The organism is Synechocystis salina LEGE 00031 (genome assembly GCF_015207985.1).
Classification (GTDB): Bacteria; Cyanobacteriota; Cyanobacteriia; order Cyanobacteriales; family Microcystaceae; genus Synechocystis; species Synechocystis salina.
Window position 1 is genome coordinate 1 of the sequence record NZ_JADEVV010000003.1, and the last position, 57,671, is coordinate 57,671.

A 57,671-nucleotide genomic window follows, 5' to 3' on the forward strand; every position below is an offset into this window, starting at 1 on the left:
CCCCGCCCCTCTGTGCCTCCATTGCCCCCTCTGCCCAACAATCCCCCTGGGCGGACTGCACCTTCCATTCGCCAGGAAAGTATGGCTCCAGAAACGCAGTTTGTGCCAGCCCCCCCCAGCATTAGCCAGCCCCAACCACAACAACTTTCTGCCAACACCAATCTGCCCACTAGTCCTCGGGCGCCTGGCCATGCTGCTCCAGGGCGATCGCCAGGGCAGCCCAGTCTAGAGGAGTTAATCCGCAGTGCCTTTGACCAAGGTTTCTCCGATGTTCACGTCGGGGTAGGAGAAGTGCCCCGCATGCGGGACCGGGGGGAAATGCTGCCCCTGCGTTATGAGCCAACGGATCACCAGACCTTTATGAGTTGGCTCAGGGAAATTCTCACCGAGGATGAAATTCAACGGTTCAAACGGGAATTGGAATTTGACGGGGCTAAACAATACGATTTTGCCAGGGTGCGGATTAACGTCCTGGAAAGTTTGTTGGGCTCCGCCATGGTGCTGCGGATTATTCCCCTCAAGATCTTGACCCTGGAACAGTTACGGTTGCCGGAAGTTTTGCGCACCGTGTCTAACTCCCACAAAGGCCTAATTCTCGTGACGGGGCCCACCGGTTCCGGTAAATCCACCACCATGGCGGCGATGGTGGACTACATCAACAGAGAACATGCTAAACACATCATTTCCATTGAGGATCCGATTGAGTTTGTGCACCAAAGTCGTCGCTCCTTGATCCGCCAAAGGGAAGTGGGTATGCACACTTTGGAATTTGACCATGCCCTCAAGGCTTCTCTGCGGGAAGATCCGGATATTATCCTGATTGGGGAGATGCGGGACCGGAGCACGGTCAACACCGCCCTCAAAGCCGCCCAAACCGGTCACTTGGTAATGGGAACTCTCCACACCAACAGCGCCATTAAAACCTTGGAAAGGATTTTGACCCTCTACACTGCGGAAGAACAGCCCGCCATGCGAACGGCGATCGCCGAATCACTGGTAGCAATCATTGCCCAGGGTTTATGTCGCACCACCGACGGTAAACGGGCCGGCTTCCATGACATTCTCATTAACACAGAGACAGTGAAGGACTATATCCGCCAAGGTAAGTACGATGAAATTGCCGAGTTAATGCAGGATGGTGAGTACGATGGTATGGTCACCGCTAGCCAATCCCTATTTGCTCTCTACCAGGAAGGCAGAATTACGGAGGAAACCGCCTTGGAGTTAGCCCCCGCCCGCAACGAAATGGCCATGAAACTCAGAGGGAGAACCTAAGGAATCTCAGGAATGAAATACGCCCTAGTCCACGAGTGGCTCACCCCAAAGGCAACGGGGGGGTCAGAGTTGGTGGTGCAGGAGATTTTAAGCCACGTAACGGCGGATCTGTATGCCCTGATCGATTTTGAGTCCACCAATCCCCAGAGCTACCTCTATGGCCGCTCCATTGGCACCACTTTTTTGCAGGGGTTTCCCCGGGCGGAACAGGGGGTGCAGAAATATTTACCCCTTTTGCCCCTGGCGATCGAACAGTTGGATTTAGGGGAATATGATGTCATTCTTTCCTCTTCCCATGCGGTGGCCAAGGGGGTGCTGACTGCTCCCCACCAAATCCACATCTGCTATTGCCATACTCCCATGCGCTATGCCTGGGATTTAACCTTTGACTACTTGAATAACAGTTCCATGGGCCGGGGTCTACCGGGAATTTTAACCCGTTACCTGCTCCATCAATTGCGGCAATGGGACGTGGTTTCCGCCAATCGGGTGGATTATTTCTTGGCCAATTCTCACCACACAGCCCGGCGCATTTGGCGTTGTTATCGGCGGGAAGCAGATGTGGTCTATCCCCCAGTGAATTTGGAGCGTTTCACTTACCGAGAAAAGAAGGATGATTTCTTCTTGACGGTCTGTCGCCTGGTTAGCTACAAACAGGTCAAGTTGATTGTGCAGGCCTTTAACCAGTTGCAGTTACCCCTAGTGGTGATCGGCGATGGCCCCGATTTATCTCTTTTACAGGAACTAGCCCAGCCCAACGTGCAAATTCTTGGGGCCCAACCCAATGCCGTGGTGGAAGATTACATGGCCCGGGCTAAAGCCTTTGTTTACGGGGCCTGTGAGGATTTTGGCATTGCCCTAGTGGAAGCCCAGGCCTGCGGCACGCCGGTCATTGCCTTTGGCCGAGGAGGAGCTTTGGAAACGGTGGTGGATTATCAAAAAAATCCCCAAACTGCGACGGGGCTTTGGTTTGATCAACAAACGGTGCCGTCTTTAGTGCAAGCAGTGGAAACTTTTTCCAATCTTAGTCATCAGATCAGTGCAGAGAACTGTTTCCTGCAAGCAAACCGTTTTTCTTCTAGAATGTTTCAAACGTCATATTTGGCGTTGCTGGAAAAGTACTGTCATCAGGTTCCTCATCGGACTTAGTGGCGGTGGGAGTCCTCAGTTATTTAGCAAAGAATCGTAACAATTGTCGATTCAGGCTTTATGATTAGGACGATATGGTGTGATGTGTGATGGAGTACGATGACTGCTAATAGCTCGCCGATCTCTGTAAAAGCCCTCCGTGCTTTGATGAGACGCGGATTTTATCCAACGGTCTCTCCGAGAAGGTATCAAGGTTCCCGCTCCAGTTCCCTCACCGGAACCGTGGCCAAAAGGGTATTCGATATCTGTTTCTCCCTGTCGGTATTGGTTCTCTGTTCCCCCCTTTACCTGGCGATCGCCTTGATGATTGCGGTCAGTTCACCGGGGCCCATTTTCTATGTGCAAGAAAGGGTAGGGCGCAAGTTTAAACGTTTCAAATGCATTAAGTTCCGCACCATGGTCACCAATGCCGATGAGGTGTTGGAGAAACTGATGGCCGGCTGTCCCCAAACCCGGGAGGAATTTGAAAAGAATTTTAAACTCCGTAATGACCCCCGCATTACCTGGATTGGCAAATTTTTACGGCTGACTAGCCTTGATGAATTTCCCCAGTTCTGGAATGTGCTCAAGGGGGATATGAGCTTGGTGGGCCCCCGTCCCTTGGTGCCGGAGGAGTTGCACAAGTATGGGCGACAAATCAACCAAGTGTTGAGTATTAAGCCTGGGCTAACGGGACTGTGGCAGGTGTCCGGTCGCAATGACATTCCCTATCCTGAACGGGTGCAAATTGATGTCTATTACGTTTACTACCGCACCATGACTCTAGATTTGCTCATTATTGCCAAAACCCTAGGGGTAATGCTTTTCCCCAACAATAACGGCGCTTACTAACACCATGCCCCGGTGTCTAGCTTGGCTGTCCATGGCTAGAATTATGCCCCCGTAATAAATTTCCCCATGTTCCCAAGAGAGTGCGGGCTAATTTTTAGGGGATTCTCTGCCTAAGGTAGACCAATAATTTTTCAAAATGGGCCGGCATCGGGGCGATCGCCGTGATGGTTTCCCCACTCACTGGATGAATGAGGGAAAGTTGGTGGGCGTGGAGAGCCTGGCCGGGCAGATTAACATTGAGATTACCGGGGGAAGTGTAGAGGTTATCCCCCACCAAAGGGTGGCCCATTTGTTTGCTATGGACCCGGATTTGATGGGTACGTCCCGTTTCCAGTTGAAATTCCAGCCAGCTATGGTTGCCCAACCGTTCCAATAGCCGCCAATGGGTGACAGCACTCCTACCGCCTTTTTCTGGCGGCACAATGCCCATTTTTAGGCGATCGCCAGGATGACGACCGATGGGCAGAGCTACCGTACCCTGAACTTCCCTCGGAGCCCCATACACAATGCCCCAATATAGGCGGCGGGCAGTTTTTTCTTTTAGTTGAGCCTGTAGATGATGTAGGGCTAATTCCGTTTTGGCGATCACCATGGCCCCAGTAGTGTCCTTATCCAAGCGATGGACAATGCCTGGTCTTTGCACACCGCCAATGCCGGCCAAATCAGGACAATGGGCCAGTAGAGCGTTAACCACCGTGCCATCAGGATGGCCAGGGCCAGGATGCACCACCAAACCCGCCGGTTTATTGATAATGATCAGTTGGTCATCCTCATACAAAATATCCAGGGGAATGGCCTGGGGCACCAGATCCAAAGGCACCAAATCGGGAATATTGATTGAAAGGCGATCGCCAATTTTAAGAATATGTTTTTTGTTTTGGCAAATCACTCCGTTACACCAAACCTGCCCCGACTCGATTAATTTTTGACATCGGGCCCGGGACAACTGGGGTAAATTTTCCGCCAGCCACTTGTCTAGTCGCTCCCCATGGGCGGTGACCATCAACTCAGGAGAAGCATCCCAAGCCGAAACTTCTGCGATAATTTGCTCAACCATCTATTCTTCCGGGGTAAATTGTCCAGGCAAAGCATGGGGAATCAGGGCATCTAAGCTGATCACCTCCAACGCCGAAGCATGGGTGGCACTCAAATCCACCAACGGAGCCATGCCCGCATCTTTGGCTTCTTGCCAGCGGGCCGCACATAGACACCATTTATCCCCTGGTTTTAGCCCTGGAAATTGGTAAGCCGGTTGGGGCGTGGAAAGATCGTTGCCCCGGGCTTTGGAAAATTCCAAAAATTCCGCTGTTACCTGGGCACAGACCACATGGCGACCAAAATCCGTCGGTCCCGTTTGGCAGTAACCATTGCGGTAAAACCCGGTTAAAGGCGACTTACAACAACATTTGAGGTCACCGCCCAACACATTTTTATCCTGGGAATCCTGCATAGTAGCCATATCGTTAACCAAACAAAAATGAGAATGCTATTTAACAATCTTCACACCAAAACCATGGTAGTGCCGCCGCCAAAAAGATTAAAATGTTAATTTCGTTGTGGTAGTGATCCCGACGATGATTTTCCGTGAACAACAGCAATGCTTAACCCAAACCTAGCAGAGATTGAACTCTCTCAAGACGACTACCAACGGTATTCCCGCCACATCATTCTGCCGGAGGTGGGCCTCGATGGCCAAAAACGCATCAAAGCCGCCAGTGTCCTCTGTATTGGTTCCGGGGGTCTAGGTTCTCCGTTACTGCTCTACCTGGCCGCGGCGGGGGTAGGACGGATCGGTCTAGTTGATTTTGACATTGTCGATACTTCCAACCTGCAACGGCAAATTATCCATGGTACTTCCTGGATTGGTAAGCCCAAAATTGAGTCCGCCAAGCACCGCATCCTAGAAATTAATCCCTTCTGTCAGGTGGACCTCTACGAAACTCAGATTTCTTCGGCCAATGCCTTGGACATCATTGCCCCCTACGACATTGTCATTGACGGAACGGATAATTTTCCCACCCGGTACCTCACCAACGATGCCTGTGTGTTGTTGAATAAACCCAACGTTTACGGCTCCATTTTCCGCTTTGAAGGGCAAGCTACGGTGTTTAACTACCAGGGGGGGCCAAACTACCGTGACCTCTATCCAGAACCGCCGCCGCCGGGCATGGTCCCTTCCTGTTCTGAGGGAGGGGTTTTAGGCGTGTTACCGGGCATTGTGGGTACGATTCAAGCCACGGAAGCGCTCAAGATTATGCTTGGTGCCCCCGACACCCTCAGTGGTCGCCTACTGCTGTTCAACGCCTGGGAAATGAAATTCCGGGAACTGAAATTGCGTCCCAACCCTGTGCGGCCGGTAATTGAAAAGCTGATTGATTACGACCAGTTCTGTGGTATTCCCCAAGCCAAAGCTGCCGAAGCCGCCGATGCCCAGGCCTTGGCGGAAATGACTGTGACAGAATTAAAAGCCTTGCTGGATAGTGATGCCGATGACTATGTGCTCATCGATGTGCGTAATCCCAATGAGTATGACATTGCCCGCATTCCGGGGGCGGTGTTGGTGCCTTTACCCGATATTGAAGAGGGCCCCGGCATAGAAAAAGTACGGGATTTGGTCAATGGTCACCGTTTAATTGCCCACTGCAAATTGGGAGGGCGATCGGCTAAGGCTTTGACTCTGCTCAAACAAGCGGGTATTGAAGGCATAAATGTTAAAGGGGGCATCACCGCTTGGAGTCAGGAAGTTGACCCCAGTGTCACCCAGTATTAACTTTCCCCTTGTCCCATAGCCCTGAATAATTTTGGCGATCGCCGTTTTCCTGATAGTGGAGATGGCGATCACTTTTTTATTACATTTGTTCAATTGATTGGCTTTGATTAGCTGGAAGTAAGCAAAAATACACCAACCGAAATCATCAAAGTGCCGGCCAGATAGTTTATTAATCGCTTATTCTTTCTGCTGATCAATAGCCCTGATCGGTGGGCAAGAAAAGCATAAAATAGTTTTACTCCTCCCACCGAGAGAATTGCGGTTAGAATTATGACTACGGTATCAAGATAGACAATATTATTAACGTCAACAAAAGTTGGTAAAAAGCCCAGATAAAAAATGACAGCTTTTTGATCCGCTAAAGTTATTAGTAATCCGGCAGAAAAACTAGAAGAGAGGGATTTGGCATCAACCTTAGTTAGGTTTTGATTGTTAACTTTGGCTCGGAGGGTGTTGATTCCCAACCAGATTAAATAAATGCCGCTGATATATTTAAGAACGACAAAAAAATCTCCCATCGCCCCCTGTAAAAAAGCTAAGCCCCAGAGAGCAATAAGAATAAAAATAATATCGCCTAAAACAACGCCAAGGGTGGCAAAAAAACCATGGATAAAACCACCGCTGGCACTTTTACTTGAAACAGTCAACACACTCAAACTGGGAACAGCAGCCAGGATCAACATTGCCCCAAATAAACTGAGTATGTTAGACCAATCCATGGTTAACACTTTGAATAACCTAGCGACTCCGGAGAATTTCCAAAGTCACATCCCCGTCAAAATCTGGAATGGGAGCTTGGCATTTGGTCAGGGCCACTTTGACTTGCTGGGTTTTACCCGTTCCCAAAATGGCATCGGCGATCGCCTCGGCTAGTTTTTCAATCATTTTAAACTTGGACTCACGGATGAGCTTTTGTACGATCGCCACTGCATCAGCATAGTTGAGGGTATCGTTCAGGTCATCGCTCTGCCCAGCCTTAGCCAAATCGATCCAGATGGTTAAATCAACCTCAAACCATTGCCCCAAGAACTGTTCCGCATCAAAGTAGCCGGTGTAACCATAGGCGCGAATGCCCTTAACATTTAACGTATCCATAAATTGACTAAGTACCAACTAACTACCAGATATTGAACTAAGAACGACAGGTTCCCCAGCTAACCATGGTATGATCACCCAGTCAAAAATTGCCATAATTTTTCCCTGCCATGCCTCCCCAATTTCCCTTAGCTACGGTTGGTGCGCTGGTTACTGCCCCGGACGGCCGAGTTTTAATTGTCAAAACCACGAAATGGCGGGGTACCTGGGGGGTGCCGGGAGGAAAGGTGGAATGGGGAGAAACGCTAGAAACCGCCCTAAAACGGGAATTTCAAGAAGAAGTGGGGTTGGATTTGCTGGAAATAAAGTTTGCCTTGGTACAGGAAGCGGTGAATGATCAACAATTCCATTGCCCAGCCCATTTTGTTTTATTAAACTACTACGCCCGTTGTGAATCCACTCAGGTGACTCCCAATGAAGAAATTGTGGAATGGCAATGGGTCACCCCCCAAGAAGCTTTGGATTTTCCCCTCAACAGTTTTACTAAGCTACTTTTGGAAGATTATCAGCAACGTTTTATTCGAGTTTAATGGCTGCCAAAATCTATTTTTACATTGGCAATATACGAAACTGATTAATACTAAATCTAATTAACAGTTCATTTTTAAGCATTTAAATAATAAACAAATCAAAAATTATGGCGGCTATCATCCCCAGCGATTGGACTTTACAAGAAAAAATTGGCCAATTAATTGTGGTGCGGGCCTCAGGATTTTTGTTTGATCATCAAATTCGTTACCCTGCTTGGGAAGCGCCTAATCAAACCCTGCAAAATTGGTTAACTAACCTTAATTTGGGCGGAGTAATTCTCTTGGGAGGCAGTGGAGCAGAATTGGCTTTACGCACTGCTCAGTTACAAAATTGGGCTTCTACGCCGTTACTTTTGGCCGCTGACATTGAGGAAGGGGTGGGGCAAAGATTCTCTGGTGCCACTTGGTTTCCGCCGCCCATGGCCTTGGGTAGTATTGGCGAGAAAAACCTAGACTTAGCTAAACAATATGCCCGTCAAATGGGGGAAGTGATTGCCCAGGAGGCCCTAGCGGTGGGGCTGAATTGGATTTTGGCCCCGATCGCCGATGTGAATAATAATCCTGACAATCCGGTGATTAATGTGCGGGCCTTTGGGGAAACTCCGGAAATTGTGGGGACTTTGGTGGGGGAATTTATTGCGGGAACCCAGCCATTTGCCGTTCTCACTTCTGCCAAACATTTCCCTGGCCACGGGGACACTAACACCGATTCCCATCTACATTTACCCGTCATGCCCCACACCATTGATCGGCTAGAAACCTTGGAAATACCACCTTTTCAGCAGGCGATCGCCCAGGGGGTGGATAGTGTGATGACTGCCCATATTCTTGTGCCGGCCTGGGACGACAGTAATCCGGCAACTCTATCCCCAGCTATTTTGACTGGACAGTTAAGGCAAAAACTAGGTTTTGAGGGCATCATTGTCACCGATGCGCTGATTATGGGGGGCATTACCGAAATCGCTAGCCCTGGGGAAGTGGCCATCCGGGCCCTGGAAGCGGGGGTTGATATTCTGCTGATGCCGCCGGATCCCATACCAGTAATCACGGCGATCGCCAAGGCGGTGGAGTCGGGTCGTTTGACAGAGGAGAGAATTGAACAATCTTTGCAACGGGTGTTAACGGCCAAGGAAAAATTGGCCCCCGGCCCTGACCCCAGCCATTTCACCATTAACTTACAACCCCAGTCCGGCCGTAAATTAGTGGATCAGATTGTCACTGCGGCACTGCAAAGCGGCGGAGATTTACCTGTCCCCAACCTAGGCAATCGGCAAGGAAAAAATTTAGTTGTCGTAGATGATTTACTCACCGCTGATTACCTCGACCGAGCTTGTCCTGCCTTAACTTTTCCTCTCCGGGGAGGATACAGCGCCAAAATTTTAACTGCCGATTGGTTGGAGCACTATCCCATTGGTCAACATCCCTTTGTACTCCAGGTATTTATCCGGGGCAATCCTTTCCGGGGCACTGCGGGATTAACTCCCCTAAACCAAGCTTTGTATCGCCAATGCTTAGCCCATCCATCCTTGCAAGGATTAATCGTCTACGGCAGTCCCTACGTTTTAGCTTGGTTCCAAAGCCAAATGGTAGAACTCTGTCCCCATTTACCGTGGGCTTTTTCCCATGGCCAAATGTCCCAAGCCCAGGCGATCGCCATTGGTCAATTATTCGGTTGGCAGGATTTATCTGACCACAGCATTCAAGATGTAATTTTTACCACTTAATTTCCCAGGGAAGGCTCAGGAAATACTACGAGAACCCATAACGCTCGTAATCTTCACTCAACTTTCTGAGGAATTTGAAGTTAGATCGTTCAACTCATTCAAAGGTTCTGGCTGGATCTCGGTCATTTCCTCCTCAACAACCCTTTCCTCCTCAATTGTCTCAACTTCAACTACTACCCCCAATTCCTCCACCTCTTGCCCCTCAGGTTGTTGGTTCTCTGGTGATAATGTCGGGGTTAACTCGGAAGTTTTATCCTCTGCAGCGCTCTCTGGGGCCGTGGTCAAATCCGTCACGGGCTCCCCTGGATCATCAAGAGGCATTTCTTCCACCACTACTTCCGTTTCTTCCACTTCAATTTGCTCATCAGGTTGAACCGATTCCGTTACTTCTGGCGGAATGGAAGGTTCCGGTGCCGTTTCCACTAATTCCTCTGTTTCGACCACTTCCTCTAAGGGTTCCACGCCAAAAGGCAGATCTAAGCCAACCAGGGTATAGGCCTCAGCCAAGGGGACATCCCCCCGCATTAAACGGGAAAAAGCATCCTGCCCATCGGGTTGATAATTAATCACCCGCACTGTGTTGTTAAAACGGTTAGCCACCAGGTTACCCGCTTGGTCAATGAACTCCAACTTGAGCCAATTTTCCCCGGTCTCAAATCCTTCCAGATAAATGGGTTGCCATTGATCCACCAAAAAACTTTCATCATTGACAGTGACCCGGATGCGCCAATCACTCAGGTCGGCATCATTTTCCGCTGCGATATGGAGGGGAGCATCGGTCAAATAGTAGTCCAAAAGGATTGGTTCAGCACCATAGTCTCCCTTGGGACGGCTATAGGTCAACAGGGGCAAGGCGGGGTCAGGATTATTACTGTCGGTTTTGGTGAGAACGTGGAAAGTAACTTGGGCATAGGCCCCATCGTTTTTGTAACTTTCATGCCAGGGGCGGACGGGGAATGCCCGCAGGGTGTGGGTGCCTGGCTCCAAATCTTCTAGGATGATGGGTTGGTCTAGGTTATAAATCGCTCGGTAGGGCTCGTTATCCAAAATTAAATGGACATGGGCTCGCAGGGGCACACTATCATCCTCGTTCAGGGGAAGGTCTTCCGCCTGGAGTTGCACCGCCACTGTAGTTTTTTTGAGCACCGTATCCGGGGCAGGGGAGAGGATTTTTAGCTGGGGTTGGTATTGATTAAAGCTGGGGGCTAGGGCCTGCAATGCTTTAGGGGGAGATACTTCCCGCAGGTTGCCCAATTGCACCAGTTCGCTAGCTTTGACCAATGGGGGTGGGGGTGATGCCGATAAAGATTGACAGCCCCCCAAACCAATGGCGATCGCCAGTAGAAATACAGTCAGAACTTTGGTCAGATAAGACCTATATCTGGGCCGGTAATTACCTTGATTCTGCCAATGGCGATCGAACACAGTGTTAAGCCTCCCTCCCACAATTGTTGATTGGGGTTATTTTTCTAGCCAATATTTGCCAGCGGTCTCCGTATTTTCCACCTTGGGCAGTCCCATGCTGTAATTCAAGACACGACAGTCCAGGTTGTAACTAACTTTACCCTCCTGCAACAGGTCACGGATAAAATGCTCCAAATCCGAGCCAATGCGCCGTAAATTGTAGTCGGTTAAATCTTCGCCGCCGTAGGACTCTACCAACTCGTCAAAGCGACGATAAACCTGTTGGAGAGCGTCTTCATTCCAAACAAACTCGTTATCAGGGTCCACATCCATGGTCAAGACACTATTGCTAGGAATCAGTTCATTGCCTTGCACTTCAGCGGTAAAAATACGGACGTGACGGGTAGTGGATTTGACAAGCATGGCAGTTAGCTAAGCCGTTGGGGATCACAGAGCATTGTAAACAAATTTCGCCAGGGGTGGGGACTAGGCTATCCAAGAACTTATTGGTACAGTCCATAGCCCCCACGTTATAGATAGATCCACAATTTCCTAGGTCGGCCACAGTTCAGGAGGAGGATTGCAATTGATGGGAGCCAGGACAAAACCCAACCGCCACCGCTGAGGCCAGCCCCGAAAATCACTGACTTGAGCAAAGGCTGATGGTTCACAGTTGCTCTCGGATTTAATGGCGTATTACTTATAGTTCTTAACGCACTCTTCCACCAGGGGGAGCACTGCATCCACATCTTTCCAACCAAGAATTTCCGTCACCTTTTTCTCCAGATTTTTGTAGGAGCGGAAGAACTCGGCAATTTCATCCAAGCGGTGCCCTGCCAAGTCATTGATGGATTTAACGTAGGTGTAGCGGGGATCTTTGGCGGGAACACAAAGAATTTTTTCGTCCCGATCGCCGCCGTCAATCATTTCCAACATACCGATGGGCCGGGCGGTAATGACACAACCGGGAAAAGTGGGTTGATCCATGATCACCATGCCGTCGAGGGGATCGCCGTCGTCAGCGAGGGTATTGGGAATAAAACCGTAGTCGTAGGGATATTGCACAGAGGAATACAGTACCCGGTCGAGGGCAAAGCAATTCATGTCTTTGTCGAACTCGTATTTATTTTTGCTCCCTGCGGGAATTTCGATCAACACATTGATCAAACCGGCTTTGGGCTGGGCAGGAATACGGCTTAGGTCCACAATTTTTCTCCAACGAAATACAAAAGAGTCACAACAAAACGGGCTCGAAACCCGATCGCATTTTACTCGGTGGGCTCCCCTTGTACCTAGCCTTACTGAAGGGAATTTCCCTTGGGCTCTCCGCAGGCCATAATTAGGGCGGTCATTATCCATTTTTTCTGCCCCTGCCCATGGTCCATTCGCCCCTGCCATCCCAAGCCACTGCCCTAACAGTGCCCAAGCTGGGGGAAACTGACGGTATTTTCCTTTCCTTGGTGTTGCCCACCTATAACGAAGGAGAAAATATCCAAGCCATGGTGACTACTCTGGTGAAATTGCTGGAACACCGTTGGGCTGGCCGGTATGAGTTGATTGTGGTGGACGATGACAGTCCCGATTTAACTTGGCAAAAGGCTTTTAATTTAAGCAAAACCTATCCCCAATTGCGGGTGATTCGGAGAACGGAGGGACGGGGCTTATCCACGGCGGTGATTAGGGGTTGGCAGCAGGCCCGGGGGGAGATTTTGGCGGTTATTGATGCGGATTTACAGCATCCTCCCCAGGTACTTTTGGCCTTGTTGGCGGAAATGGAACGGGGGGCAGATTTAGCGGTGGCCAGTCGCCATCAATCAGGAGGGGGGGTTAGTCAATGGAGTTTGGTGCGGCGGTTGCTTTCTCGGGGGGCCCAGATGCTGGGTTTATTAATTTTGCCGGAGGTAATTGGCCGTTTGTCGGATCCCATGAGTGGTTTTTTCATGGTCAGGCGTCTGGCGATCGCCGATTGTCCCCTCAGCCCGGTGGGGTACAAAATCCTCATTGAAGTGGCGGCCCGGGGGCGGATCCGTTGGTTAGCGGAAGTCGGTTACGTCTTTCAAGAACGGCGATCGGGGCACAGTAAGGTCACCTGGCGGCAATACGTGGAGTATCTCCAGCATTTATGCAAACTGAGATTGTCCCTTTCCTCCCGGTTTTTGCAATTTTGCGCTGTGGGGTTAACCGGAGTGGCGGTGGACATGGCCTTTTTATTTATCCTCACGGAACCATCCCTGGGGGATTTGCCCCTGAGTCGTAGCAAGATCATCGCCGCCCAATTGGCCATTCTTAATAATTTTTTCTGGAATGACCGTTGGACTTTCCAAGATCTAACCCAGGGACAAAACAGTCCCTCCCAAGTAAGTAAACGTCTGCTCAAATTTAATCTGATCTGCTGGGCCGGCCTGGGCATTAACCTGGGGCTGTTGAACTTCTTCTTTAACTTTTCCCACTTCAATCGCTACCTAGCCAACGCCCTGGCGATCGCCCTGGTGACCATCTGGAACTTTTGGTTCAACCTCAAACTTAGTTGGCGAGTCACAGATGTTAATGCCCTCAGCCGCTGAAGTTTCATCGGAGCAACCATTGCCATGGAGAAAAAGTTTGGCCCTAACACCCTAGAGCCTATTCGTCCGGTTCGATGGTGCTGGACAGCCCGTGACTGCGCAGGGTTTCACAGTAGAACTCAGCGTGCTCCAACTCACAGGTGATGACTAAAGACATACCGTTAACGTGGGCTTCCATCATAATATCCACTGCTTGGGGCTGGGTCATGCCCGCCACCGTTTGGATCAAGGTCTGCACCACATGCTCCATGGAGTTGAAATCATCGTTGTGCAGTAAAACCCGGTAACGGGGAGCGTGCTTGCGGATTGTGCTATTGCTGGGCTTGTTTAAAACTTCGGTCGCCATCATTTACCTCCCTGGGCGAAAGTGGAGAAACTTCAGATTCTATTACGTATAGATTGTAACCCCCAGCCCCCAGGAGCGGAGAAGGTTACAATAGAAAAAGTAAAGAAATGTAACAAATATTTTTCCCATTGCCCATGGTTACTTCCCCTACCACCAGTTCCCCTTCGCAGCGGTCCTACAGTCCTCAGGATTGGCTGAAGGGTTACCAATCCCAACCCCAGGAGTGGGATTACTGGATTGACGATGTGGAAGGCACCGTGCCCCCAGATCTCCAGGGCACTCTCTATCGCAATGGCCCCGGATTGTTGGAAATTGGCGATCGCCCTTTGAAGCATCCCTTTGACGGGGACGGCATGGTAACGGCTTTTAAGTTTCCTGGGGACGGGAGGGTACATTTCCAAAACCGATTTGTGCGCACCCAGGGCTATGTGGAAGAGCAAGCGGCGGGAAAAATGATCTACCGGGGCGTTTTTGGCTCCCAACCGGCGGGGGGCTGGCTCAAAAATATCTTTGATTTACGGCTAAAAAACATTGCCAACACTAACATCACCTTCTGGGGCGATCGCCTCTTGGCCCTGTGGGAAGGGGGACAACCCCATCGGTTAGAACCATCAAGCTTAGCAACCATCGGCCTGGATGATTTGGGGGGCATTCTTGCTGAAGGCCAACCCCTGTCGGCCCATCCCCGCATTGATCCAGCCTGTATTTTTGACGAAGGCCAATCCTTTTACGTCACTTTTTCAATCAAATCGGGCTTAAGCAGTACCCTAACTCTGTTGGAACTAGACCCCCAGGGCAAACTGTTACGACAAAAAACCGACACCTTTCCCGGTTTTGCCTTTATCCATGACTTTGCCATCACGCCCCATTACGCAATCTTTTTACAAAATAATTTGACCTTCAACGCTTTGCCCTACGTTTTGGGTTGGCGGGGAGCGGGGGAATGTGTGGAATTTCATCCTGAAAAAACGGCCCAAATTATTCTGGTGCCCAGGGGCAACGGCGAAATTCAAAGAATCCCAGTGCAGGCTGGTTTTGTTTTCCACCATGCCAATGCCTTTGAGCAAGGTGGCAAAATAATCCTCGATTCCATTTGTTATAACTCTCTGCCCCAGGTGGGCCCCGATGTGGATTTTCGTAGTACGGATTTTGACAATTTAGACCCAGGACAGCTATGGCGTTTCACCATTGATCCTGCAGCGGCGACGGTGGAAAAACAGTTAATGATTAGCCGTTGTTGCGAGTTTCCCGTCGTCCATCCCCAGCAGGTTGGCCGGGCATATCGCTATGTTTACATGGGCGCCGCCCACCACAGCACCGGCAATGCTCCCCTCCAGGCCATTCTCAAAGTTGACCTAGAGTCGGGCACTGAAACTCTGCGTTCCTTTGCTCCCCATGGTTTTGCGGGGGAACCGATTTTCGTACCCAGACCCGGTGGCGTGACTGAAGATGATGGTTGGCTGCTTTGTTTGGTTTATAACGCTCAGCTACACCGTTCCCAGCTAGTAATTCTTAATGCTCAGGATATTAGTCAACCGGCGATCGCCACGTTGAAGTTAAAGCACCACATTCCCTATCCCCTCCATGGTTCCTGGGCTAAGGTCTAATTCTAGGGTTTGATTTAACTAAAAATGGGGCAGGGTTTAGAACAAAAAGCTTTACAGGTAAAGCTGGTCAGGCTTTTTTCCCCGGTCCTATCCTAATCGTGGAGGCGGCTAGAGCATGGCCACCATGCCCCTACCAACGATCAAATTCGTAGTAAATATTGCCCAAGGTCTCGTAGGTGATGCCAGGAAGTTGGCGGAGTTTGCCGTCCAGATAATCCATGGCTTCGTCCTTTGTCATATTAGTACGTTGCATAAAAGTCAGTACGCTCACCTTGCCCTGGCTTTGTTTGACTAATTTTTCGAAAATTACCTCCACTTCCTTTTTTAAATTCCGCAGGTAAATATAGATGGTGAAAGCGTAAACAAAGGAGAAAATTAGCCCCAAGATATGGAACAGGGGCAGCCTAAACAGGGAGTCGGCAAAAACAAATTCAAAAATGGCGAAAAAACCGAGGGTAGAGAAAAATACCGGTGTTGAACCGATGCGTTCCTGTTCTGTTCTCGATTTCAGGCTGACTAAACGGTAAACGTAAAAAATGGCTGTTAAGAATAAATAAAAAAGCCAGTCCATAAAAACTCACCAGTTCACTGGCGACTCACCACAGGTTAACGGGCTAGAGGAAAATGCAGTCTACCAGCACCATTCTAGAATCTTACTTTCAAAATCAGGCCACTATGAGTATTCAACCGCCACCCAAAATGAATAGGCTTAACAAAGTTCCACTATTCCATAAACTATGGAGAATCATGGAGGATAAAAGATTGCGGGAACGGCTGTAAACTAGCCCGAGAACCGAGCCCAAGACAAATAGGGGCAAAATTTCCGACACGTTCAAATGGGCAATGGCAAACAGTAAACTGCTGAGAATAATCGCCACACTAACAGGAAAGTAACGGGTTAGGGCCGGCAGAAGAAAGCCTCGGAAGATGATTTCTTCAAACACTGGCGCTAAAATGGCCGCGGTAAAAAAGAAAATCCCGAGCACCACCCAATTTTGGGAATCTAAGGCGAGGGAAAGCAGGGGATTACTACCCCCTTGGCCCTGCCAAATTTCCTGATTTACCAGGGATACCAATACCACCAAAGGCAATGCCACCAGGTACCCCCCCAAGCCCCACAACACCGCTTTTAGATTAGGACGCAGGGTAAACCACCCCTCGGGTAGGGGACGGAAATCTTTGAGGGATAGGAACAATACCCCCAAGCCCACCGTGGCGATCGCCCCATAGGTGGCCAATACATAAAAAGCTTTACCCATCAACGACAAATCCGCCATGGGCAGAGGTAACACCCCCACCACCAGAGGCAAAACGATCTGACTGGGGAAAAAGAAGCCCACCACCAACACTTGCCAAGTGGTTTCCCAATTCCAGGGAGTGTCCCATTTGGTTTTGGCATTGGTGGCCAGAATCGCCTTCTCCCGACCCAGGGCCCACTGTAATAACAGCCCCACAATCAGTAAAACGCCGATGCCTCCTCCCAGCAAAGGCAAACTATTGAGTAGGGCTAGTTTCACTAAGGCTCGCTGGCTGGCCTTTTCCACTTCCGTTTGCAACGCCCCACAGGCAGGGGTATCACAGATTTGATCTGGTTTTTCGATATTGCCCTGGCGACGATAAAGCTGGGTCAACCCTTGCCAACGAAACCATCCCTTTAATTGATCATTAATCAGCGCTTCCGCATGGGGGGGAATGGGCTGGGATTGTGCCAAAGCAATTAACACTGTGGCGATTTTTTGCTGATTTTGCTCACCGTTGCTCACCACGGATTCCCAGGTGCCCAGGGCTTGTTCCGGCTGATTTTCGGCGTATTGCAACAGCCCCAAATTAATTTGGAGTTGGTTGAGGGTCTTTTTATTTTTGGCAATGACCGCTTGGATCGGCGCTGGATCGCTATTGGAACTGGCTTCCAAGACTGTTTTTTGCGCTTTGAGACGGTCCAGATGGTCAATCAATTCCTGGACTGCTATTTCGTACTGTTTTAACCCCCCCTGTTGGGGCTGGCTTTCCAAGAGGGCTTTTTGCAGGGTTTCCCCCCATGTGCCCGATTCATCCTTCCCCTGCCAAGCTGAAGCTTGCAATAACAGATTGGTTTGGGAAAGCTGTAGTTGGGACTGTACTTGGGGCTCCTCTAAACTTCCCACTAGGGAAAGCAAAAAGGGCACGAGGGAAATAACCGTCAACAGGGCGAGGATAATTCGCTTCATCAAAAAAACTGGGTCTAAAACCCCGTCCTTGGCTTCGGGACGGCTGTGTTAATCAAAGTAGCATAACCCATCGTCATCTTTGGGCCAGGGCGGTGATCCCGCTCAGAGGGAATAATTTTTGTAGTACAGTAATGGTTGATAATGCCGCTGAAATATTGGCAGTGGGTTTGACTCCCCCTGGCGATCGCCTACTTTGGTGGAAAACTAACTCAAAGACTCCCAGTATGGAGAAATTTTGGGGGGAAATTAAAATTTGGCACCAGTTCTTTGCCATCTCCTAGTCATTACTTGCCCCTAAAATTGCCTGGTCTAGGGCGGATCTACCCCACGGCCAACCACCATAGTCTTGAAAAAAGCTTTAAAAATTCAACAATTATGCGCCCAACTTTTGTCCTTGCTTCTGCCTCCCCCGCCCGCAAGCGTTTACTAGAAATGGCCGGCATTGCCCCTCTGGTGGCCGTGAGTCATTTCGATGAATCTTCCTTAACCGCTGACAACACAGTGGCCTTGGTGGAAGCTCTGGCCAAAGCTAAGGCGGAGACAGTGGCCAGCAAATTTGCCGATGCCCTCATCCTCGGCTGTGATTCTCTCCTATTGGTTAATGGTCAAACCTACGGCAAACCGGAGTCCCCGGCCGTGGCGATCGCCCGTTGGCAAACCATGCGGGGCCAGGTGGGGGAATTGTATACGGGCCATGCTCTGATTGACCGCACCCAAAACCGTTGCCTCTGCCAAACTGGGTTAACCAAAGTTCATTTTGCAGATGTGGACGACGACACCATCCAAGCCTACGTGGACAGTGGGGAGCCCCTCCAATGCGCCGGGGCGTTTGCCCTGGAAGGCAAAGGGGGAATGTTGATTAATAAACTGGATGGTTGCTCCAGCAACGTGATTGGCCTAAGTTTGCCTATTTTGCGGTCATTGTTGCAACGGTTGGGCTACTCTTTGGCCGACTTTTGGCAAAGTTAAACTAAAGCAAGTGAACTAGCGGAACCATTCCGTTACCCCACCGGGTTTATCCACCAATGTGATCCCCGCCTCCTGCAATAGATCCCTGAGGCGATCGCCCTCGGCCCAATTTTTATCTTTCCTAGCCTGGGTGCGTTGGGCCACCAATTGTTCAATGGCCGCATCGGTTAGACCATTATCGTCAGTGGATTGGGACTCTGGATTAATGCCTAAACCCAAAATTTCCGCCAAACTGACTAAAGTAATCCACTGGGTTTGCAACAAATCCGGGTCGGCTGGGGTTGAGCCCTCGAATTTTAATTTGTTCCCTTCGGATCGTAGATGTTTGGCCAATTCAAACAGTACGGCCAAACCGCCGGCAAAATTAAAGTCATCGTCCACCGCTGCTTGAAATGCCCCTGTCCATTGATTCGCATCCGGAGGCAGGGGAGAAAATTCTAGTGCCCAACCAAAGTCTTGACCATAGTCGTAACCAAATTGCAGACCCTCCGTTAACGTATGCCAGCCATTGGTGGCGGCGGCGATCGCCGTGTCAGTAAAATCCAAAGGCTTACGGTAATGGCCCTGAAGCACTAAAAGTCTAATTGCCATGGGGTCAACGGTTTCTAGCAAAGCCCGAATGGTGGTGAAATTCCCCAGGGACTTGGACATCTTTTCCCCGTCCACTTTCACCATGCCGTTATGGAGCCAATACTGGGCTAGGGGTTGCCCTGTCACCGCCTCGGATTGGGCAATTTCGTTTTCATGATGGGGAAAAATTAAATCATTGCCCCCCACATGCAGATCAATGGTTTCCCCTAAAAATTCCCGCACCATGGCGGAACATTCAATGTGCCAGCCGGGCCGCCCCTTACCCCAAGGAGATTCCCAAGCTGGTTCCCCCGGTTTAGCACTTTTCCATAAAGCAAAATCAAACGGGTCCTGTTTTTGCGCCCCATCTGGATCGGCCACGGTCACCCGACCGCTGGCCCCTGCCTGTAAATCTTCCAGCTTACGGCCAGAGAGCTTGCCGTAGCCCTCAAAATTACGCACCGAGTAATAGACATCGCCGCCACTGGGATAGGCGTAGCCCTTAGCTTCCAACTCGGCAATTAATCTTTTAATGCCATCTAAGGTGTGGGTAGCCCTGGGGTAGAGGTCCGCTGGTTGCACCCCCAACGCTTCCATATCTTCAAAATAGGCGGCGATAAATTTTTCTGACACCGCCTCCATGGTGGAGCCTTCGTCCACTGCCCGTTTGAGGATTTTGTCATCAATGTCGGTGAAATTTTGCACATAGCGCACTTCATAACCAGACCATTGCAGATAACGACGCACTAAATCCCAGGTGATACAGGTGCGGGCATGGCCGAGGTGGCAGTAATCATAAACAGTGATGCCGCAACAGTACATAGTCACCAGGCCAGGGTGGAGCGGTTGCAGGGCTTGTTTGGCTCGGGTGAGGGAATCGTACAGGCGCAGGGTCATGGGCAGGGAAGGCAAAAATCAATATACAGTCTTCCCATTATTCTCTATCAAAGCCGTATCGAGGCCCAACGGCGATCGCCAAGAATTGGGCCAGGCTGGGAAAACTGGGCCGTGGTGAAAGGTAACGCCCTCGGTACTAGGGGGAAAGGATGGGCATTAATTCTTCCCCTTCATCAAAAATGGTCAAGCGGGCGGGCTTGCATTGCTTGATGTTTACTTGGATGTCTTGGGCTCCCTCCCCTCGCAAATCCTCCAGGTAGCCTACCTGGGCCTTTTCCGCACTGCTACGGCGGGCAAAGGGGCCAAAATAATAGGTACAGCGAGGAGCGCCGGTACTAATTTCAACCCAGTGGGCCATGCCCAACAGGGATAAAATTCGGATCCACAGTTCTTTCATAGGACTTCGGGTAAGGATAGAGACAAGGTAATGGGTGTTGCTTGCTGTCATTCTAGCTTTCAAGCCCGCAATATTTTGTTACATTGCCGGCAGAATGGCAATTAAATCTGCGACTCTGCCACTTTTTCTTGCTAATCCTCTGAAACTTCTGGGAAGTCGGGGGAAGGGGGAGATAGGGTAGGCCGATCAAAACCCCGTTGGCGAAAAATTTCATAAAGGCTGATGGCCGCCGCCACGGAAGCATTGAGACTGGGGGTTTTACCGGCCAAGGGAATGGTAATGAGATGATCACAGTGTTTTTGGGTCAACAAACTCAGCCCTTCCCCTTCCGAGCCAATCACTAGGCCCATGGGTTCTCGTAAATCCGATTGGTGTAGAGGGGGTTGCTTACCCGCCACGGTGCCGTAGATCCAAAAGCCCGACTCCTTCAAAGTTTCCAAGGCCCGACTCAGATTTACTACCCGGGCCACGGGGAAATGTTCCAAGGCGCCAGCGGCCACTTTCATTACCGTGGAAGTGATCCCAGCCACCCGCCGTTGAGGTAAGACCATGCCCTGGGCTCCAAACGCTTCGGCGGTGCGGATGATGGCCCCCAGGTTATGGGGATCGGTAATGCTGTCGATAATTACTAAAACCGGGGCAGTGCTTTGGCGTTTGGCTTGATCAATCAAATCCCCCAGTTCCCAGTAGTGGTAGGGGGCCACCTGGGCCGCAATCCCTTGGTGATTGGCGTTGTGGGTGATCTGGTTGAGGCGAAAATTATCCACTTCATCCACCACTGTGCCGTTGGTCTTGGCGGTTTGAATTTTAGTGCGATAGCGAATGTCGTGGCGGAGATGGGAAGTAATCCAAATGCGATTCAACTGGCGATCGCCGTCTAGGGCGGCTAGGACAGCATGGTGACCATAGAGCAAATCCAGGGCTTCCTGGGCCTGATCGGAGTCCGCCATGGGGGGAGCAGAAGGGGCAGCTTTAGCAAACTGGGGCTTCTGGCCCGATCGCCGGGGCCTTTCGTCACCGTAGCGGGGCTTATCCCTGTCCTTATCTTTAAATCGGCTCTTAAAACTGGAGGGTTTATCCCCAGAACGTCGGGGTTTATCCTCATTGGAACGGGGGCGGGGCTTATCCTGGAAGCGATCAGACTTTTCTTTAAAACCTTGGGGCTGGTCATCGTTAAAGCGGGGTTTATCTCCACTGCGCTTCGGTTTGGGTTTCTGCTCTCCATAGCGGGGTTTATCTCCACGGGCAGAACGGGGAGAAAATTTCTTCTTGGGCATTTCAGTCATGACTTTCGGGGGCTAACGGGGGGCAGCGTCGGGCAGTTCAATTAAGGCTAATAGTTCATCTAATCGACGGGCATCCCTGAGGTATAAATAACCTAAAAGAGTTTCTAAACCGCTGGCGGCCTGGTACAGTTCGGGGTTGGCCCGCCGGGAAGTGGATGTGGCGGCATTACGACCCCGACGCACCCATTCCTTTTCCGGGTCGGTTAATTGGGGTAAAAGGGTGGCTAATATCTGGGCCTGTTGTTCAGCCCGCACCTGGGCCACCACCCGACGGTGAAAATCCCCTATACGACGGGGGGGAAATAGATAAGAGCAACGGACATAAAGTTCAAAAACAGCGTCTCCCAGGTAGGCCAAGGCCACGGGGGATAGGGACTGTACCGGAGGGGCATCGGCGGGGCACAGGGGGGATTGCCAAAGGGGATGGTCACTAAACTGGGTCATGGCACGTCCCCATTGCAGTCAAGACCGGACAGCACCACCATGGTTGGGCTACCCGCGAACAACCAGCCATCATTACCCCTCAGTGGTAGCGGCGATCGCCTCGGCCAGGGAATTATGAAGATGGAGGAATTTTTCCAAACGCACCAGTTTTACCGTTTGGGTAACCCTAGGGTTGGTGACAATCTGCACACTTCCTTCTTTGTTTTGGGAAAGTTTGGTTACCTGCACCAATGCTCCTAGACCAGAGCTGTCAATAAAATCAATGGTGGACAAGTCCAGCACCACATGGGCGGGCCCCGCTTCGATGTGATCACTGACTACCTTACGGAAGGTAGGCTCGGAAAATGCGTCCAACAGACCCGTCAAACGGAATATTTGCAGTTTTTCCTTGACTTCCAATGTTCCGCGTAAACTGACTGTTAGGTTTAGTGGCTCAGCAATAACGCCCTCCTCGGTTTTGCACCCTGTACTCAAAATTGAACAATGTCAAATTGTAGCTTACTTTGCTTGCCCATTCGGCGATGTTAACTAAAATATTAGCCAAAAAAATCAAAATGGGCGATCGCCTCTAGAATAGCGCCAGCATGGCTCAATTGGGCCCAATAATGGCGAGAATTTCCCCATTGGTCATACCAGTGCAGTAATTCCGGTTGGGCATTGCGGACAATGACACCCCGAGCGGAAGTTTCAAATAAACCAATATCATTGCCGGAGTCCCCACAGACCAGGGTTTGGTCTGACTCCATGGCCAAATGTTTTTGCAAATACTGGGTGGCATTGCCTTTGTTACTGCGTTGGGGTAACAGATCGACGTCTTTGCCACTGCTAAAAATTACCTGCACTGGAATGCCAGTCTCCTCCAAGATTTCGGTTAGTTGGTCAATAACTGTGGGAGAAGCCTGGGGAGCGAGGTGATAACTAATTTTCCAGGGATTTTGTTCCAGGGGAGATTGGGGTTTTAAAGCTTCAAAACCATCGGCGATCGCCTGGAGGGTATCCCGCTGCCAATGTTCAGAGAGATAATCAGCCCAGCTTTGATCCAGTCCCTGGGGGTGGTAAATTTCACTCCCCACCGCCGTAAGCCAATAGTCCGGTTCCATCAGCCCTACCTGTTTTTGTAACTGTCGAGCCGAATTATAGGAACGGCCCGTGGCATAGGCCAAATAAAAATCCCCCCGGCGATCGCCTAGGTATTGTTGCAATTCTTCTAGGGCTTCTTGGTCTCCCACCCAGGTGTTATCCAGGTCAGAAATTAACAGTAATTTTCGCATAGGACAATGACATTATTCAGTTCAACAACGAGTCCCCAATGTTGATGTGTGAGTCGTTTAAGAACCTGTTGGCCAAGTTCAGGTTCGCCCCCTCAACCCACCGCAATGCCGGAGGACTCTTCTCTAGTTTTCTGCCAAACTTGGGGGAACAGGGGGGTCTTTCAAAACATTCAAAAAGGGAAAAATTAACTACTTTGCCGTTGTTTGTGGTCACTGATAAAGGATTCCACTAACTTCACATCTTCTACGCTGCCAATGATGGCGGGGGTACGCTGGTGTAATTTGGCGGGAATTAAATCTAGTAAACGCTTCTGCCCATCGCTGGCCCTCCCCCCAGCCTGTTCCACCAAAAAGCCCAACGGCGCCGTTTCGTAGAGCAAACGCAATTTACCATCGGGATTTTTTTCCGTACCGGGATAAAGGAACACTCCCCCCTGCATCAGAATGCGGTGAATGTCCCCCACCAAAGCGCCACTGTAGCGGGCGGTGTAACCTTCGTGACGATGGACGTAACGGGTGTAATCCCTTAGGGGTTCATCCCATTGCCAAAAATTACCTTCATTGGTGCTGTAGATAGGGCCGTGGTCGGGAATGCGAATATTTTCCTGGGCCAGAATAAATTCCCCCAAACTGGGGTCCAAAATGAAGCTATGCACCCCGGAGCCGAGGGAATAAACCAAGATGGTAGAGGGGCCGTAGAGGATATAACCGGCAGCAATCTGTTGGTCACCGTTGGTTAACAAATCTGACGCACTGCCGTCTAGGTCTTCCCCTTGCTGCTGGCGGATGGCAAAAATAGATCCGACGTTGAGGTTAATGTCCACGTTGGAGGAGCCGTCAATGGGGTCGTAGAGCAGGGTATAGCGGCCGATGGGGCAATTTTCGGGGATATAGTAGGGATTTTCCATCTCCTCTGAAGCTAAACGGCAGACCAAACCGCTTTGCTTAAAGACGGAAATGAAAACATCATTGGCAAAGACGTCCATTTTTTTCACCGATTCCCCCTGGACGTTGGTTTCCCCGGTGAAGCCCAATACATCGGCCATTAAACCGGCCCGGCTGAGACGACGGGCAATTAATTTTCCCGCTAGGGCAATGCGGTTCATGATGGCGCTCAAATCCTGGGCATCGGCGCCAAAGCTATTCAGTTGTTGGAGTACGTGGCGTGAAAGGGTGGTGCAATCCCGGTCCAGTAAAGAGTCAGGAATATTAATCTCGCTCACAGTCATGGATGAAAGTCTCCTTGGATTGCTAGGCTCAAAGTCCTTCCCATCCTAACTTGATCTTTCCGAACCCCGAAATTTCGCTATTTCTAGGCAGATTTTGCCAACCTCTGCCCCAAAATAAATTCGGCGATCGCCAGGTCTACGGGGGTGGTAATTTTCAAGTTGGTATCTTCCCCCGGCACTATTTTCACTGACTGGCCACATTTTTCTAGCAGGGCCGCATCGTCCGTTACTTCCCAACCTTCCTGTTTCCCTTTTTCATGGCAGGCTTTGAGCAGGGCCACGTCAAATCCCTGGGGCGTTTGGGCTCCCCACAAATTTTGGCGATCGGGGGTGTCAGTGATCCAACCATCTGCGTTAACTATTTTGATGGTGTCCTTCACTGGCATGGCGGCAATCAATCCTTGGCAATGCTGGAGCGCTTCGGTACAACGGTCAAATAAATCCGGCGTCGCTAAACAACGGGCTCCGTCGTGGATGAGGACGAATTTTGCCTGTTGGGGTAGAGCCTGCATACCGTTAAACACCGATTGCTGTCGGGTTTCTCCCCCCGTGATTAACTGCACTGGTTTAGGGCTATGGAGGGGAGCCAACAAAGCTTCAAAAGCCGGAAAATCGTAGGGCTGCCCAAGGATGCCAATCCATTCAATGGACTGGGATGCCAACGCCGCTTTCACCGTCCAACTTAGTAGGGGTTGCCCCAGAACGTTTAAAAGCAACTTATTTTGACTGCTCCCCATGCGCTTGCCGGAACCCGCCGCTGGAATCAATAAATGCATCTACCCAACTGTTAATTCTGCTGAAATTCTCGGCCTCAAACCTTACCATGTTTGAGACTGGGGACAATTCAAACCCATTTTCAAGTTTTAAACGAGTCTAATGTTTTCTGGGTCATTTCCCCCAACTGGGCCAATGTTGGAGCAGAAGTGTTAACAGCGGTTTGACTAAGCCAGAGTAAATATTCCACATTGCCTGCGGGGCCAGTAATGGGGGAAAAGGTTAAACCATTAAACTGCCAACCGAGGCTCTGGCCCGATCGCCAAACCTGATCAATGGCCTCTGCCTGGGCTTGGGCATCCCGCACCACCCCCTTTTTGCCAATTTTTTCCCTACCCACCTCAAATTGGGGTTTGACCAATAACACCACTTCCCTGGGGGGAGCAAGGAGGGACCAGAGGGGAGCCATCACTTTAGTGAGGGAAATAAAAGATAAATCCATCACCCCCAAGTTAGGCCAGGGTTTATTCCCATAAAGATCCTGGGGCGTGAGGTAACGAAAATTGGCCCGCTCCCGCAAAATCACCCGTTCATCCTGCCGCAATTTCCAAGCGACTTGACCATAACCAACGTCCACGCCGTAAACTTTGGTTGCCCCATTTTGTAATAGGCAGTCCGTAAAGCCACCGGTGGAAATACCCCCATCGAGACAAATGCGACCGTCCACATCAATGGCAAATTCCGTTAGGGCCTTAGCTAACTTTTCTCCCCCCCGAGAAACATAGGGAGGCCTTTGGGCCAACTCCACCACTGCATCCATGGTTACAGGGGTACCTGGTTTATCCACCAACTGTTGATTAACTTTCACTTCCCCCGCCCGGATTAACCGCTGGGCCAGGGCCCTGGATTCACATAGACCTTTGGCCACCAACAGGGCATCCAGTCGTTGTTTATCTGCTTTGGCCATCATTGAGTGCCTTTGAATAGTCCCTGGGGCCGGATGAATAAAATGATGATCATCAACAGCAGCGCTACGCCCATTTTGTAACTGGTGCCAAACCAAGGCACGCTCACTTCCTGGGCCACCCCAATGATTAGTCCCCCGGCGATCGCCCCGTAGGGATTACCAATGCCCCCTAGAATCACCGAGGCAAACATGGGCAAAATTAAAAACCACCCCATATTTGGTTTCAGGGTGGTCATTAGGCCATACATGGAGCCCCCCAGGGCGGTTAACACTGCGGTCATGACCCAGGTCCACATCACGACCCATTCCACATTGATGCCGGATACCTTGGCCAGGTCCACATTGTCCGCCACGGCCCGCATGGCCTTACCCACTTTGGTCTTTTGCAAAATCAGATGCAACACCACCATAGCGGCGATCGCCAGACCAATGACCAGCAAACGGTAATACTCAAATTTAATGCCCATAAAATCCTGGGCGGGGACAATGGGCACTCGGTAATTTTGATTATTGCCGCCCCAGATTAAGAGGATGCCATTGCGCAGAAATAGGGCTAGACCAATGGAGATAATGATCAAGGTCGTTGCCGTGGCCCGCCGAGCCCGCATGGGCTTCCAGAGTAACCATTCACCGATGAACATGGCCATGATGGTACCGACGCAACCCAGGGCCATGGATAGCCACAAATTAATGCCGCTGGTGTTGGCCCACCAAGTTAAATAGGCCGCCAAAGTCATAAAATCGCCATGGGCAAAGTTAGACAGACGCAAAATGCCATAGGTGAGGGTCAAACCCACTGCCCCCAGGGCAATGATGCTTCCCACCGCAATACCATTAAAAATTAACTGTGATAGATCCATGCCTTCCTAACGTGAGACCAAGGGCGATGTCGCCGTAAGCTAACCTACTTTAGGAGATTTTTGCCCATTTTTGTGATCCCGATACGACCCTTTTCGGGCGATAAAACCATGACCCATGGGATAGTCCCAATGGCGATCGCCGTTTTTGATTCTAGCCAGGGCAAACCATGGTGGACAATCGGGGGGTAAACCCAGTTTTTCGATAAAATGATGGCCAGACAAAGGTTTCTGACATTCTCCCACCGCTCATTCTGGTAAATTTCCCCGTATGGCTCTCATCACTGTCCAATCCCTCCGTAAAGATTTCGGCATTAAGGAAATTCTGCGGGATGCTACTTTCAACATCGAACCAGGCGATCGGGTGGGGTTAATTGGGGTCAACGGCTCTGGTAAATCCACTCTGCTAAAAATGATTGCGGGGTTGGAACCCTTTGATGGCGGGGAATATTGGTGCAACAGCAGTGCCAAAGTGGTTTATTTGCCCCAACAACCGGAAATGGACGGCGATCGCACCGTACTGGAACAGGTATTTGTGGACAGTGGGGAACAGTGGCAATTAGTTAAGCAATATGAACTACTTTCGGATAAGTTGGCCCACCAGGGCAGTGACGAGCAATTGCTCAATCAACTGTCAGCCCTATCAGCTCAAATGGAAACCTCTGGGGCCTGGGAGTTGGAAACCCAAGCAAAAATTGTTCTGACCCAATTGGGGGTAGACCACCTCGATGCCAAAATTGCCGATCTTTCCGGCGGTTACCGCAAACGGGTGGCGATCGCCGCAGCGTTACTGTCCCAACCCGATGTGTTGCTGATGGACGAACCCACCAACCATTTAGATGCTTTTTCGGTGGAATGGCTGCAAAGTTATTTACAACGTTTTCGGGGTGCCCTGTTACTTATCACCCACGACCGCTATTTCTTGGATCGGGTAACTAACCGTATTTTAGAAATTGACCAGGGGGAACTGTATAGCTACAACGGTAACTATGGTTATTATCTGACCAAAAAGGCAGAAGCAGAAGAATCGGAACAAAGTAGTCAAAGGAAACACCGGGGAGTGTTACGACGGGAATTGGAATGGTTAAAGCGGGGGCCCAAAGCCCGGAGCACCAAGCAAAAAGCCCGCATTGACCGCATCCATAGTATGCAGGAAACCAGCTTTAAAACCGGCACGGGCAAGGTAGATATTAGTACGGCAGGGCGTCGCATTGGCAAAAAAGTGGTGGAACTGGAAAATATCAGCAAAGGCTTTGGCGATCGCCAATTAATTAAGGATTTTTCCTATATCTTTACCCCGGTTGATCGGGTGGGCATTGTGGGCAAAAATGGCGTGGGTAAATCCACCTTGATGAACATGATCACCGGCCGATTAGAACCAGATCAGGGCACAGTGGACATTGGCAGTACCATCCATTTTGGTTATTTTGATCAACATTCCGATGATTTGAGTTTGAATCCTAATCAACGGGTGATTGATTACCTCAAAAGTGTGGCGGAATTGGTCAAAACCACCGACGGCGAAGTAATTACCGCTGGTCAAATGTTAGAACGGTTTCTGTTTCCCCCCAACCAGCAATTTGCGCCCATTGCCAAGCTATCCGGGGGAGAAAAGCGCCGTTTATTTTTGCTCCGGGTGTTGATGCGGGCCCCCAATGTTTTAATTTTGGACGAACCCACCAATGACCTGGATGTGCAAACCCTGGCAGTGCTGGAAGATTATTTAGAGGACTTTAACGGTTGCGTCATTGTGGTTTCCCACGACCGCTATTTCCTCGACCGCACAGTGGAAACAATTTTTGCCTTTGAAGAGGAGGGACAACTACGGCAATATCCCGGCAATTATAGTTTGTATTTAGAATATAAAAAAGCAGAACAGGTGAGGGCCAACCAAGAAGAAACTGAGTCTAAAAAAGTGCAATCCGCTGCCTCTAGTTCCACCACTGTTAAGCAAGATAATGGCTCGAAAAAGCTTTCCTATAAAGAAAAACGGGAATACGAACAACTAGAACAACAAATTCCCCAGTTAGAGGCGGAAAAGACCCAACTAGAAGCCCAACTTTACCAGAGTCCCAATGGTGACTTTAGTGAGTTACAAAACTTGACGGAACGCTTAGCTGATCTAAGTGAAAGTATTGATCAAAAAACGGAGCGCTGGTTAAGTTTAGCGGAGAGAATTTAACTGGCTATTTTACTTAATTCTTTAGTATTAATTCAGATTTAATCAAGCCATACTTCAGTAGCCAACTGATGGCTTTTTCTAGGGTAGCCATTGGCACAGACACAAATGACTGTAATTCTTCCAGAGACAAAGGCTGGGATTTATTGAGATTTTGCACAATTTGGTCAACCAATGCCATAGGTGGCAACATATAGCTAGCGAATTTAACACTTTCTAATTGGCTAATTGTTTCTATTTCTGCCAACGTGACATTTTCCCTGAGGGCAAACTGTAGATTACCCATCGCATTGGTTGGGTAGTTGGCGAATAACTTATAAGGGTCGATCATTGCTCCCCCTCGGGGTAACTGGCGATCGCCGCTGACCTGCCGACGCTTTTCGGTCAGATGGTGCCACAATTCCTGGTAACGACCATAAATACGAGACCAATCAAAAACCGTCTGGGCTTGTTCCTTCGCTGCTGCCCCCATGCGTTGCCGTAGTTCCGGTTGATGTAAAAGCTGATGGAAAGCTAGAGTCGCCGCCTCAATATCGACCGCAACAGTCTGACTGACATGACCAATGTAAAAATCGTAGGAATCAATATCTAACAAATGACGTAGTGCAAAATCATCACCCCCATCAGAGGGCATGGTTGTGGGAATTCTAAAGCCATCGATCCCATCCCGCACCGTATCTTTGTAACCATCCCAGTCACTAACTACAGAGGGCAGACCTGCGGCCATCGCCTCAATGGGCGTTAAACCGAAGCTTTCTTGAATATTGTCCGATAGCGATGTAAAAATATCTGCCGCCGCCCAGGCATCTCGACGCTGTGACGGTTGGCGACCATCCAGCACAACTGAGCCTATATTAGGCGCAGCCAACTGACGGGCTTGATCATAACTACGAGCCACCGGCTCATTGGGGAACCAACCACATTCGATCAAGGTAACGGATTTTTTTGCTGCCGCCCGTTCTAAGGCCAGATACAAAGGCAAGGGATGGGCTTTGGCATGGAAGACTAATCGACCCACAAATAATACCACCACATCCTCTGGCGCAATTCCCAGACGGTTACGGGCAGCCTGTTTTTCCGCCGTTGTAAACTGAAAATCTTGACAATGCACCCCCAGGGGAATGACTGGAAATTGAGGCATTTCACAAAAACGTGCCCCCAAACGAAATCGTAGATACTCAGCTTGTTCTGCGATGATGGTTTCTAAACTAGTCTTTACAGCTTTAGACGTACAAATAATCGCATCCCAGCCATGAACCGGAGCAATTAACAAATCGCGGATTGACTGCATTGCCCCAGCAGATGAAATTGTATGGGTGATGCCACACAAACTATAGGATTGCTCTTGGCCACTACCCAAACGTCGCTGGGCTTCATTGAGCAGACCTGGCCCCGGCAAGTAAAGTATTGATGCATGCTCCAACTTTTCCGGCTGATGACGAGGTAGCCACTGCACAAGGCGATCGCCCTTGGTCGGATCATGTCTTAAAACATCAGCCTTAAACGCGCCAAAACTTCCTGCATCTCGACAATAGCCAAATATAGGATTGCTCGGGGGAGTTCCCCGGATTACGGCCCGCAAAAACGCTTCACCTGCGGAGTGCCGTCCCATAAGCCTGGAACCGCTAGTACGATAACCCTCTGATTCATAGAAGATAGCCGGAGACAGGGGAATATTGCTTGTTGGCATCAATCTAAAAACTCAATTTGCAACCATCTTAGTCTGAGTTGTTCCCAATCGTTTTTCGATTTAACCCCCAATGGCATCTAGCTAGAGCTAATGGGTAATTCTTTCATTGGCAAAGGAGATCGAGATGATTAATTGGAGTTGTTATTAACCAGCATACTAGTCAAGCTATGGGGGATTTTGCCCCCTATCTGGTACAAAACGGGTATGCCTCCTGTTTCTATCCGTTGGGGATTGCTCCGTGACTCCCAAAAAAAGCATGATCCACAGGCTCTACTCTGCACTGACCAAGATGCGACTTCCTTGGACATTCTCCAAGCGTTCCGCCAACGCTGGCAAGTGAAAGTCACTTTTGAGCATGCCCGCGGACATCTATCTTGGCATTGAAACCCAGAGGCAGTGGTCCGAGAGTGCCATTCTTCCCAATACCCCAGCATTGCTTGCCCTCTTTTCCATCGTGACGGCCTTCGCTCATCAGTCACAGTCGGAGTTTCTTCTGGTATGTCATAAAACTGCTTTTTACTTTAAGATTCAACTCACTTTTGTAGATGCTTTAGCCTTAGTCTCGCAACAATTATGGCAGTTCCAGATTTTTCCGACATTTGTCGTCAAGACCCATACCCCATACGATAAAAATTACTACCTAGTTCTTCCATAATCAGTATCATTTCCGTTGTTATGTCTCCTTAAAGCAAATTACGAATCAGCTTGATATATACAAGGCAGTCGTAAAGCTTGTTCTGTCAGGATTTTACTGTGCCACTCGGATACACCAACCGCTGTAATGGATAAAATCAATCTTAAATTAAGGACTAATTAACCATCTTTTATCAGACCGTGTAGGTCGATTAGAGAACAACTACGGAAAGCTTCTAGCTTCTAAAGACAAAGGTTTTAGGAAGTGTACCTAGATAAGAAGTCAATCTCATATTTCTTGAGTCATGAAAAGCCTGAAGTGCTTTCACAACAAGGCTTTTAAAGTACCAATAGCGAGTCCAGCTTCCGAGAGTCACGAAACAAGACTAGACTAAAAATACTGAGATGAGCTGATGCTAATCATTGCCGTCAACGCGAAAGATAAATAAGATTAATGACAATTTATGGCACTATGAGTTGCAACTCCCGCTGAATTGACTATAATCACATAGTCACACTCCGTAAATGCGAATTTTTTAGTAAAATTTTCTCTGATTCTTTAAGTTTCTTCTCCGTAATCGTTAATCGCTATCCAATCTAATCCTGGTGAGGAGTTTATGGCCAATCCCTTCGACGTCGCTTTAACTAATCTTAACAGTCTTTACAGCGGTATCCCTGATGTTCCCGTTCTTCAGACGTACAACTCTCTTAATCCCTACGACATTTCTTTAACTAATCTTAACAATCTTAGCAACTTCGTCATTGAGCCGGCCGTGCTCCCCACAGCAGCAGGTACATATGGACCCCAAATTAGTGAAATTGCTTTTCTCCTAGGAGGTGGAATTCTGTCGGGTGTGCTGGCTGCCGAGCTATCTGCTCAGCTGGGAATCGAAATCAACAACGAAGCTCTTATAACCAAATTCTTTTCCTTCTGGACACCGGGGTCCGACTACGCCTTTGGCCAGGACTCCATTGAATTCATCTCGGGTCGCGAGGGCTTTGACACCATCATTGGTTACGACCCCGGACTCAATAGTGCGCTCACTCCGGTACAAATTGACTTTACCTTTGCCGGCCCCCCGCTAACTAATCCCTTTGCTTCCATAAATGAGCCAGCACGTTACGTCTTGGGAGATTGGCGAAAGCCCTACTACGTGGACAACAATATCTACAGTGAGGGGTTGACCGATTTCATGTATGTTTCGATCGTCTCCTTCAACCCAGTTGACTTTTCGCCACAGAATAATCGTCTCCAGCTCCATGGCAGTCTGAATGATTATTATTTTGTTGCCACGGACGTTGTAATTGATTTAAGTAGTATAGCTCCGGGGCTAGACCCTATTATTGTCCCCGGTACTGAGATTTACTACAAAACCGGCCAGGTTTTTGCCGATTTGATTGCAGTGGTACCTTTCCAGGATCTCAGCGACCCCAACCTTATTTCCGCCTGGATTGATTTTGAGGGTTATACTCCCCCAGAGCTAGCCGACCTTAATCCCCTAGCATCAGCCTCCTACCAAGAGACTGCTGCATTGTTCCTGAGCTCTCCCCTCCTGCAATTAGGCTACGAAGGCATCGACATGGGCACGGCAACGGCCCTCGCCCCGGATGGGGATATCTATGTTGCCGGCTCCACCAGCAGTCTTTTGGGACCTTTTCCCCGTGGAGGTTCAGACAACTTCATTGCCCGCTACAACGACGATGGTAGCTTGGAGTGGATTGTCCAATTTGGTAGCACTGAGTTTGACATCATCACCGACATTGTCAGCGACAGCGCCGGTAATGTTTATGCCACAGGTTGGACTCGGGGCAATGTGGAAACGGGTCTCGGCCTGGCCCCAGGTGTTCAAGACAATTGGGTAGCCAAATTTGATGCCAACGGTATCCAACTCTGGGTAGAGCAATTTACCATTGATGGCTACCTCGACCGTTCCATGGGTATTGCCCTCGATGAAACCAATGGGAGAATCCACCTGACGGGACATTCCAACACGGATGGCTTGGTTGATGATAGTGGTGCTACCGACATCGTCCCCAATGGTAATGTCGTCACCTGGATTGCTGGTTTTGATGCCACCACTGGGGCAGAAGAGTATCGCAACGTCTTTGAAGTAGCCCAAACCTCTAATTCGCGGGGACGTTTTGATGAAGGTTTTGGCATAGATGTTGATGCCGCTGGTAATGTCTTCTCCACCGGTTGGGCCGGAGAAAACGCCTACGACGTCTATCTGGTTAAATCCGATACGGATGGCGCTGTGCTCTGGACTAGGAGCTTTGGAACTAATTCCAATTCCACCCAGAGTTACGCCTGGGATGTCGCTAGTGACGGCACCAATGCCTATATCCTTGGCTGGACCCAGGGCACCCTAAATACCTTCCGCGATCAGACAGATGGCACCACTGCCCCCCTCGTCGCTGACAATGCTTATCAAGGTGGTACCTTCGATGCCTTTGTTGCCGCCTATGATGGGGCTGGCAATGAACTCTGGACTTGGCATGTTGGCGGAGCCGGTGATGACGGTACCTTCTTTGGCAAAATTGTCGCTGATGGTGACTTCGTCTATGCCACAGGTTATACGAACGGCTTTATCGGCACCCTAGGGGGCAGTAACGCTGGCGACTACGATGCCTGGATCGGTAAGTTTGATAAATTAACTGGTCAGACTGAGTGGATCCAGCAGATTGGTAGCACCAAGCTAGACTACGCCACTGGTATTTCCGTTAATGGCGATGACATTTTCGTAACGGGCTTTACGGAAGGCTCCTTGGGCGGCTTGAACGGTGGCGCTTCTGATGCCTGGGTTGCTAAGTTAAATCAAGCTGGCGAGTTAGAAGCTTTTAATGTTTCTGCCCCCATTGCTCCTCCAGCTCCTTTTGCTTCTCCAGTTCCTCTGGCGCCCCCAGCCCCTATTGCTCCTGACCTCAGCAGCTTGCAGTCATTAGGTAGTACCCCTCAGCCTACCTATCCTGCCCTTGGGGACAGCTATGGCACCAATCCCTTCGGCACTCAGCCTACTCAGGCTACCTATGACCTCAGTAGCATGTACCAAAATGCTTACTTTGGCGGCTCCGGAGGTTATTCTGGGTACGGTTACTAGGAACTGCCCATGATCGTAATGGACTAAATAATCTGGAGGGATAGTAATTTCATCCCTCCTTTAGTTTTGGTTCCTAATATTTATCCATGAAGCTAAATTTGTTTTGGTAATGACTGACCCAGCCACAACCAGTATTCTTGTGCTTTATTATTCCCAGTCTGGGGATACTGAGCGATTAGTCCAAAATTTTGTAAAGCCGGTAGCATCAGCGGGAGCCAACGTAACCTGGGCCAATATCCAACCCGCTCAGCCTTATCCTTATCCCTGGAATCTCTCTCGCTTCTTTGATGTTTTTCCCGATTGCATTAACGGGGACACGCCGGAGATTCTGCCGCCATCATTTAAACCAGATCAGCATTTTGACTTAATTATTTTGGCCTATCAGGTCTGGTTCTTGGCCCCGTCCTTGCCTATTCAAGCTTTCATGAAGTCCTCCTATGCGCAAGTTTTGCGGGATACCCCCGTTATCACTCTCATTGCTTGCCGCAATATGTGGCATTCTGCCTCAGAACAACTGCAGCAAAAGCTGATTGACCTCGGCAGCCATTTAATTGGAAAAATAGTAGTCACCCATCAGGGCTCTCCCTTGGCTACCTTTATAACTACTCCTCGCTTAGTGCTCACGGGTAAAAAAGACAAGGCTTTGGGTATGCTTCCCCCTGGAGGATTTGCGGAGGAAGATATTGAATCCGTGTCACAGTTTGGTCAGCAATTAGTGGATTATTTGCCCCAGCTGTCTCTGCCGCAACGGCCACCGCTCTTTACAGGTCTGCACCCCGTCGAAGTCAATAAACGCTATATTTTGCCTGAATGGGTTGGCATTACTCTCTACCGGCCTTGGGCCAGACTGATCCGCCTAGGTGGCCCGTCTGGATCTCCCGTAAGAGCTTTATTGGTTTGGTTATTTGCATTACAACTCGTTATTGCCTTGCCGATAGTATTGTTGCTATGTACAATCATCAGGATATTATTTCATCCTATTTTGAACCCGCTTCTAGAAAGCTATGCCCTAAAGCTACAAAAACAGTCCTTTGATTAATTTTGTAGGCTGGGTAGGTAGATACGCGGCTAAAATTCAGAGCCGTATCATGCTCTGGGACATAAATTAATAAACCATTTCAGAGGAGTGATGCCTAATGAGTACTAATGTGTATGTTAATGGAATGGGAGCTTTTCTTCCCAACGAACCGGTCGATAACACTCAAATCGAAAATGTCTTAGGGCTAATTAATGACAAACCATCTAAAGCAAAGAAATTAGTCTTAAGAAACAATGGGATTAAAACCCGCCACTACGCCATTAACCCCGAAGATAGAAGTATTACTCACACCAATGTAGAACTCACGGTTGAAGCGATTAAAGCCCTTGTCAAAAATTCAGGTTTTGATCTCAATCAGCTCGATTGCTTAGCTTGTGGAACCTCTGGCCCAGACCAGATGATTCCGAACCATTCCCTGATGGTTCATGGTTCCTTAGGAAACCCGCCCTGCGAAGTCATTGCCACAAGTGGCGTTTGTTGCTCAGGGGTAGCGGCCTTCAAATATGCCTACATGAATGTTGCCATGGGTTTAGCTCGTAATGCCGTGGTGTGCGGTTCAGAGCAAGTATCTAGCATCCTCCGTGCCCAACATTTTCAACCAGAAATAGATGCCAAGTTAGCACAGTTAGATGATAAGCCCATAGTAGGATTTGAAAGGGATTTTTTGCGCTGGATGCTTTCTGACGCGGCAGGGGCTGCTCTTATTGAAAATAAACCAAATGAAAGCAGTATTTCTCTACGGGTTGATTGGGTTGATTATATTTCTTTTGCTAATGAACTAGAAACCTGTATGTATGGAGGTTGTATCAAGCTCGAAAATGGTGATATTCAAGGCTGGAAAAACCTTGATAACCTTGGAGAGGCCTTTGATGAAGGCTATTTTGATCTGAACCAAGATGTTAAACTGCTTGCAGAAAATATTGTTCGTATGGGCCAGCGTGGTCTAGAAGATGTCAAGAAAAAGTATAACTTAGACCCCGACAAAGTTGATTGGTTTCTTCCTCACATGTCCTCTGGTTATTTCAAAAAAGATTTAGGTTTACAAATGGAAGAAATTGGCATGTTTATACCGCAAGAGCGTTGGTTTACCAATCTGGAATATAAAGGCAATACCGGAGCCGCTTCGATTTGGATTATGTTAGAGGAATTGTTTAATTCTGGACGTCTGGAGAAAGGCCAAAAAATTCTCTGCATTATTCCAGAAAGTGCCCGCTTTTCCTATGCTTATATGCACTTTACTGTCGTTTAGGTAATTGAGCAGAGCCAGGGGGTCTGATCACTAGATAAATACTATATTCATAGTCATCAAAACTGAATTATTTACGGTTACTTTGAGAGAACTCCATGACTCATTTCGGACTGATTTGTCCTCAATCGACAGGCCACCTTAATCCGATGGTTGCACTGGGCAAGGCCTTGTCCAAAAAAGGACATCAGGTAACTCTTTTTTGTGTTGACGACTTTAAAGAGAAATTTCCCCGTTCAGCCATTCAGGTGCAAGTGATCGGAAAAGAAGAATTTCCTAAAGGTACATTACCTGCCTATTTGGAAAAATTAGCTCAACTCGAGGGCATTCAGGCGGGTATGTACACGCGAGATGGCTTGCTGGCCTTTGCCCAGGTCGTTTTGAGGGAAGTTCCCCCTTTTATCAAGTCCCATGGTATCGAAGCATTGCTAGTGGAGCAACTTTGCCCGGAGGCTGGAAGTATTGCGGAATATCTACAAATTCCCTTTATTACTACCTGCGCTATTTCTCCACTTAACTATGAGTTACAAGTCCCTCCTTGCTTCACAGATTGGCCTTTTCAGAAAGAAGGTTGGGCATTAGCGCGTAATCGTATGGGATATTTTGCGTATTATCAGGCCCGTCGTCCAATTCACCAACTTATAGATAAATATCGGCAGGACTGGGACTTACCAGTCTTAAATCATCCTGATGAGGCTTTTTCTTCCATTGCTCAAATTTGCCAAGTTCCCCAGTCATTTGAGTTTCCCCGCCATCAATTACCTCCACAATTTATTTTTACAGGGCCTTTTTTAGATGAATCAAGCCGTCCCCATATTCCTTTTCCCTTTGAAAAGCTAGATGGCCGTCCGCTTATTTACGCCTCCCTGGGCACCACGTTTAATCTCGATCAAACCCTCTTTCAACGAATTGCAACGGCAGTCAGAGACCTCAATGTACAGACAGTGATTAGCCTCGGTGGGGGGTTAAAGTCTGAAGAACTAGATAATATGCCCGATAATGTCATTGTGGTAGATTATGCGCCTCAATTGGAGCTACTCCAAAAAGCTTCACTGACCATCACCCATGCTGGTATTAATACGACTTTGGAGTCCTTGAAAAACGGTGTTCCTTTAGTTGCCCTGCCGGTGGCAGGAGATCAACCGAGTGTAGCGGCTCGCATTGCCTGGACAAAATCCGGTGAAGTTCTGCCGATCGCCCGCCGTTCTTCTCAGAATCTAAGGGCCGTTATTGAGAAGATTTTGGATAATCCAATTTATCGCCAAAACGCTCAACGTATCCAGACTGACATTGAGCAAGCGGGCGGCTTACAGAAAGCAGTGGAAGTTATTGAGAGTTGTGTCTAAATTATCTTCCCTGGCAAACTCCAAAAATTATGAAGATAGTTCGGAACAAAAAAACGAAATCAGGCAACTTAAAATCACCCCTTGTACTATACACACCGGGATGATTGTGTTACCATAGACTAGCCACTTTTACAAAAGGGCGATCGCCGTAGCATTGCAGAGGATTTATCGCAATGAAGTCAGTTTTCCCGAATAATTCCTCAAGCAGCAGGCTCATTGTATTCCTCGTTGTTGGTGTTGTATTCGCAGGGGTCGGGATTTTGGGGTGGTTTAGCTTTCCCCCCGGCAGAGTATCTGATTCTCAGTCCCAGTCTGGTGAAAATAAACAGAGTCAAAGCCCGACAGCAGAGGATCTCAATGGTCAGCAAGCCAATGTATTATCCCGAGTGGCAGCCATTGGTTACCTCGAACCTAAGGGTGAGGTTCGGAGACTTTCTGGTCCCCTTAGTCCCGATGGTAAGGGCAGTCGAGTTGAGCGACTTTTGGTCAAAGAAGGAGAGTTTATTAGCTCTGGACAGGTGGTGGCCCTTCTGGATAACTACGCCACAATGGAATCAAGGGTACGGATTGCTCAGTCGCAACTGCAAACAGCCCAGGCCAAGTTAATGCAAGTACAAGCGGGAGCCAAGCAGGGGCAGATTTCGGCACAAAAAGCTCGATTATCTGGTGTTGTGTCCGAGCTAGAGGGGCAAATTAGCATCCAAAATGCAACCATTCAGCGGATTGCTGCAGAGTTAGCAGGCGAGAAAATTGCCCAAGAAAAATCCATAGAAAAATTGAAAATTGAGTACAACAATGCTAGTTCGGAATGCCAACGTTATCAATCCCTTTTTGAACAGGGAGGTACTTCTGCTTCCGAATATGATCGGTTCTGTTTGGTGCCGAAACAACTAGATCGAGAACTAGCAGAGGCCCAAGCTAATCTGCAAAGAATTATTAGCAGTCGCCAAGAAGAACTTGCGGAGGCCAGAGCAAATCTCAGTCGGACGATGCAAACTCTTAACGATCAACAAAATCAGGCCCTAGGGACTCTAGATGAAATTTCTGAAGTTAGGGGAGTTGATCTGGCCGTCGCAGAAGCCCAGGTGCAGGAAGCAATGGCGCAACTCAAGCAAGCTCAGGCCGAATTTAATTTAACTAAAATTGTTTCCCCCACTGATGGACAAATCCTCAAGATTTATACCTATCCAGGCGAGAGGATTAGTGACAAAGGCATTGTTGAGATTGGACAAACTCAAACAATGTACGTGAGGACGGAAGTCTATGAAACTGATATTATCAATGTCAGAAGGGGTCAGAAGGCCTACATTTCTAATCCGGCTTTTCCTGAGCCACTGGAAGGGGTGGTTGAATCCGTTGGCCATCAAATCGGTCGTCGCACAGTTCTTGATAATGATCCCGTTGCGGATATAGATGCCAGGGTAGTCGAAGTGGGTATCCGCCTGTCGGAGGAGAGTCAAAATAAAATTGATCTTTCACGGCTAACCAATCTTAAGACTCAGGTGATTATTCAAACTAATTCTTCAAAGCTACAAGGCTAAGCAGAAAAAGTAGCTGGTCCGGAAAGACGTCCTTCGAGTAGCTATGTCGTTGATTGGATTGGAGCGGTTAACACCGTGTTTTTTTAGATTAAACTGGTGACTGCCTAGGTTGGAAATAAACATTTGGCACTAAAAAAAATTGTTAGTTTTTTTCTGTGAAGATACCTACTGCTTGGCTTCAACTCAAATTTTATCCACTACGCCTCGTCGTGGCGGTGGCGGGGGTCTGTTTTTCAATATTTTTGATTTTTATGCAATTGAGCTTTCAGGATGCTCTTTTCGATAGTGCCGTATCTTTATACGAGCCTCTGGATGCGGATATTTTTATTCTGAGTAGTCGTTCTTCAGCTTTAATTGCCATGGAAAACTTTCCGGAACGAAGGCTGAGTCAGTCCCTGGCCGTGGAAAATGTTGCGGAAGTAATCCCCCTCTATTTAGGCTTTGCCCAGTGGCGCAATCCGGTGCGAAAAAACTACTGGCGAAGCATTTATATTATTGGCATCGATCCCAGCCAGTCTGTATTTAATTTGAAATCAGTTGAAGAAAACCGCTTTAGACTGCAACTACCAGATACGGTTCTTTTCAATGAGCATTCGCGGGCCGAGTATGGGCCCATCCCAGAGCTTTTTCGACAAAGGGGAGAATTAAAGACTGAAATTGGCGATCGGGGTTCTAGTAATCGTGAAGTGACTGTTGTAGGTTTGTTTCCTTTAGGCATATCCTTTGGTGCCGATGGCACTATTCTTACTAGTGATCTAAACTTCCAGCGGATATTGCCAGGACGTAAAAAAGGATTTATTAATTTGGGGGGCATTAAACTTCAAGACGAAAGTAAACTGGATATCACTCTGGAAGCACTTAGGGATTATTTGCCGAATGATGTAAAAGTTTTTTCCAAAGCAGAGATTTTTGCCTTTGAAAAAAACTACTGGGCCACGGGCAGTCCCATCGGTTTTGTGTTTGCGTTAGGAGTTGGAATCGGGCTGTCTGTCGGCGTGGTGATTACCTATCAAGTGCTCTACAGCAGCATCTCCCAGCATCTGTCGGAATATGCGACACTCCGGGCCGTTGGTTATCGACAGCGCTATCTACTCGGAGTTGTTTTTCAAGAGGCTGTTTTTTTAGCCCTGTTTGCCTACGTTCCAGGTATTATCTTTACGAGTTTTGCCACCAAATTGGCCAGGGATGCCACCAATCTTCCTGTCTATATCGATGTAAACAAAGCAATAATTGTATTGTTACTATCATGCCTTATGTGTTTTGTATCGGGTGGAATTGCCGTTCGTAAACTTCAGGATGCTGATCCGGCGGATGTGTTTTATTAGAATTGAAGCAGTTAATATATCTTTAACTCTAGGATCAATTTCACTTACCTTTGCATGAATGACGCTGTTTTTGTTAGTAATCTCAATCACTATTACGGCCATAGACAACTCCGTCAGCAGGTTCTATTTGATATTAATCTGGTTATTCATGAAGGGGAAATTGTTCTACTAACGGGGGAATCAGGTTCGGGTAAAACGACCCTACTCTCGTTGATCGGCGCACTGCGGAGCATTACTGAGGGAAATGTCCTGGTGCTCAACCGTCAATTATATCGGGCCAATGAGGCCCGATTGGTGGATGTTCGCCGGAGAGTTGGTTATATTTTCCAGTCCCATAATCTTCTCCAATTTATGACGGCTCTGCAAAACGTCAGAATGTCGGCGGAGCTATTGGAAGAACCTCACCTTGGCCCAGCAATAGAGCGGGCCCATCGCATCCTGGATGCTGTCGGTTTAAAATCACGAAAAGACTATTATCCCCACGAACTATCGGGGGGGCAAAAACAACGGGTGGCCATTGCCCGTGCCTTGGTGAATAGTCCGAAGCTAATTTTGGCGGATGAGCCCACTGCATCCTTGGATAGCAAAACCGGTCGGGAAATTATTAATCTCATCCAGCTACTGGCCCATGAACAAGGAAGTGCGGTTCTCCTAGTCACCCACGACAACCGTATTTTTGACATTGCCCACCGCATCCTTAGCATGGAAGATGGCCGTCTGTACGAAACTTAGAGCAGTGTTATAGTGAGAGGAACATAGGACTTGCCGCAAAAAAAGGTCCATGCCGTATATTTTCTATTTACACTGAAAGCCATGGTTTCTGTAACGCCATCTTCTGTCGAAAGTTTGGATTTTAGCCATCTGCGGGGTAAAGAGCGCAAGATCACTCAGATCATCGAAAAAACCTATCATAACAACACGGAATCTGACTACACCGAAAAAATTGAACAGTTGGAAAAAGCTTTCAACTACTCGGTTGAAAAAGACTATTATTGGGGCTCTCCAGAATTGTCATTTTTGTATGGAACCCCCCTCTATGAAAAGGCTTCAGAGTCCCAGAAAAAGGTTCTGAATCACCTTTACTGGATTGGACAGTACAATCTCGTTGCGGCCAGTGAAACAAGCACGATTTTGTTTAATCAGGTTACCGCAAATGTTTTCTTCTCCCTGGGAGGATTTGACTCCCTATGCCACGAGCTTGATCTAGAAACTAATCAGGAACGGTATCATATTCATGCTTTCCAAAATATTGATCGCGTTGTCCAAGAAGGTATTTTTGGGGATGCGGATGTTAACGGGGATCAGTACCGCAAACAAACTCTAGATGTTCTGCGGGATGGAGTTGCTCGATACATGGGATCGGATTTAACGCTGAAATTTCTCAGCTTCAATTGGGGAAGCACTCCATTTCTGGCTTCTCAGTATTACTGTGCTCGATACATTGCCAATATTTCCCTCAAAAACAAAGAGCAAGTTTACTCGTTGCACTGTCGCAAGCTGGAAAACTCTGGCGCCCACGTACCATCGCCGACGGCTATTTCCCGCTATCATCTTTTGGATGAATCATTTCATACTACTATTTCCCAGCTGCTTGGCAAGGAACTTTATAAAGAGTTTGCGAAGCCATCTGCCTACGAAAAGTTTTTGATGAATACGGTCATCTATAACTATCAAAAACATGGAGCTGGTAGCTTATCAGGTTTGGCACCCGGGGCCCCGCTCAAGGATGAGTTATTTATGCCTGTTCTGTATAGTGTCCTTCGATCTTCGGTGTTTGGCATGTCCGCCGCAGAGGCTTTAGTTTGGATCGAAAAATGCTCTTGTACGGAACACCAAGGGTTTCATGTGTCCTTGCAGTATGTCACTCGGCTATTGAATGACTTGCGGCGTTTCTTTTCGAGTATTGATTATTTCTGGCCGGTAAATAAGGAGTGGAGCATCATGGCAGAAGCCCATTCTATTCCAAAAACCTTAAAGGCTAATCGCCGGGCCTTTAACAAATTCGCTAGAACCGTGTAATTAAATTAACTATCCTGATCGTCCATAACTATCAAAAACCTCTCCCAATTTACAGGAGAGGTTTTTTAATCTCTCTTCTCTGGGTCGAATTCCTCGCCACTTGCGGCGCTAAAATGAGGGAATTAGTAAATATATCCACAAAAGTCACTTTCAGCGAATAAAATATCTCATAAAACCCTCACCGTGGTTAAACTATGGGCAATTTTATCGGCAATGCCTGTAACCCAATTTTCATCCTGTTTGGTGTAACTGCGGGGGATATTGGCTCCTAAAATCATCACGCCCCGATCGCCGAGGGGCTGACAGATCAAACCTTGGGTATTGGCTGGTAAATAATCAAATTCCACCCGACCGGGGTAGAGGGGTAAGTTAACTAGATAAACTGGCTTTTGGGTTTTCATTACCCTTTCCACAATGGGCCCTAGTTTCACTTCTGGTTGCCCACTCAAAATGCCCCGGCGCAACAACACCTGGCGATTGTAATAGACCACCATGGTTTGGGTCACCGTATTGGTCAGCAATAAATGGGAGGCCCAGGCTAATTCTGTTTTCAAGTCCTGGGGCAGACTGTCCAGTAAATCAAAACCCTCTTTGCCTTCGAGCACCACCGCTTCCGGTGACTTGGGCTGAATCCGTTGCCAAATTAGCCACACACACACCAGCATGCCCGCCAAGATCACCCCCACCACATCGGAACGGGCTTGGGATGGGGTCAACATCGGTGTGGAAAGGCGGTTAATCAGCAGCAATAAGCCCCCAACAATGCCTGCCCCCAGGGGTAGCAAACGAACAATACGATTGGGATCTGCACTCATGGTGACAATTAACTGGAGGTGGAGTCGAAATCCGCTGGGGGAGTGGGCAGGTTTATGGCTCTTCCCCTGGTTCCAAAATGCGCTGGAAGAGGTAACCGGTGCCCCGGGCAGTGAGAATCAACTCTGGGTTGCTGGGGTCTTCCTCTAGTTTGGCCCGAAGGCGGGAAATATGCACGTCCACCACCCTGGTATCCACATGGCGTTCGGGGGTGTAGCCCCACACTTCCTGGAGAATTTCGGAACGGGAAAAGGGCTCCCCGGAGCGACTCACCAACAGTTCCAAGAGGCTAAATTCCATCCCTGTTAGGCGGATGCGCTCATCCCCTTTATACACTTGCCGCTTGTTGGTATCAATGCGAATGGTGGCAATTTGCAACACGCCCGAACTGGGAATGCCCGGCATACCGTTTTTGTCCACCCGCCTTAGCACGGACCTGATTCTAGCTTCCAATTCCTTGGGGGAAAAGGGCTTCACCACATAATCATCGGCCCCCAGTTCCAAACCGGTAATGCGATCGGCCACATCCCCCAGGGCGGTAAGCATGATAATGGGAATGTCCGATTCTTTACGTAGTTCTTGGCAAACGCCGTAGCCGTCCAGCTTGGGCATCATCACATCCAACACCACCAAATCGGGGTTGCTCTCATGGAAAGTGGCGATCGCCTCTTCGCCGTCGGCCGCCGTCACCACTTCATAGCCAATCATGGATAAACGGGTTTCCAGTATGCGTCGGATGCTGGCCTCGTCGTCGACCACCAATATTCTTTCTTTATTGGTTTCCAAGATCCACAACCCTCCTTTGGTTAACTTGTATAACGATTAGTGAAGTTTCGTGGCACAAAGCCATTTCCCTAAGCATATAGCCAAATTGAGGGTTTAGTATCGTCCGTATCAGTGGGAATGGGGTCGATCAGGCAATTTTGGTAATCAAGTTCTCTACCCGTTCCTTAATTTGTCCCCGCACTGTGCGGAAAACCTCTAGGGACTGACCATCCGGGTCTTCCAGTTGCCAATCCTCAAAAATTTCCTGAGTAACCCACTCCGGCGGTAGATTTACCCCACAGCCACAGAGGGAAATAACTGCATCGTAATCGTCGGCGTTAAAGTTTTCGATGGGATCAGAAGTTTGGTCACTGATATCTATGCCCACCTCTGTCATCATTTCAATGGCAGTGGGATGGACCCGGGAGGATTCTAGACCGCAACTGGTAACGGCTATTTTGCCCGCCCCTAGGGTTTTGGCAAAGCCTTCTGCCATCTGGGAGCGGCAGGAATTACGCTTGCAAACGAACATGACTTTTTTCATGGTTTTAGCTTGGATATTGGTGAAATTATCAGTCGGTAATTTTTTGTGTTTCGGGCCAAACCGACTCCAAAATCATTGGGAATCGGGGGTTCTAGCTTTTCTTTCGCTATGGCGATCGGTCAGATAATCCACCTTATCCCGCAGTAGAAGGGTGAATTTGTACAGTTCTTCCATCACATCCACCACCCGATCCCGATAGGAAGAATCCTTCATGGTGCCGTCTTCGTGGAATTCCTGGTAGGCCTTAGCCACAGAGGATTGGTTGGGAATGGTAAACATACGCATCCAACGACCGAGAATCCGCATGGTGTTGACGGCGTTGAACGATTGGGAGCCACCACTGACCTGCATGACGGCCAGGGTGCGCCCTTGGGTGGGTCGGATGGAGCCCACTTCTAGGGGAATCCAATCAAGTTGATTTTTGAGAATGCCCGTAATGTTGCCGTGCATTTCCGGGGAAGACCAGACTTGGCCCTCTGACCATTGACTTAGTTCTAGGAGTTCTTGCACTTTGGCATGGCTGTCCGTAACTTGGCCCCGCAGAGGCAATTCCCTTGGGTCAAAAAATTTGGTTTCTGCCCCCATGGCGGTAATAATGCGGGCGGCTTCTTCGGCGAGTAAACGGCTATAGGAACGCTCCCGCAGGGAACCATAGAGAAATAAAATCCGGGGAGGATGGTCAAAATTTGTCATTGGGGCGATTGTCTTAACAACTAGTTGCAACCTAATTGAGAATTAGCACAACGGGGATCTAGCAAGGTGGCTTTTTCCGGATCCCTGGGGAACCAAAAGGCGGTTTTTTTGCAAATTTCCACCAGCATCAACATCACTGGTACTTCGATTAACACTCCCACCACGGTGGCCAAGGCGGCCCCAGAATTAAGACCAAATAACATTACAGCGGTGGCGATCGCCACTTCAAAATGGTTACTGGCACCGATCAGAGCGGCGGGGGCGGCATCTTCGTAGCTGAGTTTGAGCTTTAGGCCCAGTGCATAGGTAATGAGAAAAATAAAATTGGTCTGGATAAATAAGGGCACTGCAATTAACAAAATATGCAGAGGATTATTAACAATTAATTCCCCCTTAAAAGCAAAGAGCAAAATTAACGTCAATAACAAAGCCACAATGGCGATCGGGCTCAGGTATTGCAAAAACTGGGTTTCAAACCATTGCTTTCCCTTATATTTCAAAATCCAGTAACGACTGTAAATACCGGCGGCCAGGGGCAAGCCTACGTAAATCAACACCGACAGCACAATGGTCTGCCAGGGTACTGTCAAGTTACTGGCCGACAATAGCCATTTGCCCAAAGGGGCATAGAGAAACAGCATGGCCAGGGAGTTGACCGCCACCATCACCAAAGTTAGGCCCTGATTGCTATAGGAAAGGTAACCCCACATCAAGACCATGGCCGTACAGGGGGCAATGCCCAGCAAAATACAACCAGCGATGTAGGAATTGGCCAATGTCACCTCCTGACCCCGAATGATCTCCGTGGCAGTTAACAGCGGCGCAAACAGATAACCCAGGAAAAATTGGGCAAAAACCACCATGGTAAAGGGTTTAATGAGCCAATTCACCACTAGGGTTAACATCACCGGCTTGGGTGCCTTGAACGCCTGCCGTGCCTGGGAAAAGTCAATTTTCACCATGATGGGATACATCATGAAAAACAAACAGATGGCGATCGGAATGGAAACGTTATAAACACTCCAGGAATCCAAGGTTTGGGCCACGGTGGGTAACAGTTTACCCAGGGCAATGCCAAGGACAATGCAGAGAGCAACCCAGAGAGTAAGGTATTTTTCAAATAAATTGAGTGTTCCCCCAGCCTTAATAGCTTTGGGGTTAATGCGACTGACCATGGCAACCCATCAAAAAAACTTGATGAGAGAACAATACATCAAACAAACTTGATATGTCAACCGCGTCGGTGGGAAGGTCCCCTCGCCCTGATCAGTGGCGATCGCCCACCCAATTGAATGGTTAGATAGTCAGACTGCCAGTCCTAGCTTGATTGAATCATTCCCACACCAAGTAAAATGGGGTCTTGCCAGCTAAAGCCATCATTTCAGCTTGGTCATGCTGATGATTAAAGAATAATTGACAAACTATTTTGTGAAGGTCGCACCGGTCCCATTGCTCCAATAAAACAATGCCTTCAAAAAAAATTACAAAAATATCTCAAAATATTGTCTTGATTTTCGCTTCCATCGCCTTTAGCTTGGTTCTAGCTGAAATTGTCCTCAGACTAACAAATTTAGGCAAATATAGTCTCTACGATCGAACCTTGTTTTTCACCGCACCTTCCCTGGTGCAAGGAAAGGATAAAACAGTTAAATATGAACCAAAAACTGACATTAGAAGCGTTGCTATCTACGGAGACCAGGTTGATTATGATATTACCTATGGCACTAACAATCTCGGTTTTGTCGATAATGTAGATTATGATTTTAATTTAGCATCAACCAAGAAAATTGTCTTTATTGGTGATTCTTTCACCGCGGGAGATGGGAGCAATTATACCTGGGTTAGCCAACTGCGGCAACTTTTGGACCGCCCAGATATTAATCTCTACAACTTTGGCGTAACCGGCACTGGCATTAAACATTTTCAGCAGTTACTCGCAAGTGTTAAAGACACCGTCCGTTTTAACGAAATTAATATCATGGTCATTGGCAATGATTTTTTTCGTCCTTTATGGTATCCCGTGGTGCAAGGGCAAGCCCTCTGGTTTTGTTCCCAAGAAAACGCCCAGGACTGTGTAGAAAAATATCCCCCCGTTATCTATACTGCAGACAAGAATGAGAGCCAAACTGAATTGATTAATCGGGCAAAACAATTATATGAAACGAAGAACCTCCCAGAGCAGAGCAAGCCCAATTTTCTGCAGCAGTTCAGACTATACAACTTAATATGTGATCTGTATAGTTTGGGCAATAATAAGCCATCCTCATTAAACCTTTGTCCCCATCTTAGGTTTGCCCAGGCCAACGAGTATGACAAAAATGAACTATACAAAGATTCCTTAACTACTTTACAGGAAATTAAAGATAGTTTTCCTGATGCAGTTATTCGTGTTGTCCATATCCCGGAAAAAGGAGAAACTTTTAACAATAAATACTCTTTGGAAATCCGTGATGACATCAAGCAAATGGGATTGGAATATGTTCCCTTACTAGAAATCTGCCCTTGGAACCGAGACATGTACCATAAACACGACGCCCATTTTAACGATTTGGGTTACCGTAATCTGACTAACTGTATTTGGGAAAATTTATTTTGAATTTCCTGGCTACCAACGCCTTCCCCTCCCTTTTTTAAAGGGGGGTTAGAGGGGATTGATCACCATTCTCAAAGCATATCTCCATACTCATCCAGTAGGGCGAGGATATCCTCTAATTGTTGTCGATGGGTGGGGTTGGGCTCGAGTTGGTAGCGGATGAGTGCAAGACGGTATTGATTTTCGATTCGAGTTCGGCGAGCCTCTCGTTCTCTTGCCTCAGCTCTTTCATTCTCTGCTCGTGCAAGATCCTCGCTTCTTCGTTGTATTTCTTCAAGTCGGACAAACCCCCGTAGGAGTTGATCCAAGACCACAAACGAGAAAGTAAGCCCGGCGAAGTTGAGGCCGGCCCATTGGGGGATGGGGAGGGTGTAGTTTCGGAAGTAGATGGTGTCATACTTTAATGCTACTCCAGTCAAAAAGACTAGCAGGGAAACAGTTCTCCCCCCTTGAAATGGGGGGTTAGGGGGGATTAAAAAGGCAAAAACTCACAAATACGCTCCCAAACTCCATCCAAATTATCAAGAACTTCCCGGTTAGTAAAACGAATTACAGACAGTCCATAGCTTTCAAGAATACGAGAACGTTGTTGATCATAGGCCAGGTTATCGGGTGAAAAATGGGAATCGCCATCTACTTCAATTACTAACTTTAATTGGGGAATATAAAAATCGACAATGAAATGATCAATAGGACGTTGTCGCCAAACCCGAATGCCACCACGACCAAAGGGCTTAGTACCTTTTAATAGGTTCCAGAGTTTTCGTTCTGCTGGGGTGGAATTTTTACGCATTTTCCTGGCCCGCTCGATCAAGTCGGGATTATAGGGTAGGAAGAAATCACTGTTTTTTAGTTGATTCACTGGTTAGCCCCCCAAGATAACTCAAAGTTTCTTTTATGCAGCCGGAACTTTACTGAGGAAATTTACGGATTTGATCGTAATCTATTTATCCTCTCTAGTTCCTGTTTGTAAAGTTGAGTTGAATCCCCCCCTAGGACCCCTTCAAAATTTAAGTCCCCCTTTACTAAGGGGGATTTAGGGGGATTTCCTTCCTTTATGGAAATAGTAATTTATCCCCCCTAGCCCCCCTTTGTAAGGGGGGAATGAAAAGCAGAAAAAACCGCCCCCAGAGGGACGGCTGTAATTAAGTCCGTTTACTTAAGCTGGGTAAACTAGACCCAGCTAAGCTTCAAGTTATTAGACGTTGAATTGACGAACTTCGAAGTTTTCGGTGAGAGGAATAGCACCACCGAAGGTACCGGTAATACCGGTGATTTCCACTAGGAAGTCATCCTGGGTATTAACTTCCGCAACACCGTCGTTGATGAACAGGAATTGACGACCGGCAAAAGCCCCAGAAGTAACGTTGATTTGTTGCATCTGAAGGAGTGACGCCAAGGTTCCAACGAAGGCCGGGTCGAATAAAGGTATCCCACCAGAGAAGGATGCCAACGGATTTGTTACAGACTCAAACACATTGTTCAAGTTATCAGCGTGGGCATCGGTCACCGTGGGAGCTAGGTTGAAGCCAGTACCATTAACAGGGTAGACGGCCGGTGGGATCGGAGGAAGTAAGCTGCCACCAAACGCCAAGGTAGGAACCCCTGCCTGGAGGTTGAGGTTAGCCAAGAAGTTGCCCGGACCGGCAGCAAACACGAACTTATCATTGATGGTGTTGAAACCAGTGATAACGTCAACGTTGGCACCGTTGCGGGCTCCGTTCTCAGAAGCACCGTTCATGTACCAAATCTCGTTGTCGCCGTTGAGACCTGCGCCAAAGGGATTGGTGATGTTGTTACCAAGGACAATGGTATCGATGCCGCCACCACCGTAGTAGGTGTCGTCACCTTTGCCACCTTGCAGGAAGTCTTTACCGCCAGCTAAAGCAAATTCAGTGGCATCAGAAAGACTTACGAGGTTAGCAACACCAAAGTCACCACCACCTTGTTGGATAGCAAAGTCACCAACCAGAAGGTCCTCTGCGTCGCCACCAAAGATGGTGTCGTTACCACCAATTAAGGTTAAGTCAGTGAGAGTGGGAGCATTGTCAACTTGGAAGAGCAAATCACCGACTAGGCCGTTGCCGTCAACACCGTTACCACCCACGATGAAGTCGTTGCCAACTTCAACTAGGCCGGTACTTGGGTTAAACGAACCAAAGGTAAATTTATCCAAGGTGAGGTTAACAGCATCAATGAAGACATCACCAACGATGAATTCGCTGCCGTCGCCTGCGACCGAAATTTCTTCACCGAATAGTTCGTCGTTACCGCCGAGCACAGTGGTTTTGGTAATTTCGACGAGATCGCCATCGATAAACGCGTCACCAACTATGGCGTCATTGCCTTCGCCACCTTCAACGAAGTCGTCGCCGCCAATAATGAAGGTGTCTTCAACTATATCGCCTTCAATTGTGACACTGCTGGCAACAATACTCAGGTCACCGACGAGAGCGTCGTTACCGTCACCACCAGTGATGATGTCGTCACCTCCATCAATGACAGTGGGGTCGATTAAGACGCTACCATCATCAACCAGGATGGCAAAGTCACCAACGATTTCGTCGTTACCGGTACCACCGTCAATGGTGTCATCACCACCCAAGAAAAGACTATCAGTGATTGTGACGTCTCCACCAGCACTAATCCATAGATCACCGACGATTTCGTCGTTACCGGTACCACCGTCAATGGAGTCGTCACCACCGAAGAAAAGACTATCAGTGATTGTGACGTCTTCATCAGCACTAATCAATAGATCACCAGCGATTTGGTCGTTACCAGTACCGCCGTCAATCGAGTCGTCACCGCCCACAATGAAAGAGTCAGTGTCGATGCTGACATCGACAGCGTTATCAATCAAAAGATCACCAACGATTAGGTCGTTGCCAGTATCACCAGAGAGAGTGTCGTTACCACCCCCAAATGTAACAGTAAAGTCAAAAGAAGGAGTACCAACAAACCATTCATCACCGGAGATAGTGTCATTACCGATGCCGCCGTGGAGGGTGTCGTTGTCGCCACTACCAATGATGGTGTCCTTGCCCACGTTGCCCACAACAGTGAAGCCATTGGTGGGGGAGGGGGCACCGGGGCCAGTATTTGCGTTGGACAAATCAACCAACAGACCTAGGGGGCTAGCAATTTCGAGATTCGCTTCGCCTTGGTTCCATGTACCTTCTTTTCCTGGAGGCCCATCTGGGATCGCGATCCAGTCGCCGACTACGGCAATATTACCGATCGCATTCTTAGACACTTGGAACTGATCACCATCAGGACTTGTGCTGTTGCCCAAATCACCAACGAAGTCAATGCCAGCATCGATGATAAAGAGATCGTCGCCTTCGTCACCGAACATGGTGTCGTCATCTTCGCCACCGGTCAGGGTGTCGTTGCCGTCGCCACCAATTAGGAAGTCATCATTGGCACCACCAGAGAGGAAGTCATTACCGGCATTACCAACGAGGGTGTCTTCGCCATCTTCACCGAAGAAAGTAACGTTACCAACTCCGGTCATGACAATTAGGTCGTCGCCAGTGCCACCAAATGCTAGGTGGTTGCCGTCGCCATTGAGGAAGATGTCGTCATTACCAGCGCCACCATTAACAATGTGACCGTTAAAGGCGATAAAACCAACAGCAAGAGTATCCCCGTTGATAGTAATGGTGTCGTTGCCGTCACCACCATTAACGGTGTGACCAGCATTGGCAATACCATCAATTGGCGAAGCAAAAGCAGTGGCATCACCATCGTCAACACCATCATCAACACCATCGCCGATGGTAATGATGTCGTCGCCATTGCCGCCATTAACACTGTGACCAGCACTGGCATCACCATCAAGGGAATCAGCAAAGGCGTCACCTTCAATAACGATCAGGTCATTGCCAGTACCACCACCAACAGTGTGACCAGCAAGAGCATCATCATTTACCAGGGTTGTTGTGGCAGTAGCATCACCACTGACATCGATGAAGTCATCGCCGTCATTGCCATCAATAACATGACCAGCTTCGGAGTCCACAGCAATAGCAGCACCACTGACTAGGAGGACATCGTTGCCGCTACCACCAAAGACGGAGTGACCAGCAGTGCTAGCGAGAGCATCGCCAGTGACCTCGATGAAGTCATCTCCTCCATCACCAAAAACAAGGTGACCAGCGAAATCGCCGAAACCATCGCCGGCATCGCCAGTTACCAAGATTGAGTCATTACCTTCACCGCCACCAACAAGATGACCAGCCGGATCACCAAAAGCGTCACCAGTAACGGTTAGCTCATCGTTGCCAGCACCGCCCTCGAGGATGTGACCACCTTCAAAAGCAGTCCGAGAGATGGAAATTTCATCGTCGCCGGAACCGCTCAAGAAAATTAGGTCACCACCGGGAGTATCAACAAAAGCTTTGAGGTCACCAGTGAACACGGGGTTACCCTGAAACTCAGGAATCAGAGCAGAACCAGTGGCATCAACATTAACAACAGAGCTGATTAGGGAAGTCGCCAGCGTTAGGTTTTCATTGCCAGTGATGCCAATGTCTTCAACCGCTAAAATGCCGTCAATTTCTACCGTATTGGTAATACCTTTCGAGGTAGTAGTAACACCGGACGTGATACCTAGGTTTTCATAGCCACCGGTACCAGAGAAGTCACTGACATTAACGCGGGTGTTGCCAGCTTTGCTAGCTGTAACCTGGTCAAGGAGAAGTTCAAGGACATCGTCACCCCCGGCTAGGAAAGGATCGCCGATGGTAACGTTGACATCATCACCAAAGAAGTAGTTCTGGACGGTGATGGTTTCCAGTTTGCTCTGGAGATCAATTAGAGAGAAGTCGCCATTAACACTACCGCTGGCTTTCAGATTCTTCAGATCCGTAACAGTAACACCACCAGGATTGTTGGCGAAGATGTTCAGATCATCTTGGAGCAAGGTGACGTTGAGGTCGTCCACCCCTTTCATCTGCAGTTGAACCAGGTTGCTGCCAAAGGTGCTTGCCACCCAAGTAACAGTAAGGCTGGTTTTGTCATCTCCAATACCGGTCAGCCTGTCGCCGGTGTTCAGGGTATTTGCAGTGAGACCACCGATCGACAACTCGGGAGCAGCGATGAAAGTGGTGGCGGAAACGATGTCATTGCCAACGGTAAGGTTGACAGTACTGCCATCACCGGGGCCATCGAGGATGCCAAGACCGCCCAGATCAAACACGGCGCCAGCGGCGGAGCCAGAAAGAGTAACAACAACGCTGAATCCTTCAGTGAACTCGGCAATGCCATCTAGGAAGGGAGAGTAATCAACGGAGACCGAAAGATCACCAGCAGGGATAAGAACCGTAATGGGATTGAACTGACCGCCAATAAAGTCATTAGTGTTGGACTCATCGGTACCAGTGTCAGGGGCAGTAGGATCACCAGGGGTGAGGAAGAAGGTCACTATGGTGTCCGTTGCTTGGGCTTCACTCAAGGTGAGAAGAATTTCAGTTACAGAACCTTCGTGTACCTGGGGACGGGAAGCAGTGATGTCAACGGTGGTGAAGGTGTAGTCAGAACTGTTGAGAGCACCTTGAACCAATAACAACTGGGCATCGGAAATAATACCGAGGGAACCAGCTGCATTGGTCAAACTGTAATCCGTAGCACCATCAACTACGGGATTGCCAATGGCAGCCGTCAAGGCTTCCAGGCTATCAGCGATGCTGTAGGGGCCGCCGAAACCAGGAATATCGGCGAGAGTTTCTGCATCAGCAACGGTAACACCGACACCGGGATTGGACAAGCTAACACTAGTTGCATCGATCACCGCGGGGGAACTAGCGGCAGCGAGGATATTCGCAGATGTATCGAGAATGTGGTAGGGACCAACAAAATTGCCTAAACCTTGCAGAACTTCAGCATCGGCAACTGTAATACCAACACCAGGGTCGGACAAGGTGACGCTATCGGCATCAAGTACCGCACCGGTGGTGGCAGCAGCCAAAATAGCGGCGGAAGTATCTTCGATGTTGTAAGGACCAACAAAGTTACCCAAACCTTGCAGGGTCTCAGCTCCATCAACGGTTACGGGCACACCAGGGTCAGACAGAGTAACACTGTCAGCATCAAGTACTGCACCGGTGGTAGCAGCGGCCAAGATGGCGGCGGAAGTATCTTCGATGTTGTAAGGACCAACAAAGTTACCCAAACCTTGGAGAGTTTCGGCACCGTCAACGGTTACAGGTACACCAGGGTCAGACAGAGTAACACTGTCGGCATCGAGCACCGCACCAGTGGTAGCGGCGGCCAAGATGGCGGCAGAGGTATCTTCAATGTTGTAGGGACCAGCGAAGGTGGGTAAGCCTTGGAGAGTTTCAGCCTCAGCAACGGTTACGGGTACACCGGGGTCGGAAAGTTCAACACTGGTGGCATCCAGAACCGCAGGGGTAGTAGCCGCCGCAAGAATGTTGGCGGAAGTATCTTCGATGTGGTAAGGACCCTCAAAGTTACCCAAGCCCTGGAGAGTTTGGGCACCAGCAACGCTGACGGGTACACCAGGATTGGAAAGGATAACGCTCTCGGCATTGAGAACCGCAGCAGAAGTTGCATTACCCAAGATGGCGGCAGAGGTGTCTTCAATGTTGTAAAGACCACCAAAGTTACCCAGATCTTGGAGGGTTTTGGCATCGGCAACGGTTATGGCCACACCGGGGTCAGACAGGGTCACACTGGTGGCATCAAGAACCGCAGGGGAAGTAGCACTTGCCAAAATGTTGGCAGAGGTGTCTTCGATGGCATAGGGGCCCTCAAAGTTACCCAAACCTTGGAGAACTTCGGCGTCAGCAACGCTTACGGGGGCTGAGGAGTTGGAAAGAACAACGCTGTCGGCACCGAGAACGGCAGGAGAGGTAGCCGCGGCCAAAATGTTGGCGGAGGTATCGAGGATGTTGTAGGCACCTACAAAGTTACCTAAACCTTGGAGAGTTTCAGCATCGGCAACGGTTATACCAACACCAGGGTTAGAGAGGACAACGCTGTCGGCACCAAGAACTGCGGGAGAGGTAGCCGCCGCCAAAATGTTGGCAGAGGTATCAAGAATGCTGTAGGGCCCAACGAAGTTGCCCAAACCTAGGAGGGTATCGGAACCGGCAACGGTTACAAAGGCAAAGGAATCATCTAGGCTGACGGTTTCAGCTCCAAGAACTGCGGCAGAGGTAGCCGCCGCAATAATGTTGGGGGACGTGTCTTGGATGTTATAGGGCCCTGCAAAGTTACCCAAACCTTGGAGGGTTTCAGCACCGGCAACGGTTACGGGAGTTGAAGGATTAGAAAGAGCAACGCTGTCGGCAGCAAGCACCGCAGGGGAGCTCTCCGACGCCAAAACATTGGCAGAGGTATCGAGGATGTTGTAGGGACCAACGAAGTTACCTAAACCTTGGAGGGTTTCAGCACCGGCAACGGTTATACCCACACCGGGGTCGGACAGGGTTACGCTGTCAGCGCCAAGCACCGCAGGGGAACCAGCTGCACCCAAAATAGCGGCGGAAGTATCTTCGATGTTGTAGGGACCAGAGAAGTTACCCAAACCTTGGAGGGTTTGAGCACCGGCAACGGTTACAGGTACACCGGGGTCAGTGAGAGATACACTGGTGGCACCGGCCGCAACTGCCGTGTTAGCGAGGATAGCAGCGGAAGTATCTTCAACGGCGTAGATACCGTCAAAATTAGCTAAAGCAGTTAGATCACCAGCGGTGGCAACATCGACAAAGGAATCTGTGATACCAACACTGGCGGCACCGGATACGGCAACACCACCACCAAGGACGTCGGTGGCGGAATCAAGAATGTCCCAGGTAACACCGGGAGCCAAAGAATCGGCGGTGGCGAGCAGAATTTCCGCATTGTCCACAGTCAAAGGAGCCGCGGGGGATTGGTTGGCAATGACAGTGGTGGCATCAACCACAACAGAGTCAGCGGTACCAGCAATTAAGTTATCGGCACTGTCGCTAATGGTGTAGAGAGGGGGCAGATTAGGCGTCGCCTGAGCTTGAGCAATGGTAAAGACGTTTACGCCCGCAGCCAGTTCAATAATCTGAGCTTCTGCAGCCAACACACTCCCAGGAGTTTCATCAACTCCAGCAATAATTGCACTCGCATCGGCAGACTGTTCGGGGGTGAAAGTATTGACACCAACACTAGAAAACGTTTCAGCAAAGAGGAGAGACGTATCAGTTTTGTTGATCAAAGCATCCAACCGGTCGGTCAGACCCGCATCAGCAGAAGCATGATTGAGCGCGCTGGGGAAAACTAAATAGTTATCGGGGGACAATGACAACCAGTTAATCCAATAGTCAAGTTCCTCTGTGGGGACCAGGGAAGTGTCGTTAATGTCAATGTTGTAGAGATTGGCAAAAACTTGAGCAATGTATTGACGCTTATTCGCAGTTTGGGGCGCTTGGAAGAAGGGATACTTCACCTTTGCATCAGCGCTGTTGGCAAACAGGGCAACTGCTTCGTCATAGGTGATATTTGCCCCATCTGTAGCCCACCAGTTCAGATCGCTGGTAGATACACCCTTGCCGGTGTACATGATCTGCAGAGCCGCAATTATGTTAGGACTTAGTGCCATAGGACTTCTTAAAACTCCTCAGTTTTTACGGTAAAAAATATACAAAACAGGGTTCATCTATGTGTGTCTAGGAGTTGCTTAGGGTAATCATAGCAAGAATCGCCTTGCTGTCAAGACCAGAAGCATGGTGCCACCAACAGATGATTATTCGCGCTTTTTCAACATTGTCTACTCGGCGAATAGTAGAACTTTTTCTAGTCAACCCGGGACGGCGGACCCATGGGGACCTCCATAAGAATTGGCTAGAATTGCTACTCCAGGCAAATTATAGCCTACGAACAAGGAAATGCAGAGATATTTTGCTGGCCAGCGCCTGAAAATCCAGAATGGCTAGATAGGCGGGCAACGAATTCACTGCTGTTAATCGTGATTAATCCCCTTTGCCCCTACTCACTAAAAGCTATGGTAAAAAAGGGAGAAGATGTATGAATTGGACAGAAAATTTTTC

The 57,671-nt window shown here is 48.9% G+C and carries 48 protein-coding genes; 20 read left to right on the top strand and 28 right to left on the bottom strand.

What is annotated here, in order from left to right; translation table 11 throughout:
* The 3 genes from IQ217_RS01415 to IQ217_RS01425 form a co-directional block, all read left to right on the top strand.
* On the top strand, positions 1–1,275 hold a 1,275-nt coding region (locus tag IQ217_RS01415; protein WP_194018649.1), incomplete at its 5' end, for a PilT/PilU family type 4a pilus ATPase.
* A gap of 12 nt (positions 1,276–1,287) precedes the next feature.
* Positions 1,288–2,424, top strand: coding sequence for a glycosyltransferase (locus IQ217_RS01420; RefSeq protein WP_194018650.1), 1,137 nt, complete (start codon positions 1,288–1,290; stop codon positions 2,422–2,424).
* Between the two features lie 99 nt (positions 2,425–2,523).
* The gene (locus IQ217_RS01425; RefSeq protein WP_010873062.1) at positions 2,524–3,255 is read left to right on the top strand and encodes an undecaprenyl-phosphate galactose phosphotransferase family protein; all 732 of its coding nucleotides are present in this window, start codon (positions 2,524–2,526) and stop codon (positions 3,253–3,255) included.
* A gap of 94 nt (positions 3,256–3,349) precedes the next feature.
* On the opposite strand, the gene IQ217_RS01430 is transcribed toward IQ217_RS01425, so the two are convergent.
* Both IQ217_RS01430 and IQ217_RS01435 read right to left on the bottom strand, forming a co-directional pair.
* The gene (locus IQ217_RS01430; protein ID WP_194018651.1) at positions 3,350–4,312 is read right to left on the bottom strand and encodes an RluA family pseudouridine synthase; all 963 of its coding nucleotides are present in this window, start codon (positions 4,310–4,312) and stop codon (positions 3,350–3,352) included.
* Positions 4,313–4,714, bottom strand: a complete 402-nt coding sequence (locus IQ217_RS01435) for a DUF2237 family protein (protein WP_190598320.1) — start codon at positions 4,712–4,714, stop codon at positions 4,313–4,315.
* A gap of 138 nt (positions 4,715–4,852) precedes the next feature.
* On the opposite strand from IQ217_RS01435, the gene moeB reads away from it, so the two are divergent.
* On the top strand, positions 4,853–6,025 hold the full coding sequence (moeB, locus tag IQ217_RS01440) for a molybdopterin-synthase adenylyltransferase MoeB (protein WP_190598321.1): 1,173 nt from the start codon (positions 4,853–4,855) through the stop codon (positions 6,023–6,025).
* A gap of 107 nt (positions 6,026–6,132) precedes the next feature.
* Here moeB and IQ217_RS01445 read toward each other — a convergent pair whose 3' ends face one another.
* Both IQ217_RS01445 and folB read right to left on the bottom strand, forming a co-directional pair.
* Positions 6,133–6,753: a LysE family transporter gene (locus tag IQ217_RS01445; RefSeq protein WP_194018652.1), complete on the bottom strand. Its 621-nt coding sequence runs from the start codon at positions 6,751–6,753 to the stop codon at positions 6,133–6,135.
* 10 nt (positions 6,754–6,763) lie between these two features.
* Positions 6,764–7,120 (bottom strand): dihydroneopterin aldolase, encoded by a 357-nt coding sequence (gene folB, locus IQ217_RS01450; RefSeq protein ID WP_190598323.1) that lies wholly within the window; start codon positions 7,118–7,120, stop codon positions 6,764–6,766.
* Between the two features lie 110 nt (positions 7,121–7,230).
* Between folB and IQ217_RS01455 the strand changes: the two genes are divergently transcribed.
* Both IQ217_RS01455 and IQ217_RS01460 read left to right on the top strand, forming a co-directional pair.
* Positions 7,231–7,650 (top strand): NUDIX domain-containing protein, encoded by a 420-nt coding sequence (locus IQ217_RS01455; RefSeq protein ID WP_194018653.1) that lies wholly within the window; start codon positions 7,231–7,233, stop codon positions 7,648–7,650.
* Positions 7,651–7,757: 107 nt separating this feature from the next.
* On the top strand, positions 7,758–9,374 hold the full coding sequence (locus IQ217_RS01460; RefSeq protein ID WP_194018654.1) for a glycoside hydrolase family 3 N-terminal domain-containing protein: 1,617 nt from the start codon (positions 7,758–7,760) through the stop codon (positions 9,372–9,374).
* Positions 9,375–9,431: 57 nt separating this feature from the next.
* Here IQ217_RS01460 and IQ217_RS01465 read toward each other — a convergent pair whose 3' ends face one another.
* The 3 genes from IQ217_RS01465 to IQ217_RS01475 all read right to left on the bottom strand — a co-directional run bounded on the left by IQ217_RS01465 (position 9,432) and on the right by IQ217_RS01475 (position 11,984).
* Positions 9,432–10,799, bottom strand: coding sequence for a hypothetical protein (locus IQ217_RS01465; RefSeq protein WP_194018655.1), 1,368 nt, complete (start codon positions 10,797–10,799; stop codon positions 9,432–9,434).
* 36 nt (positions 10,800–10,835) lie between these two features.
* Complete coding sequence (gene ndhM, locus IQ217_RS01470) at positions 10,836–11,201, bottom strand: NAD(P)H-quinone oxidoreductase subunit M (RefSeq protein ID WP_194018656.1); 366 nt, start codon at positions 11,199–11,201, stop codon at positions 10,836–10,838.
* Between the two features lie 273 nt (positions 11,202–11,474).
* On the bottom strand, positions 11,475–11,984 hold the full coding sequence (locus tag IQ217_RS01475; RefSeq protein WP_014407118.1) for an inorganic diphosphatase: 510 nt from the start codon (positions 11,982–11,984) through the stop codon (positions 11,475–11,477).
* 170 nt (positions 11,985–12,154) lie between these two features.
* Here IQ217_RS01475 and IQ217_RS01480 point away from each other — a divergent pair, with 170 nt between their 5' ends.
* Positions 12,155–13,342 (top strand): glycosyltransferase, encoded by a 1,188-nt coding sequence (locus tag IQ217_RS01480; RefSeq protein WP_194018657.1) that lies wholly within the window; start codon positions 12,155–12,157, stop codon positions 13,340–13,342.
* A 58-nt stretch (positions 13,343–13,400) separates the two neighbouring features.
* On the opposite strand, the gene clpS is transcribed toward IQ217_RS01480, so the two are convergent.
* Positions 13,401–13,691 (bottom strand): ATP-dependent Clp protease adapter ClpS, encoded by a 291-nt coding sequence (clpS, locus tag IQ217_RS01485; protein ID WP_443081617.1) that lies wholly within the window; start codon positions 13,689–13,691, stop codon positions 13,401–13,403.
* A gap of 131 nt (positions 13,692–13,822) precedes the next feature.
* Here clpS and IQ217_RS01490 point away from each other — a divergent pair, with 131 nt between their 5' ends.
* A complete protein-coding gene (locus tag IQ217_RS01490; protein WP_194018658.1) occupies positions 13,823–15,295 on the top strand; it encodes an apocarotenoid-15,15'-oxygenase in 1,473 nt (490 codons plus the stop codon).
* Between the two features lie 130 nt (positions 15,296–15,425).
* Here IQ217_RS01490 and IQ217_RS01495 read toward each other — a convergent pair whose 3' ends face one another.
* Complete coding sequence (locus IQ217_RS01495) at positions 15,426–15,866, bottom strand: hypothetical protein (RefSeq protein WP_190598330.1); 441 nt, start codon at positions 15,864–15,866, stop codon at positions 15,426–15,428.
* Positions 15,867–15,978: 112 nt separating this feature from the next.
* On the bottom strand, positions 15,979–17,502 hold the full coding sequence (locus IQ217_RS01500) for a CPBP family intramembrane glutamic endopeptidase (protein ID WP_228023932.1): 1,524 nt from the start codon (positions 17,500–17,502) through the stop codon (positions 15,979–15,981).
* A gap of 131 nt (positions 17,503–17,633) precedes the next feature.
* Here IQ217_RS01500 and IQ217_RS01505 point away from each other — a divergent pair, with 131 nt between their 5' ends.
* Together IQ217_RS01505 and IQ217_RS01510 are read left to right on the top strand one after the other, a co-directional pair.
* Positions 17,634–17,783, top strand: a complete 150-nt coding sequence (locus IQ217_RS01505; protein WP_190598332.1) for a hypothetical protein — start codon at positions 17,634–17,636, stop codon at positions 17,781–17,783.
* Positions 17,784–17,877: 94 nt separating this feature from the next.
* Positions 17,878–18,471 (top strand): Maf family nucleotide pyrophosphatase, encoded by a 594-nt coding sequence (locus tag IQ217_RS01510; protein ID WP_190598333.1) that lies wholly within the window; start codon positions 17,878–17,880, stop codon positions 18,469–18,471.
* A gap of 15 nt (positions 18,472–18,486) precedes the next feature.
* On the opposite strand, the gene cysS is transcribed toward IQ217_RS01510, so the two are convergent.
* From cysS to IQ217_RS01560, 10 genes are all read right to left on the bottom strand, one after another.
* Positions 18,487–19,938 (bottom strand): cysteine--tRNA ligase, encoded by a 1,452-nt coding sequence (gene cysS / locus IQ217_RS01515; protein WP_194018659.1) that lies wholly within the window; start codon positions 19,936–19,938, stop codon positions 18,487–18,489.
* A 136-nt stretch (positions 19,939–20,074) separates the two neighbouring features.
* A complete protein-coding gene (locus tag IQ217_RS01520) occupies positions 20,075–20,335 on the bottom strand; it encodes a DUF1816 domain-containing protein (RefSeq protein ID WP_420826658.1) in 261 nt (86 codons plus the stop codon).
* Positions 20,336–20,466: 131 nt separating this feature from the next.
* Entirely contained in the window at positions 20,467–21,621 is a 1,155-nt protein-coding gene (rlmB, locus tag IQ217_RS01525; protein WP_194018661.1) for a 23S rRNA (guanosine(2251)-2'-O)-methyltransferase RlmB, read from the bottom strand.
* Between the two features lie 12 nt (positions 21,622–21,633).
* Positions 21,634–22,065, bottom strand: coding sequence for a Mini-ribonuclease 3 (locus tag IQ217_RS01530; RefSeq protein WP_194018662.1), 432 nt, complete (start codon positions 22,063–22,065; stop codon positions 21,634–21,636).
* Positions 22,066–22,137: 72 nt separating this feature from the next.
* Positions 22,138–22,464, bottom strand: coding sequence for an STAS domain-containing protein (locus IQ217_RS01535; protein ID WP_249213885.1), 327 nt, complete (start codon positions 22,462–22,464; stop codon positions 22,138–22,140).
* 137 nt (positions 22,465–22,601) lie between these two features.
* Positions 22,602–23,336 carry a sucrose-phosphate phosphatase gene (locus IQ217_RS01540; RefSeq protein ID WP_194018663.1) on the bottom strand — a complete coding sequence of 245 codons (735 nt, stop codon included), beginning with the start codon at positions 23,334–23,336 and terminating at the stop codon, positions 22,602–22,604.
* 185 nt (positions 23,337–23,521) lie between these two features.
* Positions 23,522–24,565, bottom strand: coding sequence for a class 1 fructose-bisphosphatase (gene fbp / locus IQ217_RS01545; protein ID WP_194018664.1), 1,044 nt, complete (start codon positions 24,563–24,565; stop codon positions 23,522–23,524).
* An 83-nt stretch (positions 24,566–24,648) separates the two neighbouring features.
* Positions 24,649–25,341, bottom strand: a complete 693-nt coding sequence (ispD, locus tag IQ217_RS01550) for a 2-C-methyl-D-erythritol 4-phosphate cytidylyltransferase (protein ID WP_190598341.1) — start codon at positions 25,339–25,341, stop codon at positions 24,649–24,651.
* An 80-nt stretch (positions 25,342–25,421) separates the two neighbouring features.
* The gene (locus IQ217_RS01555) at positions 25,422–26,246 is read right to left on the bottom strand and encodes a TlyA family RNA methyltransferase (RefSeq protein WP_190598342.1); all 825 of its coding nucleotides are present in this window, start codon (positions 26,244–26,246) and stop codon (positions 25,422–25,424) included.
* Positions 26,246–27,106 carry a branched-chain amino acid ABC transporter permease gene (locus tag IQ217_RS01560; protein WP_190598343.1) on the bottom strand — a complete coding sequence of 287 codons (861 nt, stop codon included), beginning with the start codon at positions 27,104–27,106 and terminating at the stop codon, positions 26,246–26,248. The genes IQ217_RS01555 and IQ217_RS01560 overlap by 1 nt, the downstream gene beginning before the upstream one ends.
* A 268-nt stretch (positions 27,107–27,374) precedes the next feature.
* Here IQ217_RS01560 and IQ217_RS01565 point away from each other — a divergent pair, with 268 nt between their 5' ends.
* The gene (locus IQ217_RS01565; protein ID WP_190598344.1) at positions 27,375–29,285 is read left to right on the top strand and encodes an ABC-F family ATP-binding cassette domain-containing protein; all 1,911 of its coding nucleotides are present in this window, start codon (positions 27,375–27,377) and stop codon (positions 29,283–29,285) included.
* Between the two features lie 13 nt (positions 29,286–29,298).
* On the opposite strand, the gene IQ217_RS01570 is transcribed toward IQ217_RS01565, so the two are convergent.
* The gene (locus tag IQ217_RS01570; protein WP_194018665.1) at positions 29,299–30,894 is read right to left on the bottom strand and encodes a glycosyltransferase family 4 protein; all 1,596 of its coding nucleotides are present in this window, start codon (positions 30,892–30,894) and stop codon (positions 29,299–29,301) included.
* 1,328 nt (positions 30,895–32,222) lie between these two features.
* Between IQ217_RS01570 and IQ217_RS01580 the strand changes: the two genes are divergently transcribed.
* The 8 genes from IQ217_RS01580 (at position 32,223) to IQ217_RS01615 (ending at position 43,219) form a co-directional block, all read left to right on the top strand.
* Positions 32,223–34,703 (top strand): SBBP repeat-containing protein, encoded by a 2,481-nt coding sequence (locus IQ217_RS01580; protein WP_194018667.1) that lies wholly within the window; start codon positions 32,223–32,225, stop codon positions 34,701–34,703.
* A gap of 109 nt (positions 34,704–34,812) precedes the next feature.
* Positions 34,813–35,742: a hypothetical protein gene (locus IQ217_RS01585; protein WP_194018668.1), complete on the top strand. Its 930-nt coding sequence runs from the start codon at positions 34,813–34,815 to the stop codon at positions 35,740–35,742.
* Between the two features lie 97 nt (positions 35,743–35,839).
* The gene (locus tag IQ217_RS01590) at positions 35,840–36,991 is read left to right on the top strand and encodes a beta-ketoacyl-ACP synthase III (protein WP_194018669.1); all 1,152 of its coding nucleotides are present in this window, start codon (positions 35,840–35,842) and stop codon (positions 36,989–36,991) included.
* A 95-nt stretch (positions 36,992–37,086) separates the two neighbouring features.
* Positions 37,087–38,334, top strand: coding sequence for a glycosyltransferase (locus IQ217_RS01595; protein WP_190598381.1), 1,248 nt, complete (start codon positions 37,087–37,089; stop codon positions 38,332–38,334).
* A 260-nt stretch (positions 38,335–38,594) separates the two neighbouring features.
* A complete protein-coding gene (locus IQ217_RS01600; RefSeq protein WP_194018670.1) occupies positions 38,595–39,875 on the top strand; it encodes an HlyD family efflux transporter periplasmic adaptor subunit in 1,281 nt (426 codons plus the stop codon).
* A gap of 155 nt (positions 39,876–40,030) precedes the next feature.
* The gene (devC, locus tag IQ217_RS01605; protein WP_190598383.1) at positions 40,031–41,200 is read left to right on the top strand and encodes an ABC transporter permease DevC; all 1,170 of its coding nucleotides are present in this window, start codon (positions 40,031–40,033) and stop codon (positions 41,198–41,200) included.
* A 54-nt stretch (positions 41,201–41,254) separates the two neighbouring features.
* The gene (locus tag IQ217_RS01610; protein WP_194018671.1) at positions 41,255–41,932 is read left to right on the top strand and encodes an ATP-binding cassette domain-containing protein; all 678 of its coding nucleotides are present in this window, start codon (positions 41,255–41,257) and stop codon (positions 41,930–41,932) included.
* Between the two features lie 81 nt (positions 41,933–42,013).
* The gene (locus tag IQ217_RS01615) at positions 42,014–43,219 is read left to right on the top strand and encodes a hypothetical protein (RefSeq protein WP_194018672.1); all 1,206 of its coding nucleotides are present in this window, start codon (positions 42,014–42,016) and stop codon (positions 43,217–43,219) included.
* A 167-nt stretch (positions 43,220–43,386) separates the two neighbouring features.
* Here the strand turns inward: IQ217_RS01615 and IQ217_RS01620 are convergent, their stop codons facing one another.
* From IQ217_RS01620 to acr3, 5 genes are all read right to left on the bottom strand, one after another.
* Positions 43,387–44,034: a cofactor assembly of complex C subunit B gene (locus IQ217_RS01620; protein WP_194018673.1), complete on the bottom strand. Its 648-nt coding sequence runs from the start codon at positions 44,032–44,034 to the stop codon at positions 43,387–43,389.
* A gap of 52 nt (positions 44,035–44,086) precedes the next feature.
* Positions 44,087–44,818: a response regulator transcription factor RpaB gene (gene rpaB, locus IQ217_RS01625; protein ID WP_190598387.1), complete on the bottom strand. Its 732-nt coding sequence runs from the start codon at positions 44,816–44,818 to the stop codon at positions 44,087–44,089.
* Positions 44,819–44,945: 127 nt separating this feature from the next.
* A complete protein-coding gene (gene arsC, locus IQ217_RS01630) occupies positions 44,946–45,341 on the bottom strand; it encodes an arsenate reductase, glutathione/glutaredoxin type (RefSeq protein ID WP_194018674.1) in 396 nt (131 codons plus the stop codon).
* 72 nt (positions 45,342–45,413) lie between these two features.
* The gene (gene arsH, locus IQ217_RS01635; protein ID WP_476718262.1) at positions 45,414–46,043 is read right to left on the bottom strand and encodes an arsenical resistance protein ArsH; all 630 of its coding nucleotides are present in this window, start codon (positions 46,041–46,043) and stop codon (positions 45,414–45,416) included.
* A gap of 11 nt (positions 46,044–46,054) precedes the next feature.
* Positions 46,055–47,209, bottom strand: a complete 1,155-nt coding sequence (gene acr3, locus IQ217_RS01640; protein ID WP_190598390.1) for an arsenite efflux transporter Acr3 — start codon at positions 47,207–47,209, stop codon at positions 46,055–46,057.
* Between the two features lie 290 nt (positions 47,210–47,499).
* On the opposite strand from acr3, the gene IQ217_RS01645 reads away from it, so the two are divergent.
* Positions 47,500–48,630, top strand: coding sequence for an SGNH/GDSL hydrolase family protein (locus IQ217_RS01645; protein ID WP_194018675.1), 1,131 nt, complete (start codon positions 47,500–47,502; stop codon positions 48,628–48,630).
* A gap of 469 nt (positions 48,631–49,099) precedes the next feature.
* Here the strand turns inward: IQ217_RS01645 and IQ217_RS01650 are convergent, their stop codons facing one another.
* Positions 49,100–49,420 (bottom strand): endonuclease domain-containing protein, encoded by a 321-nt coding sequence (locus IQ217_RS01650; protein WP_190598392.1) that lies wholly within the window; start codon positions 49,418–49,420, stop codon positions 49,100–49,102.
* A 405-nt stretch (positions 49,421–49,825) separates the two neighbouring features.
* Positions 49,826–57,223, bottom strand: a complete 7,398-nt coding sequence (locus IQ217_RS01655) for a calcium-binding protein (protein ID WP_194018676.1) — start codon at positions 57,221–57,223, stop codon at positions 49,826–49,828.
* Positions 57,224–57,671 lie beyond the last annotated feature (448 nt).

What these genes read in the sequence shown, in the direction of transcription:
- IQ217_RS01580 (WP_194018667.1), top strand. Translation starts at nt 32,223, where the DNA reads ATGGCCAATCCCTTCGACGTCGCTTTAACTAATCTTAACAGTCTTTAC.
- IQ217_RS01595 (WP_190598381.1), top strand. Translation starts at nt 37,087, where the DNA reads ATGACTCATTTCGGACTGATTTGTCCTCAATCGACAGGCCACCTTAAT.
- ndhM (WP_194018656.1), bottom strand. Translation starts at nt 11,201, where the DNA reads ATGCTTGTCAAATCCACTACCCGTCACGTCCGTATTTTTACCGCTGAA.
- IQ217_RS01585 (WP_194018668.1), top strand. Translation starts at nt 34,813, where the DNA reads ATGACTGACCCAGCCACAACCAGTATTCTTGTGCTTTATTATTCCCAG.
- rlmB (WP_194018661.1), bottom strand. Translation starts at nt 21,621, where the DNA reads ATGACTGAAATGCCCAAGAAGAAATTTTCTCCCCGTTCTGCCCGTGGA.
- IQ217_RS01610 (WP_194018671.1), top strand. Translation starts at nt 41,255, where the DNA reads ATGAATGACGCTGTTTTTGTTAGTAATCTCAATCACTATTACGGCCAT.
- fbp (WP_194018664.1), bottom strand. Translation starts at nt 24,565, where the DNA reads ATGACTGTGAGCGAGATTAATATTCCTGACTCTTTACTGGACCGGGAT.
- IQ217_RS01615 (WP_194018672.1), top strand. Translation starts at nt 42,014, where the DNA reads ATGGTTTCTGTAACGCCATCTTCTGTCGAAAGTTTGGATTTTAGCCAT.
- IQ217_RS01590 (WP_194018669.1), top strand. Translation starts at nt 35,840, where the DNA reads ATGAGTACTAATGTGTATGTTAATGGAATGGGAGCTTTTCTTCCCAAC.
- moeB (WP_190598321.1), top strand. Translation starts at nt 4,853, where the DNA reads ATGCTTAACCCAAACCTAGCAGAGATTGAACTCTCTCAAGACGACTAC.
- IQ217_RS01425 (WP_010873062.1), top strand. Translation starts at nt 2,524, where the DNA reads ATGACTGCTAATAGCTCGCCGATCTCTGTAAAAGCCCTCCGTGCTTTG.
- IQ217_RS01505 (WP_190598332.1), top strand. Translation starts at nt 17,634, where the DNA reads ATGGTTGATAATGCCGCTGAAATATTGGCAGTGGGTTTGACTCCCCCT.
- IQ217_RS01520 (WP_420826658.1), bottom strand. Translation starts at nt 20,335, where the DNA reads ATGAAAGAACTGTGGATCCGAATTTTATCCCTGTTGGGCATGGCCCAC.
- IQ217_RS01530 (WP_194018662.1), bottom strand. Translation starts at nt 22,065, where the DNA reads ATGACCCAGTTTAGTGACCATCCCCTTTGGCAATCCCCCCTGTGCCCC.
- folB (WP_190598323.1), bottom strand. Translation starts at nt 7,120, where the DNA reads ATGGATACGTTAAATGTTAAGGGCATTCGCGCCTATGGTTACACCGGC.
- IQ217_RS01565 (WP_190598344.1), top strand. Translation starts at nt 27,375, where the DNA reads ATGGCTCTCATCACTGTCCAATCCCTCCGTAAAGATTTCGGCATTAAG.
- clpS (WP_443081617.1), bottom strand. Translation starts at nt 13,691, where the DNA reads ATGATGGCGACCGAAGTTTTAAACAAGCCCAGCAATAGCACAATCCGC.
- IQ217_RS01480 (WP_194018657.1), top strand. Translation starts at nt 12,155, where the DNA reads ATGGTCCATTCGCCCCTGCCATCCCAAGCCACTGCCCTAACAGTGCCC.
- IQ217_RS01500 (WP_228023932.1), bottom strand. Translation starts at nt 17,502, where the DNA reads ATGAAGCGAATTATCCTCGCCCTGTTGACGGTTATTTCCCTCGTGCCC.
- IQ217_RS01455 (WP_194018653.1), top strand. Translation starts at nt 7,231, where the DNA reads ATGCCTCCCCAATTTCCCTTAGCTACGGTTGGTGCGCTGGTTACTGCC.
- cysS (WP_194018659.1), bottom strand. Translation starts at nt 19,938, where the DNA reads ATGACCCTGCGCCTGTACGATTCCCTCACCCGAGCCAAACAAGCCCTG.
- ispD (WP_190598341.1), bottom strand. Translation starts at nt 25,341, where the DNA reads ATGCATTTATTGATTCCAGCGGCGGGTTCCGGCAAGCGCATGGGGAGC.
- IQ217_RS01620 (WP_194018673.1), bottom strand. Translation starts at nt 44,034, where the DNA reads ATGAGTGCAGATCCCAATCGTATTGTTCGTTTGCTACCCCTGGGGGCA.
- IQ217_RS01655 (WP_194018676.1), bottom strand. Translation starts at nt 57,223, where the DNA reads ATGGCACTAAGTCCTAACATAATTGCGGCTCTGCAGATCATGTACACC.
- acr3 (WP_190598390.1), bottom strand. Translation starts at nt 47,209, where the DNA reads ATGGTCAGTCGCATTAACCCCAAAGCTATTAAGGCTGGGGGAACACTC.
- IQ217_RS01570 (WP_194018665.1), bottom strand. Translation starts at nt 30,894, where the DNA reads ATGGGACGGCACTCCGCAGGTGAAGCGTTTTTGCGGGCCGTAATCCGG.
- IQ217_RS01420 (WP_194018650.1), top strand. Translation starts at nt 1,288, where the DNA reads ATGAAATACGCCCTAGTCCACGAGTGGCTCACCCCAAAGGCAACGGGG.
- IQ217_RS01540 (WP_194018663.1), bottom strand. Translation starts at nt 23,336, where the DNA reads ATGCGAAAATTACTGTTAATTTCTGACCTGGATAACACCTGGGTGGGA.
- IQ217_RS01430 (WP_194018651.1), bottom strand. Translation starts at nt 4,312, where the DNA reads ATGGTTGAGCAAATTATCGCAGAAGTTTCGGCTTGGGATGCTTCTCCT.
- IQ217_RS01435 (WP_190598320.1), bottom strand. Translation starts at nt 4,714, where the DNA reads ATGGCTACTATGCAGGATTCCCAGGATAAAAATGTGTTGGGCGGTGAC.
- IQ217_RS01510 (WP_190598333.1), top strand. Translation starts at nt 17,878, where the DNA reads ATGCGCCCAACTTTTGTCCTTGCTTCTGCCTCCCCCGCCCGCAAGCGT.
- IQ217_RS01560 (WP_190598343.1), bottom strand. Translation starts at nt 27,106, where the DNA reads ATGGATCTATCACAGTTAATTTTTAATGGTATTGCGGTGGGAAGCATC.
- IQ217_RS01650 (WP_190598392.1), bottom strand. Translation starts at nt 49,420, where the DNA reads ATGCGTAAAAATTCCACCCCAGCAGAACGAAAACTCTGGAACCTATTA.
- arsC (WP_194018674.1), bottom strand. Translation starts at nt 45,341, where the DNA reads ATGAAAAAAGTCATGTTCGTTTGCAAGCGTAATTCCTGCCGCTCCCAG.
- IQ217_RS01495 (WP_190598330.1), bottom strand. Translation starts at nt 15,866, where the DNA reads ATGGACTGGCTTTTTTATTTATTCTTAACAGCCATTTTTTACGTTTAC.
- IQ217_RS01645 (WP_194018675.1), top strand. Translation starts at nt 47,500, where the DNA reads ATGCCTTCAAAAAAAATTACAAAAATATCTCAAAATATTGTCTTGATT.
- IQ217_RS01555 (WP_190598342.1), bottom strand. Translation starts at nt 26,246, where the DNA reads ATGGCCAAAGCAGATAAACAACGACTGGATGCCCTGTTGGTGGCCAAA.
- IQ217_RS01460 (WP_194018654.1), top strand. Translation starts at nt 7,758, where the DNA reads ATGGCGGCTATCATCCCCAGCGATTGGACTTTACAAGAAAAAATTGGC.
- IQ217_RS01490 (WP_194018658.1), top strand. Translation starts at nt 13,823, where the DNA reads ATGGTTACTTCCCCTACCACCAGTTCCCCTTCGCAGCGGTCCTACAGT.